We start from the raw sequence: 57,318 nt of genomic DNA, 5'->3' as shown, positions 1-57,318 counted from the left end.
ATTGGTACCTACCAGCGCGGCTGATTGCCCTCTTAATCTCTCCATCGATGGCACGGTATGACGCCGTGCCATTTCGCCCGTCAACGCAGTTCGGAACCCCCGATGACTACCCCCACATCCCACGCCCTGGATCAGGCTATCCGCCTGCAAATGACTGCGCCCAATCGTTATAGCGGTCATTGCGATGAAGCCTACCTGAATATGGTCGGGCCTTTTGGCGGTATGACCGCCGCGACTCTCCTGAATGCTGCCCTGTTGCACCCGGAACGCCTCGGAGATCCTGTATCACTTACCGTCAACTTTGCTGGGCCGGTAGGCCTGGGGGATTTCGAGATTGAAGCGACTCCCCTGCGGACCAACCGCTCCACACAGCACTGGTTGCTGTTGCTACGCCAGAACGGTGAAGTCATGACCAGCGCAACCGCATTTTTTGCCAACCGCAGGGAAACCTGGTCGGAGCAGGTCGCGGCATGTCCGCAGGCGCCAGCGGTTAACGAACTGCCACGCGTTAAGAGGCAGGAGCGCGCCTGGTTCAACCACTACGATATGCGCTATGTCAGTGGTGCGTTTAGACCCGGTGAAGCCGACGAGACCCACAACAGTCTGCTCTGGGTGCGCGACGAACCGCCACGGCCGCTGGATTTTGCCGCCTTGACCGCCCTTGGTGACATCTTTGCGCCACGGATTTTCAGCCGCCGTCAGCGCTTCACTCCCGCAGGCACTGTATGCATGACACACTATTTTCATGCCAGCCAGGATGATCTGCAGCGTGCCGGTACTGATTTCCTGCTCGGACGGGCTGGTGCCAGCCGCTATCACCACAACTATGCCGACCAGATCGCTCACCTGTGGGCAGCCGACGGAACCCTGCTGTTGACCAGTACGCAGGTAGCTTACTTCAAGGAGTGAAAAATGGCCGACCACCGGGAGGTGGTCGAACCAGATGCTTTCAGCTCTGCAACCAGGGCAGAACCGCTTCACGCAGCGGGCCGTTAAGTAGCATGCGGGTTTCCCGATAGGCTTTGCGCGGCAGCGCGGCCAGGCGCTGTAGCTGTTCCCTGCTGTTTTCCAGCAGTTGCTCCGGGGCCTCCAGTGCATCGTAGAAACCGGCCGCCTGGGCCTGCTCCGGATTCAGACCCTGCGCCTGCAAAGCGCAGCGCGACAACCAGTGCGGCGTTACCCGGTCTCGGGCAATCGCCATGGCCGCCCTGGGCATGGTCATGCCAATTGCCACTTCATTGAGCGCCACCCGCCAGTCACCAGCCACCCCTACGCGGTAGTCGGCAAGTAGCAGCATGAAGGCTGCCTTGGCCATGGCATGCCCGCTACTGGCAACGACCAGCGGGGCAGGATAATCCAGCATGGCCAGGGTCAGGCGATCGCCTGCAGCGCGCATGGCGTCACAGGCCGGCCCGCCTGCCTGAATCAGCTTGCGGTCATAACCGCCACTGAAACAGCCAGGCCGGCCGGTGATCAGCAGCGCAGCATCCGCCGCAGCGGCTTTGCCGATAGCCTCGAGCAGCGCTTCCAACATGACTTCGGACAGCGCATTGACCTTGCCGTCATCCAGAGTGATTTCGGCCAGCCCGTCACTCATGCTGAACGTCAGCTGCTCACTCATGCTGCACCGGCCGCAGCGCGTGCCTCGTCCCGCAGAACCCGGCGCAGCAGTTTGCCGACCGTCGACTTGGGGAGATCCTCACGAATTTCGACGGTGCTGGGTACCTTGTAACCGGTCAGATGCTCGCGGCAATGGGCAATGATCGCGTCCTTGTCGAGCATCGGGTCACTCAGACTGACAAAAAGCTTGATCGCCTCGCCCTTCTTCTCGTCCGGGATACCCACGGCCACGCACTCCCGAATTCCAGGATGCACCATGACCGCATCTTCGACCTCGTTGGGATAAACGTTGAAGCCCGATACGAGAATCATGTCCTTCTTGCGATCGACCAGTTTGAGGAAGCCATCCTCGTCTATGACGCCCACATCGCCGGTTTTCAGCCAGCCATCTTCGGTGAAGCTCTCGGCGGTGGCCTCCGGACGCTGCCAATAGCCCTGCATGACCTGAGGACCACGTATCAGCAACTCGCCGGGCTCGCCGCGGGCCGTCTCATTGCCATCATCATCCACAGTGCACATTTCGGTATCGATCACTGCCCGCCCGATATAGCCTTCCTTGTAGGGCGTGAAGGCAGTCGAAGCCACTACGACGGGAGACGTCTCGGTCAGGCCATAACCTTCGCGGACCACGCTACCGGTCCGGGCCTGCCAGCGCTTGGCAATTTCCGTGTTCAGCGGGGCACCACCCGAGTTGACCCACTTGAGATGACTGAAGTCGATATTATCGAACTCTGGATGGGCCATCAGCGAGACAAACAGTGAGTTGATACCAGTCAACAGAGTAATCCGATGGCGCTTGAGATCGGCCATCATGCTGTCGAGATCACGTGGATTGGTAATCAGCACACTGTGAAATCCGGTGGCAACCGAAGCAATGCAGTTCGCGGTAAAAGCGAAGATATGATAGAGCGGCAGCGGAGAGACTCGCACTTCATTACCGTATTCCACGTCGCCCGGGCGAATGACGTTGGTCGCCTGAAGAACGTTACTGAGGATGTTACGGTGCGACAGCATGGCGCCCTTGGATACGCCCGTTGTACCGCCTGTGTATTGCAGCAGCGCCAGATCATCCAGATCACGTTCGGGTTTGACAGCCGGTAGCTTCTCGCCCTCACGCAATGCCTGCATGAAACGTACTTCATCGTCCTCGGTGGTGGCGTACTGGGGATCGGCAAAATCATCCACACCGGTAACGATCAGCAACTCGATCTCGGTATCACCTTGAATCTTGCGCACCAGAGGGATCAACTTGTCGAGCACCACGACAGCCTTGGCCCCGGAGTCGGCAAATTGATGACGGGCTTCGTAGGGCGTGTATTGCGGGTTGGTATTGACGATGACCAGACCCGCTTTCAGTGCACCGAAAATGGCGATTGTATATTGCAACAGGTTAGGCAACTGGATGGCCAACCGATCACCCGGCTCCAGCCCTGCCGGGCCGCGCAGATAGCGGGCAAAGGCGTCAGCACGCCTTTCCAGTTCGTTGAAGCTCAGCGTATCGGTCCCGCAGGAGAAAGCCGGCTTGTCACCGTAATCCTGACAGGCCTTGGCCAGGACTTCACTGAGATTGGTGTGTCCCAACTGGGCCAATTGGTCGCCAACGATGGAATGAACGGGTGTCGACATGAAAACCTCTTATTTGAATCGTTATTTTGCACAGCGAAATACAATACCAAAAAGATGCTATTCTATCCGCTTTTGCTGTGCAATCATTGAGACGCAGGTAGACTGATACCGCCAGGCAGAACCGGGGAAAACCGGCTGCGTCACAATAAAAACAGAACAATGCCGCTCCCCCTCACCGTAGAGGTTGATCGTGGATGCAGGCTACGCTTTAGCAAGGTAACAGGCCATGAACGACGACCTCAGTACTCTCAGTGAAGCCACACCGGCCAAAGATCGCAAATTTGTCGAGGCGCTATCGCGCGGACTCGATGTACTGCGCGCCTTCAGCCAGGGGGCCGTAGTCATGGGTAATCAGGATATCGCCCGGATCACCGGTCTGCCCAAACCGACCGTCTCGCGTATGACCTATACCCTGACCAAACTGGGCTACCTGAGTTATTCGCCACAACTGGAAAAATACCAGCTGGATTCCGGCGTACTTGCCCTGGGCTATGCCTATGTATCCAACCTGCGAGTTCGCCAGCTGGCCAAGCCCTACATGGATGAGTTCGCCCGTTCGACCAATACCTCCGTAGGCCTGACCTGCCGCGACCGCTTATCCATGATCTACGTGGAAAACTGCCGCCCCGCCGAAACGACTTCACTGCGTATGGATGTAGGCGTGCGTTTGCCCTTGGGCACCACGGCTGCAGGACGTGCCTATCTCGCGGCAATGAAGGACGAGGAACGCAGTCATGTGATCGCCGCTCTTGCCAGCCGCAGTCCGGATACCTGGCCAGAGACTGCAGTGCGGCTGGAAAAGGCTTTCGAGGATTATGCGCGCCATGGCTTTTGCCTGTCTTTGGGCGACTGGGACCGCAACGTCAATGCCGCCGGCGTGCCTCTACATCTGCAGGACGGCACACTCATGGCACTGACCTGTGGCGCCCCTTCCTACCTGGTTTCCGAGGAAAAGGTACAGAATCAACTGGCACATCAGCTGGCCATGTTGGCTCGTGATATTGAGCGGCTGGGGGTTTGACCCTACCCATCACGCTGATTGATTGGTGCGCATTTCACTAGGACGGGGCATCGACAACAGCGTTATTTTTTTGTATTTTGCCTGGCGGAATAGAATTTCATTATTTCGCATAGTGAAACTGGCAGCGAAACACGAAGCGAAATATCAAGTGGAACAGCTTTAGTCATCACAACAGACGGAGAACGAGCATGTCGGACGTGGTCACACTGGAACGACAAGGCGCCATAGCGATTGTCAGGGTCAATAACCCACCGGTCAACGCACTGGGTATCGCGGTCCGTGAGGGCCTGCAGAACAGCTTCAAGGCCGCCGAAGCCGATCCCGAAGTCAAAGCCATCGTCCTGGTGTGTGAAGGTTCAACCTTCATTGCCGGCGCCGACATCAAGGAGTTCGGCAAGCCACCAAAGGCACCAGGCCTGCCCGAAGTGGTCAATGGTATCGAGGCTGGAAGCAAGCCGAGCGTTGCCGTTATCCACGGTACCGCCCTGGGTGGCGGTCTGGAAGTGGCCGTCAGCTGTCATTACCGTATCGCGCTGAAAAGCGCCAAGGTCGGCTTGCCGGAAGTGAAACTGGGCCTGTTACCGGGCGCCGGTGGTACCCAGCGCCTGCCACGTCTGGTCGGCGTCGAGAAAGCGCTGGACATGATCGTCAGTGGCGCTCCAATCAGCGCCTCCGAGGCACTCGAGCTAGGCGTTATCGATGAGCTGATCGACGGCGACCTGACCGCTGCCGGTATTGCCTATGCCGAAAAGCTTCTCAGCGATGGCAAAGGCGCGCGTCGCACCGGCGAGCGTACCGACAAGCTGGAAGGCGTGGACAACGCAGCACTGGTCGCCGCCAAGCGTGCCGAAATCGACAAGAAAACGCCTGGTCTGTTTTCACCCCAACGCTGCGTTTCGGCGGTTGAGGCATCCTTCACCCTGCCCCTGGAACAGGGTTTGGCCCGCGAGCGCGAGTTGTTCGGCGAGTGCCTGGTATCACCGCAGCGGGGAGCACTGGTCCACGCGTTTTTCACCGAACGCCTTGCTTCGAAAATCGACGACCTGCCCAAGGACACTCCGACCCGTGAGATCAAATCCGCAGGCGTTATCGGCGGTGGCACCATGGGCGTAGGCATCGCCATGTGCTTTGCCAACGCCGGCATCCCGGTGAAGATTCTGGAAATCAGCGAAGACGCCAGGGCCAAGGCCATGGAGCGTTGCCGCGATACCTACATGATGAGCGTCAAGCGCGGCAGCCTGACCGAAGACGCCATGAACAAGCGTCTGGCGCTGGTCGAAGGGGTCATCGATTACGCCGACCTGTCGAGCGTGGACCTGGTTGTCGAAGCCGTGTTCGAAGACATGGGCGTCAAGCAGAAGGTGTTCGAGGCACTCGACAAACACTGCAAACCCGGAACGATTCTGGCCAGTAACACCTCTTCGCTGGATCTGAACCAGATCGCCGAATTTACCCAGCGTCCGCAGGACGTAGTGGGCCTGCACTTCTTCAGTCCCGCCAATGTCATGCGTCTGCTTGAGGTGGTACGTGGCGAAAAAACCGCCAAGGACGTTCTGGCTACCGCCATGGCAATCGGCAAGAAGCTGAAAAAAGTAGCAGTGCCGGTTGGCGTATGCGACGGCTTTGTTGGCAACCGCATGGTGTTCCAGTACGGCCGGGAAGCCGAATTCCTCCTTGAGGAAGGCGCTACTCCAGCCCAGGTCGATGGCGCGCTACGCAAGTTCGGCATGGCCATGGGCCCCTTTGCGATGCGTGATCTCTCCGGCCTGGATATTGGCCTGAGCATCCGCACTCGCCAGCGTCAGACCCTGCCAGCGGAATTCAAATTGCCGACGATCCTTGATCGCATGGCCGAGGCAGGTATGCTTGGACAGAAGACCGGTCGCGGCTTCTATAATTACGAAGCTGGCTCGCGCACGCCCCAGGAAAATCCGGCCCTGCCGGCAATCCTCGAGGCCGCTTCCAAGGAACAAGGCGTTGAGCGGCGGGAGCTGTCCGACGAGTACATTCTTGAGCGCACGCTGTTTGCATTGATCAACGAGGGCGCCAAGATCCTCGAGGAAGGTATTGCCCAACGCTCCAGTGACATCGACGTCATTTACATCAATGGTTACGGCTTCCCTGCACATCAAGGTGGTCCGATGTTCTATGCTGACAGTCTTGGGTTGGATCAGGTGTATGCCCGGATCAGCGCTTTCCATAAGGAACATGGCGCCTGGTGGAAACCTGCTCCATTGCTGGAAAAGCTTGCCAGAGAAGGACGCAAGTTCGCTGACCTCTGATAGCTGTTAATTAATGACCTGGGCCGTGCGGCATGAGTCGCAGTCCCGGAACTGTATTTCAACGAGGACCTGACATGGACATTCATTACACCCCAGAAGAACTCGCCTTCCGCGATGAAGTGCGGGATTTCCTGAAGACCGAGTTGCCAGAGGACATCGCTGCCAAAGTCAAAAATGGCAAGAACATGTCCAAGGCAGATCACGACCGCTGGCAGAATATTCTGTCCAAGCGCGGCTGGTATGCACCGGGCTGGCCAGTAGAGTTCGGCGGGACCACTTGGGGCCCTGTCGAGAAGCACATTTTCGATGAAGAGTCCGCTGCCTATGGCGCGCCGCGCACTGTTCCCTTCGGCGTAAACATGGTTGCTCCGGTAATCATCAAGTTCGGTACCGAAGAACAGAAGCAACATTACCTGCCGCGCATCCTGTCGGGTGAAGACTGGTGGTGCCAGGGCTACTCCGAGCCCGGTGCAGGTTCCGACCTTGCCTCGCTGAAAACCCGCGCAGTGCGCGACGGTGATCACTACATCGTCAATGGTCAGAAAACCTGGACCACTCTGGGCCAGCACGCCAACTGGATCTTCTGTCTGGTACGCACCGACCCCGAAGCCCAGCAGCAACGTGGTATTTCCTTCCTGCTGATCGATATGGCGACTCCCGGTATCACCGTGCGTCCGATCATCACGCTCGACGGTGATCATGAAGTCAACGAAGTCTTCTTCGATGACGTCAAGGTGCCGGTCGAAAACCTGGTTGGTGAAGAGAACAAGGGCTGGACCTGCGCCAAGTACCTGCTGACCCACGAACGTACAGGTCTGGCCGGCATCGGCGCTTCCAAGGCTGCTCTTACTCACCTGAAGAAAGTGGCTACCCAACAGCACAAGAACGGCAAGCCGCTGATCGATGATCAGGTTTTCCGCGCCCAGGTAGCTCAGGTTGAGATTGAGCTGATGGCTGCTGAAATGAGCACACTGCGTATCATCGCTGCGGCGAAAGAAGGCGGTGTACCCGGTGCAGAGAGCTCGATCCTCAAGGTCAAGGGCACTGAAATCCGTCAGGCGATCACCAACCTGCTGCGCAAGGCCATCGGGCCGTACGCACTGCCCTTCCTGCCGGAAGAGCTGGAATATGACTTTGACGGCGACATGCTGAACAGCGAGTCCAGCCCTGCATTGGCGGGCGACTACTTCAACATGCGCAAACTGTCGATTTTCGGCGGATCCAATGAGATCCAGAAGAACATCGTCTCGAAAATGATTCTGGAACTGTAGGAGATTAGTCGTGGACTTCAAACTCACAGAAGAGCAACAGATGCTGCAGGAAACCGCGGCGCGTCTGGTACGCGACGCCTACACCTTCGACAAGCGCGAGAAGTTCAGCGCTAGCGAAACCGGCTTCAGCCCCGAATTCTGGCAACAGATGGGTGAGCTGGGCCTGACCGCCATTCCATTCCCCGAGGAACTCGGTGGCTTTGGTGGTACCGGTGTGGAAAACATGCTGATCATGCAGGAGCTGGGTCGCGGTATTACCCTGGAGCCCTACATGGAGTCGGTCATCCTGGCTGGCGGTCTGATTACCCAGCTGGGTTCAGACAGTCAGAAAGATGAGCTGCTGGGTTCCATTGCCAGCGGTGAACTGCAGGCCGCCGTCGCACTGGACGAGCCGAGCAGCCACTATCTGCTCAACGATGTACAGACCACTGCCAAGCAGGATGGTAGCAACTGGACTCTGAGCGGCCGCAAGGCAGTCGTTATTGGTGGTCACACTGCAGGCAAGATCCTGGTATCTGCCCGTACCGCAGGTGACATTCGTGACGAAAAAGGCATCAGCCTGTTTATCGTTGACCCCAAGGGCGCCGGTGTCAGCCGCCGTGACTTTGCGACCGTTGATGGCCGCAAGGGTTGCGAGCTGTTCCTGGACAATGCCCAGGGCGAGCTGCTGGGTGAAGCCGGCGAAGCTTTTGCTGCCATCACCTACCAGGCCGGTCGTGGCATGGCTGCCCTCTGCGCCGAAGCCATCGGTGCAATGGAAGTCGCGTGCGACATGACCCTGGACTACCTCAAGCAGCGCAAGCAGTTTGGCGTGCCGATCGGCAAGTTCCAGGCGCTGCAGCACCGTATGGTCGATATGCGTACCGAGCTGGAACAGGCTACGTCGATGACCATTCTGGCCGCCTGCGTTGCCAGCGAGGAAGACAGCATTGAGCGCACCCGCACGCTGACTGCAGCCAAGTTCCTGGTCAATCGCTCGGCCCGCAAGGTAGCCGAAGAGTCGATCCAGCTGCATGGCGGCATCGCGATGACCTGGGAATACTCCGCTGCCCACTACGCCAAGCGCCTGGTCATGATCAGCCACCAGTTGGGTGACGACGATCATCATCTGGAAGCATACGCTAAGCTGATGAGCGTGGCCTGAAGGTCGCCTTAACCGGAATGACGGCAATTTCGCCGTCATTCCGGCGTATTTGCCATGTGTTTTAGCAAATTGGCACTATCGGGCCGTGTTTTGGCCCGGTATCCTATGCAACCCCTTATATTGTCGTGCGCCCCCGGGCGTCCCATAGACTTGTGGAGGACTAGCGTCCATGAAAATCCTCGTCGCCGTTAAGCGCGTGGTTGATTACAACGTCAAGGTTCGCGTCAAAGCGGACAATACCGGTGTCGATCTCGCCAACGTCAAGATGTCCATGAACCCCTTCTGCGAAATCGCTGTGGAAGAGGCCGTGCGCCTGAAAGAAAAAGGCGTCGCGACTGAAGTTGTCGCTGTGTCCATCGGTCCGACCGCTGCTCAGGAGCAGCTGCGTACCGCCCTGGCACTGGGTGCCGATCGCGCCATTCTGGTCGAATCCGCGGATGATCTGAGCTCACTGGCTGTAGCTAAGCTGCTCAAGGCTGTTGTCGACAAGGAACAGCCCCAGCTGGTTATTCTCGGCAAGCAGGCAATCGACTCCGACAACAACCAGACCGGCCAGATGCTTGCTGCTCTGAGCGGCTACGGCCAGGGCACCTTCGCCTCTGCCGTCGAAGTCTCCGGTGAGAGCGTGAAAGTTACCCGCGAAATCGACGGCGGTGCGCAGACAGTTGATCTGAAACTGCCCGCCATCGTGACCACCGACCTGCGCTTGAACGAGCCGCGTTACGCGTCTCTGCCGAACATCATGAAGGCCAAGAAGAAGCCGATGGAAGTGGTCAAGCCCGAAGATCTGGGTGTCAGCACCGCCTCCACGGTCAAGACTCTCAAGGTTGAAGCCCCCACCGCTCGCAGTGCCGGTATCAAGGTAGGTTCTGTGGACGAGTTGGTCGACAAACTGAAGAATCAAGCCAAGGTGATCTAAATGACAATTTTGGTTATTGCCGAACACAACAACGCCGCGCTGAATGCTGCGACCCTGAACACCGTTGCCGCGGCCAAGGCCATTGGCGGTGACATTGATCTGCTGGTTGCCGGCGAAGGCTGCTCCGCGGTTGCTGATGAAGCGGCCAAGGTCGAAGGCGTTAGCAAGGTCCTGTTGGCAGACAATGCTGCCTACGGCCACCAACTGCCGGAAAACGTAGCACTGCTGATTGCCGAGATGGGCAAGAGCTACAGCCACGTGATCTGCGCAGCCAGCACCAACGGCAAGAACTATATGCCGCGTGTTGCTGCCCTGCTGGACGTCGATCAGATCTCCGAGATCATCGCCGTTGAAAGCGCCGATACCTTCAAGCGCCCAATCTATGCCGGTAACGCAATCGCTACCGTACAGTCCGATGCGGCGATCAAGGTTATTACCGTGCGTACCACCGGTTTTGATCCGGTTTCTGCCGAAGGCGGCAGCGCCAGTGTTGAAGCCGTTTCCAGCGCCCAGGATGCCGGCGTGTCCACCTTCGTCAACGAAGAACTGGCCAAGTCCGATCGTCCAGAACTGGCTGGTGCCAAGATCGTCGTTTCCGGCGGCCGCGGCATGCAGAACGGTGAAAACTTCGAGATGCTCTACAAGCTCGCTGACAAGCTCGGTGCTGCAGTAGGCGCATCACGTGCCGCAGTTGATGCCGGTTTCGTCCCCAACGACATGCAGGTCGGTCAGACTGGTAAGATCGTCGCGCCAAACCTGTACATTGCCGTTGGTATCTCAGGCGCTATTCAGCACCTGGCTGGCATGAAAGACTCCAAGGTGATCGTTGCGATCAACAAGGACGAAGAAGCACCCATCTTTGGTGTAGCCGACTTCGGTCTGGTTGCTGACCTGTTCGAAGCGATTCCCGAACTGGAAAGCAAGGTGTAAGAATCCAGCCGCAAGCTGGAAGAATAACCCGACTCGTGAGAGTCGGGTTTTTTTATGCCCGGGTCATGGCGCAAACACGCACTGGTTGCCCCCACTGCCGCAACAACGGTGATCCAGACAGCCTTTTCAGTTGTCTTGAAACCCGGCCCCTTGAATCATCTGTAGCTTGCAGTTTTCAGTTGATCTTCGGCAACAATCTGTATCATTTATTATCACTTTCCCTTCCCTGATTAACCTTTCATTACGCCAAGCCTTTTGCAATGTGTCCCACGCAAAGTAAAATGCTGTTTTGGTGAGCGAAACATAAATACAACAATGTTCCGCACAGCGAAACATAATAAGGTGACATCCATGCGAATCTTCCTGCACAGGTTTACTGCCGCTTTGGCATTGGCGCTGGCTCTGCCGGCAACCGCCGCAACTGAATCCACCAATGAATCTGCCTTGCCTCGCGTAATGGTCTGGACCGCTTACGGAACCGGTGCTGCCGGTTACGCACAGGCCGCTGCACTGGGTGGGCTACTGAAGTTCGAGGAAGGCAGCAATATTCGTATTCTGCCCGGGCGTAACGATGTTTCCCGAATGATCCCGCTGAAGACCGGAAGAGCCGGTTATTGCCTTTGCGGCATCGCCAGTTACTTTGGTCAGGAAGGCATATTCCTGTTCAATAAACCCGACTGGGGGCCGCAACCGATTCGCATGATCCTGGCCTCACAGGGTACCCAGAGCTTCGGCCTGGCCGCAGCCGCTGATACGGATCTTGAACACCCCCGAGACCTCAAGGGTCAGAAAGTGATATTCATCCGCGGCGCGGACTCCATCAACATGATCACATCGGCAGTACTGGCCTATGGTGGGCTGACCTGGGACGACGTGCGCCGCGTGGACACTTCCGGTACCAATGAAGCAATCGAAGCCATCATCAACGGTCATGCCGATGTGATGCCAATGTCTACGCGTACCCCATTGATGGAGCGCATTGCGGCCAGCCCACGGGGTATCAACTGGCTCGACATGCCCAATGAAACAGCCGAGGAAAAGGCCGCCTGGGCACGCGCCAAGAACGTCATCCCCTATTACCTGCCCCAGTTCGAGACCCGCGGTGCGGGTGTATCGGAGCAGGACCCCTGGAATGGTGGCGGTTATGCACTGCCGATTCTGGTCACCAACGCGGACAGGGATACTGACGAAGTCTATGCACTGACAAAGTTTGTTGAAGACCAATACGATAATTTCAAGACTCTGGCCCCTGGCGCTGAAGGCTGGGAGCTTAGTCGTCAGGTGTTTGACTGGGTCATGCCCTATCACGAGGGTGCAGTACGTTATTTCCGTGAGCAAGGCGTCTGGAGCGAAGAATACGAAGCGCACAACCAGAATCTGCTGAACAGGCAGGCGGTACTCGCTGATGCATGGGAACAACAGCTCGCTCAAGCCGCAGTATCGGATCAGTCCTTTCAGGCCAGCTGGATGAAACGCCGGGGCGAAGCCTTGACCGCCGCCGGATTTGATCCGGGCTTTCGGCGCTAGCCAGACCCATTCGACTCCGGCCCCGCAGGTCGGTCCGATCACGATTGCACATGAGGCAGCTGATGTCCGAAGAACAAGAATCAATTCGCCATCCGGTGGCTGGCAGATTACTGCGCGTTACTGCTGTAGCAACAGCGGCACTGGCCATTTACCAGATCTTCAACCTGGGCGCCTACACCGGCTTTACCATGCTCACCAGCCAGTACATTTACGGTTTGCTGGCAATGATGCTGCCCATGGTCTTTGTTGCCATTCCTGCAGGCCGTGGGCGGCGTGTAAACACGACTCCCTGGTATGACTGGCTGCTGGCTCTCGCCAGTATTGGCTGTTGCGTATTCTTTATCATTTATTCTAACGAAGCAGTGGATGAAGGCTGGGAATACATGGCCCCACAGCACGTGGTGTATATCAGCCTGCTAACCTGGGCAATCGCCCTCGAAGCCACGCGGCGCTGCGGCGGCTGGCCAATCTTTGTTGTGGTCTTCATGGCCTCGCTGTTTCCCATGCTGGCCGGTTACCTGCCAGACAGTTTTGCCGGCATCTCCACGCCGATCGATTTGGTCGCGATCTATCACACCAACAGCGATGAAAGCCTGCTGGGCATCCCCTCCCAGGCTTTTGCCAACCTGGTCATCGGCTTTCTGCTCTTCGGTATCGCCCTGCAGCGCACCGGCGGCGGCAAGTTCTTTATCGACCTGGCCTTTGCCCTGCTTGGCAAAGTGCGTGGCGGCCCGGCCAAGGTGTCGATCTTCTCCAGCGGGCTGATGGGCTCGATGTCCGGGAGCGTGGTGACCAACGTATTGACCACCGGCCCCCTTTCAATCCCGGCCATGCGTAAGGTCGGTTTCACCAAGACCTACGCTGCGGGCGTGGAAACCTGCGCTTCGACCGGGGGCGTATTGATGCCGCCCGTCATGGGCGCAACTGCCTTTGTCATGGCAACCTTTCTGGACATCCCTTACGGCGAGATAGCACTGGCGGCGGCAATTCCCTCGGCTCTGTATTTCTTCGGGCTCTTCATCCAGATCGATTTCTATTCGGCGCGCAACGGGCTCAAGGGCTTGCCAGCCATTGACCTGCCGAAAATACGTCAGACGCTGAAGGAGGGCTGGCACTACATCTTCGTGTTCGCGTTCCTGATCTGGATGCTGCTGTTCATGAAGCAGGAGGCTATTGCACCGTTCTACGCTACCGCTCTGCTGCTGGTCATCAACCAATTGCGTAAACACAGCCGCTGGCAGTGGCAGCAGTTCAAGGAATTCGCCGAAGCCTGCGGTGCCCTGTTCGCTGAACTGACCGGTCTGATGGCGGGTGTGGGCCTGATCATGGGCGCACTGGCGGTATCGGGCATGTCCGGCACCATCGCTAACGATCTGCTGTTTATTGCCGGCGGCGATATGCTGGTACTACTGATCATGGGCGCCCTGACCAGCTTTATCCTGGGTATAGGAATGCCGGTGACTGCGGCCTATATCTTCCTCGCGATCGCCCTGGCACCCGCGTTGATCAACGGCGGCATGAACCCGATGGCAGTGCACATGTTCATTCTCTATTGGGGCATGTTGAGCTTCATCACCCCGCCGGTCGCAATTGGCGCCTTCGCCGCCGCATCAGTAGCCGGCAGCAGTCCAATGAAAACCAGCTTCGTGTCGATGCAGATGGGTAGCATCATCTATTTCATACCCTTCTTTTTCGTGCTCGAGCCCGCCTTACTGTTGCAGGGCAGCGCAACGGAAATCATCGTGGCCATCACTTGTGCGGTAGGCGGTATCATCCTTATAGCTGGTGGACTGCAGGGCTATCTACCCAAGCTGGGAGATCTCAGCGAGCGCGGTTTGCTGCATTGGCCGCTTCGCATACTGTTTGCGATAGGCGGACTCTTCCTGGCCATGCCCTACAATCCCTATGTGCCGCTCACCGAGACCATGCTCTTCGTTCTGTCCTTTGGTCTGATCTTCGCGGCTATCGGTTTAACCTGGATCCACCGTCGCCTCGCTCCGGCTTGAGCGGCGCACCAGTCCCGCCTTTATGCACTTTTCTGGTGCGCATAGTAGATCCAAGAGCCAGCTATGCGCCCAGAATCGGCGCGCTATCGCCAAATGAGTTCCAGACCCCCGAGCCAGAGCGGCTGGCTCTCAGCAAGAATTCCCTGACATGTCCCTATCCGGTGCGCTTCTTGCAAAGAGAAGTACTATTCATTCGCATCAGAGAGAGTTCCCGTGTCCATACGTCCGATGTCCATTCGCAGTGAAGAAATGGCATTAACCTCCACCGAGCGCACTTGGCTTCCCTGGCTTGGTTCGACAGGCAAGCTTCGCATGGGCTGGGCCTGCCGAGTAAACCAAAATCGTTATGCGCAATTGGAAGAAATATTCAACAGCGTAGCCGATACCCGTATGCGGCTGCTGCAACAGTGGTGCGATAACCAGTGGACCACTCTGGATAGCATCGCCAGGGATCTGGGGAACCTGGGCAAACCGCTCGAGCGTCAACAGATGCTCAAGTTGATGCCCAAAATAGCCGATGCCAGCGAGCTGTTCCTGGTCGATGCGAGCGGCCGTTGCCTGGTCAGCACCGCCCGGCAGATGCCGACGTCCACGATCAATTCCAAGGCCATGCAGCCGGGCCTCCAGGCACCCTTTCTACACGGTCCCTATATCGATCAACGCACCAAAGAGCTGGGTCCATCGACATCCAGCTTCCATGATGCGGTGACGTTGATGTTCTATCAGCCGATGCAATACCAGGACCAGCCATGCTGTCTGTGCGCCCGGGTGCCAAACGACGTACTGGGTGATTTGATCCAACGCGAGGCTGGACATATCTACCAGGAATCGGGCGACAACTATGTGTTCATGGTCGAATCGCGCTTCGATCCGGCAATCGAGCCGGGCCGCGCATTGTCACGCTCGCGTTTCGAGGACAACACGTTCAGCCACGGCGGAAACTTGAAGGAAGGCATTGCCACCCACTGGGGTACCGTCAGTGTGCGCGAACATACCGAATTCGAGGTGCGCTTCACTGATCCGGCTACCAAGCAGTTGCATCCGGGGGTGCGCGAGACCATCCGCAAGGGACAGAACCTGTTCGTTACTTACCCTGGATATTCCGATTACCGTCATATACCCGTGATCGGCAAAGGAGTGACTTTCAGCCTGACCGGCTCTCCGGACCGCTGGGGCATGATGTGCGAAGCAGATCTGGAAGAGGTCTACCGCTATCGATCACTGAGCTACAGCCTGATGAAATTCTTCCTGTTGCTTATGCTGATCATCTGCGGCTGTCAGATTGCGATCGCCTGGTCCGGCCTGGGTCAACCCGCTGCCAGCGGACTCAACCTTTTGGTGGTGGGCCTGTCAGCCATTTGGTTCTGGCGCCGAGGCACCCGGAAACTGGCCAGGCGCATGGGACGCATGACGGAGATCATCCGTAATATTGCCGAGGGTGAAGGCAATCTGAGCCAGCGCATGGATACCACCCGCCTGGTTGCCGATGAAACCGGCGAACTGGGGCGCTGGACCAACAGCTTCATCGACAACCTCGACACCATCGTCGGGCGCGTCAAGCAGGCCAGCAGGCATACGCTGCAAAACAGTGAACAGATGCTGGATCATAACCAGAAGGCCAGCAATACCGCCGAGGAAGTAACCAAAACCATTGAGCAGATGCTCGGCATGATCGAGGCACAGGTGCAGACGATTGATAGCGCCTCGAACACCGCAGCGCAGATGAAACGCACCATGGCCGAAGTCGTCGAGTCGGCGCGCCAGCGCCTGGAAACCGTCTCGAATGGAACGCGCAAGATCCGCGATATCGTCGAAACCTCCGCTAGCAGCGTGCAGCAAGTGGATAAACGCTCCAACGAAATCGCCGGCATGGTATCGATGATCACTGACATCACCAGCCAGACCAACCTGCTGGCCCTTAACGCAGCGATCGAAGCCGCGCGCGCCGGAGAGCATGGCCGGGGGTTCGCCGTGGTCGCTGACGAAGTCCGCGCACTGGCCTCAAGAACCGCTACCGCCGCGGCGGAAATCAATCAAGGCATTACCGCGATACGCGATGCCACCCATCAGGCGGTCGATCTGATGGAACAGGGTGTGAGTGACGTCGATCAGCAGTTGACCCTGGCCAATAATGCGGCCAACGATAACGATACCTTGCACCAGACCGTCGAGGAGTTATTCGAGGTGATTGCGGTCATGGATACCAACAGCAAGGAGCACGGACGCCAGGCTGGCCACGTGGCAGAAGTAACCGCCTCCATGGCCAAAGTCATCAGTACGCTGCGCTCCAGCTCCGGGCAGGTCAGGGAGACCGCCAGCCGCCTGCATCAACTGTCAGACAGCTTTCAGGTCAGCGCCGACCGCTGATCAGACCAGCGCCACCGGCGTCAGGGGTGAACCCACTGCACCCGGCAGGCGCAGGGGCGGCGCAGTGAGCATGAAACGATTGCGCCCGCTGTCGCGCAGATAGTGCGCCAGCTCGCTCAGGTACCAGAGCTCACCCAGGTGTATGCCGAGCTTGAACAGACAGTGCTCGTGCAGGGGTAGTGCGGCACAACAGCCCGCTCCTTCGCGGGCCGGGTAGGCCTCTACGGCGTAGTTATCGGCTATCAGCAAGCTCAGACCGCTATCGGTGATCCATTGCAGCAGCGCCGGATCACGACCATCAAGAACAGCGCAGCTGGAGGCGAGGACAGCCGCATCAGGCTCACGATGCATACCGAGAATCACATCGGCAAAGCCGGTATACAGGCACACCATGTCGCCAGGTTCCACCGTGACGCCGTCATCACGCATGATCTGCTGCAGCCGTGCATTATCAACCAGTACGCGCTCCCGACCGCAATGGTGTTCCAGGTCGATCAACACCGCGCGGCCGCTGACTGCCTTCTCGGCCATCTTCTCGATACCCAGTCGCTTGGCATTCACACCTTCCAGCGCGTCCTCGTGCCCCGTCGGCCCCTGGATATCCTCGCCAGCACGCCAGCCGTTGTAATACAAAGGCTCGGCCTCACCGTCACCGTCGGCATCAAACAGACTGCCAACATGGGCCAATGCGTCCCATTGGGTTGAGTACTGGGTATAGAGCAGCACCGCATCGTCGCTGACTACGTCGGTAAAATCAGGGTTGATACGGTTAAGGGCGAAATTGTAGTTGAGCTTGTCGCCGCGCCCGGAGGTGAATCGCCGCGGCGCGTGGCGTAGCTTGTTCAGCGCGTTGCCGCCGGGATAGTCCAGCGGCAGACTGAGACAGAAGCTGCGGCCTTCGCGCACTTCTGCCACACCCTGCAGCACCTTCTCCGGGGTCAGCAGGTTGAGCCTGCCCAATTCGTCATCGGGTCCAAAGTCGCCCCAGTTGGAACCTTCCGGTCGATACTTCCAGCGCATGAGCAGTCATCCTGTTGTTCTTGTTGGAGTGATCAAGATGCCATGCCGAGCACCCCCGGTCATCCAGATCAATGGCGCTGTTAACGTGCTATAGGCCAGCGTCGATATGCAACTGGCTCAATTGGAATTGCCGCAGTAAGCAGTAAATGGCACCTCTCATATGGCTGACATTGATCGGATTCAGGGTCGTGCTATCAATGATGCTGGCTTTATTGCTCTGACCGACAGGCATATTGTGGGCATACCCCGACCTGCAAAGGAGTTCGTGAATGCCGGACCATTGCGGCGCTATCTACCGGAAAACGTAAAAATTCTCTCCCCTGGGACCCTCGCAACAGTCGCCTGAGCAAACCGGGCATGGTTTAATTGCGGCCTGACACATTCGCACATGGATTGCTCTTCATGGATTGGCTGCAAGTCTTGGTTCTGGCAGTAATACAGGGTCTCACCGAATTCCTTCCGATTTCGAGCTCCGCCCATCTGATTCTTGCTCCGGTACTATTCGGCTGGGTGGATCAGGGACTGGCGTTCGACGTCGCTCTGCACCTGGGCAGTCTCAGCGCTGTGGTGCTGTATTTTCGTCGTGACCTGATAGCCATGAGCATCAGCTGGACACGCTCGGTAACCCACCGTGAGATGAATGATGATGCCCGACTGGCCTGGGGCGTGCTATTCGCTACCATTCCCGTGGGCCTGGCAGGTCTGCTGTTCAAGGACGCAATAGAAGAGCAACTGCGCTCCCCGCTGTATATTGCCGCGGGTCTGATCGTCTTCGGTCTGGTATTGAGCTGGGCCGACTGGCGGCATCGAGGTGAGCGCGAAGTCAATCAGATGAACTGGAAGGACGTGCTGCTGATCGGCCTGGCCCAGGCGATCGCCCTGTTCCCGGGTACCTCCCGCTCAGGTATCACCATGACCGCAGGCCTGCTGCTGGGGTTGAGCCGTGAAGCCACTGCCCGGTTCTCCTTCCTGCTGTCCATTCCGGTCATCGTTATAGCCTGTGCGCTCAAATCCTGGGATCTGTACAACACGGCGGTTCCCATCGACTGGGCCTTCATGGTCGGCGGCGTGGTAATGTCGGGTATCAGCGCCTTTCTGTGCATTCACTTCTTTCTGGCGTTCATAAGCCGGATCGGCATGCAGCCATTCGTGATCTACCGGATCATTCTCGGTATCGCGCTGATCTGGCTCTTTGCCTGAGTCAGGCCGGCTCGGCGGGTGCTCTGGACTTGACCAACAACACAGCGCCCGCACGGCTGGCTAGCCCGTGATCAGCGAGATCGGGATGGCGTAGCCAGGTTAATGCCGGCATGTCACCCTCAGCACTTTGCAGGCTGCCGGACAGCACCAGCAGTTCGCCCGGACCAGCCGGCAAGTCCAAAGCCTGGCCTGCAGAACAGCTGTACAACAGGGTCTCTTCCGCGGTGAAACTGTGCAGCACGCTGACAACGGCTCCAGCTGCGCGCTTGCCCCAGGACTGCTCGGAGGGGCGCAGACGTACCTGGGCTGCATCCTTTTGCGCAAACTGATTCAATTTGACGAAAATCAGGCAACCCTCTTCCGAGAAAGGACTGTGCCGTGAGCCCGCGGGACTGCGCAAATAACTGCCGGCGGGGTAGTCTCCGGTCTCATCGCTGAAAACACCCTCAAGTACGTAGATCTCCTCACCATTGGGATGCGTGTGTTGCGGAAATCGCGCTTCGGGCAGATATTCCACAAGACTGGTCACCTGCCCGCTTTCAGGCGCCTCGCGCTCCAGGGGCCAACGCCGGATCGGCGCCTGAGGCGCACTCTGCCAATGCTGATCGCCGGGGCGTATACAAACCCTGAGGCGACGGTCCATGTTCAGGGGCACGAAGTTCGGCGGCGAGGAAGTGTCGGTTTTCATGATCGCTCATCAGTTGATGGATAGGAGGCGACATAGGCCGTTGACTGCCCATACCATAGCCTGGATGAACTACTCCCGGCCACTGGGAGTCCATTAACCCAACAGGCTGATAACAAGGAACAGTCCATGGTCAAATCTCTTGTTTACGCTGCCCTCTGCGTCTTCCTGTGGCTGCAAGGCATGGGTAATGCGGCGCTGGCCCAGGACAGTACAGAAAGCGCGCCGGTTATACAGGTGACCGATGTCCCCAGCGATGCGGCCATCGGCAAGCGTTTACGCGCCGTGTTGGCAGCACTCGACGAGGGTGCGGGAATAGCGGTGGACGTCAAGCAGGGAGTGGTCACGCTCAGGGGCAGTGTGCCCAATGCCCGTTCAGCCCGCGAGGTGGAAGGCATTGCTAATCGTGTCGAGGGCGTGATTCATGTGCAGAGTCGCCTGACCGAGGAAACCGATGTCTCGGCGCGCGTGCGTCCGGCCACCCGCAAGTTCCAGGAAATGGGTACCGCAGCCTTGCAAATGCTGCCGGTCGCGCTGGTCGCGTTAGTGGTCATCATCGTTTTCTGGCTGCTGGGCCAGTGGGCGGGCTCGCGCGGTGGATGGTTACGGCGAATCGGCTTGTCAGAACTGGCGTCCAACCTGGGCAAGCGAATTGTGCGGCTGTGCATTACCGGGCTTGGCATACTGATTGCCCTCGAGATACTCGACGCCACTGCCCTGGTGGGGGCCATGCTGGGTGTCGCCGGGGTTGCAGGTATCGCCGTCGGCTTTGCCTTCCGCAATATTGTTGAAAACTATCTCGCCGGGGTTCTGCTCAGTGCCCGCAACCCCTTCGATGTGGGCGACATCATAGAAGTCGGCACCCTCGGCGGTACCGTTGTGCGACTGACCTCCCGGGACACCGTGCTGATGACCCGCGATGGCAATCATCTGCGAATCCCCAATAGCATCATCATCACCTCGGCGATGACCAACTTCACACGCAACCCGCTGCGCAGGCTGGAGTTCATTGTTGGTGTCTCGGTCGATCTCGACCTGCAGAAAGCGCGCAAGCTGGGAATAGAAACCCTGCAGGCCCTAACCGGCATCCTCGCCGACCCCGGGCCCCAGGTGCTGGTAGCGGAACTGGGCGACAGTACCGTACAACTGCGTTTCCTGGCATGGATCAATCAACATGACAGCGATTTTCTCAAGGCTCGCAGTGAAGCCATCCGTCAGGTCAAGGCAGCTTACGATGAGGCTGGTATTGAAATGCCCGAGCCTATCTACCGCATACACCTGCGTAACCCGGCGGCCATTGATCAGCTTACCGAGCCATCTAACCGGCAACCAGCTGCGCCTCAACAGAGGGCCGCACCGGCAACACCTACCAGAGCAGAAGACGTGGCGGCAGATAACACCATTGATCGCCAGGTTGCCGAAGAGCTGCGGTCGTCAAACGAAGAAAACCTGCTAAGCAAAACATGAAAAGAAAGGCCATATAATCGACCCGCATAATCGATATAGTGCAGCCGCAGCCTTGTCACCCTAGCGGCTGTTCCTGCCAGTAATCAGTAAACGCGGCGACGTTCATGGGCCTACCCAGCAGATAACCCTGGCACTGGTCGCAACCATGCTTTTGCAGCCAGGTCTTTTGCTCTGCGGTTTCCACCCCCTCGGCGAGCACTGACAGTTGCATGTTTCTGGCCATCGCGATGATAGTCTGGACCAGCTGGCAATCGCTCGGATCCCTTGGCAAGCCAGCCAGAAAGCTCTTGTCGATCTTTAACTTGTCCAGGGCAAAGCGTCGCAGATACGCAAGAGAAGAGTAACCAGTACCGAAATCATCCACCGAGATACGCACGCCGAGCGCCCGCAGCGCATCCAGAGTCTCCTCAGCCTGTGCAATATGCTGCATCAATGCCCCTTCGGTGATTTCCAGTTCCAGACATGCTGCCGGTAAGCCACTGATATCCAACGCATCACGCACAATCTGCACGATATTGCGCTGCATGAACTGGATGGGCGAGAGATTCACAGCAATGGTTTCAAGCAGCAAGCCCTCGCGCCGCCATTCGCTGGCCTGCTGGCAAGCCTGGTGGAGCACCCATGTTCCGAGGGCGACAATTTGTCCGCTCTCCTCGGCCAAGGGAATAAAGCGATCCGGACCCACTGCTCCATGCTCCGCGCTATGCCAGCGCAAAAGGGCTTCGGCGCCGATACACCGGCCGCTGGTCAGTTCTACCAGGGGTTGGTAGTGCAATGTGAGCTCATCGTTATGCAGAGCGCCGCGCAGGGAGCGCTCCAGCTCAAAGCGAGCCCGTGCTTCTTCTGTCAGACAGGGCAGATAATGGCTATAGGTATTGCGGCCCTGAGCCTTTGCTCGATACATCGCCGCGTCGGCGTTACGAATGAGCTCATGGGCATTACTCCCATCCTTCGGATAGAGCGCGATGCCAATGCTTGCGCCAACGTACAACTCGCGGGCTTCATCCAGCAACAGCGGCGCCTTCAATGAATCGAGCAGACCTTTCGCTACCTGGCTGGCCATACCGGGACTCGGCAACTGTTCGAGAATCAAAAGGAACTCGTCACCACCCAGGCGTGCCAAGGTATCTTCGTTGCGGCAACGTTCCTGCAGGCGCCGGGCGACGCCTTGCAGGACGAGATCACCGAAATCGTGGCCGTAGCTATCGTTCAGCGTCTTGAATCGATCCAGATCAATAAAAAGAACGGCCAACCAGCCACCCCGCCGGTCTATACGGTCCTTGGCATGTTCAAGCCGGTCTCGCGCCAGGATTCTGTTGGGCAGCCCAGTCAGAGGATCAAAATGTGCCAGGGTACGCAGCCGGCTCTGATAGGTATCAACAAACCTGATCAGCAACTGGGAACCGAGCAGGACGCCAAGCATCAACACAAGAACCGCGAGCGCATAAATAGGTGCTCGCTCAAGGAATATCTGCTGGAAAGATTTGCCGCTGACCACAACGGCGAGTGCTCCCGGACCAGCACTCCGCAGCACCCAGGCACCCAAGGGGCGCTCAATACCCCACAGGGTAAACCCGCCCAACTCGACCCACCGGGTTACCGGCCCGGAGGCATCCAGCAGCTCGCGTTCAACTAGCACCCTGGAGTCTGGACGCAAAATCAGCGGTTGTAGCGGGCCATCCAGGTGGGAAGCGGGCTCTCCGCGCCACAGCTGCAAGAGACTGTGAGCCTGCTGCTGCCGGGTCTGATTAACGCTGCGCTGCTCGAGAATCATAGCTACGATTACCAGCACCAGAATACTCAGGAAAGCCACACCATTGACCGCCCAGAATTTATAGCGCAGCGGAAGTTGACGCTGTGACTTCATTGCCCGCTCCAGGAAGTATGAAAAGGGCGCTCATTCTAGGTTCTTAAATCGATAACGTATTGATGCGGATCAAGTAATGTCGCAGGCGGGAGGTTGTACAAAGGTATTAGAATCGAGTCAGTAGGCATCGGAACAGCCAAAAAAAAGGCAGACCGAAGTCTGCCTTGTACTCTCTCGCAGTTGATTACATGCCTGGCATGAGCACCGAATCAATCACGTGAATCACACCATTGCTGGCTTCAATGTCGGTCTTGAGCACTGTCGCGGAATCGACCATTACGCCATTGCTGGCATTAATTGTCAGCTCACTACCTTGCACAGTTTCAGCACTGGTCAGACCAACCACGTCTGCCGCCATGACTTTGCCTGGAACGACGTGGTAGGTCAGTACTGCGGTCAGCTTTTCCTTGTCGGCGAGCAGCGCGTCCAGATCTGCAGCCGGAATCTTGGCAAATGCTTCGTCAGTCGGGGCGAATACAGTGAACGGGCCTTCGCCTTTCAGGGTGTCGACCAGGCCAGCAGCCTGAACGGCTGCAACCAGCGTAGTAAAGCTGCCAGCTTCGACGGCCGTATCAACGATGTCTTTCTTGGCCATACCGGAATGATGATCGGCATAGGCAGGTACAGCTGCCAGCATACCGGCACCGAGAACGGCCAGCATAAGATATCGAGCAGTACGGGTGATCTTCTGGGTAAATGCAAACATGTAAACCTCCAAAGGTTTGTTATGTGGAAAGCACTGTCAGTAAAGCACAACCTATACAGATTATCCCATATTGTACAACTTCGGTTACACACTGTTGCTCGCTCGACAAAACTACTATCCGACCCAGAAGGCCGGAATGCAGTCCTGCCAGGCCGAAGCGACTGGTGGTCGTGTTATTCCCGGCAAGGCTGGTTCATAATCAAAAAAGCGGCGACATGCCCAATCTGTTTTCAAGTGTCATCAGAGAGGTGGATATATTCCATGTGGTATCAAGGTTTACTCCAATTATCCGGCTGGCAGATCCTGGCCGTGATTCTGGTGCTGACGCATATCACCATCGTCAGCGTGACTGTTTATCTGCATCGCTACTCGGCTCACCGTGCGCTTGAGTTGCACCCGGCCCTGAAGCACTTCTTCCGTTTCTGGTTGTGGTTAACAACCAGCATGAATACCCGCGAGTGGACTGCTATCCATCGCAAGCACCACGCCAAATGTGAAACGCCCGACGATCCCCATAGCCCTGTGCACAAGGGACTGTCGACTGTGCTGCGCAAGGGCGCCGAGCTGTATATGGCCGAAGCTCAAAATGAAGAGACACTGCGCATCTATGGCAAGAACTGCCCGGATGACTGGATGGAACGTAATCTCTACTCACGCTACCAGATCGGCGGCGTTACCCTGATGGCACTGATTGATCTGGCGCTGTTCGGTGTACTTGGCATTACCGTATGGGCCGTTCAGATGATGTGGATTCCGGTATTTGCTGCTGGTGTCGTTAATGGACTTGGCCACGCAGTGGGTTATCGCAACTTCGAATGCCGTGATGCCGCCACCAATATCCTGCCCTGGGGCATTCTGATCGGCGGTGAAGAGCTGCATAACAACCACCACACCTACCCTAACTCGGCCAAATTGTCGGTAAAGCGATGGGAGTTCGATATTGGCTGGCTTTGGATACGCCTTTTCAGCCTGCTGGGTCTGGCCAAGGTGCGACGCACCGCGCCAATCGCTCACCAGATCGCTGGCAAGCAGACGCTGGACATGGATACCGCCATGGCTGTGTTGAACAACCGTTTTCAAATCATGGCGCAATATCGCAAGCTGGTGATCAAACCCCTGGTAGCCCAGGAAATGCATCGGGTAGACGACTCGGTCCGTCACCTCTTCCGTCGCGCCAAGCGTCTGCTCAGCCGTGAAAGCAGCCTGCTCGACAGCCGTAACACGGAGAGCCTTCAGCAGGTACTCGATCACAGTCAGCGGCTGCGCATCATTTACGAGAAGCGACTGGCGTTACAACAGGTCTGGGCCCGAACCAGTGCCAACGGCCAAGACATGCTGCATGCCCTCGGGGAGTGGTGCAGCCAGGCAGAGGCCAGCGGTATCAAGGTACTTCAGGATTTTGCTGCGACCCTGCGCACCTATTCACTACAACCCGCGCCAATGGCACGCTGACTCTCCTGTTTGCCTAACCCGGATGTGCGGCTCGCCAGAAGCAGCCCATCCGGGTAGGATTGTGGACCGGTCAAAAATTAACCATGAGGGTTGCAAAGGATGCGAACCTTTTTCCTGGGTCTGACGCTGCTATTGATGAGCTCGATCCTGTCTGCCTCCACCATCTACAAATACACCGATGCCAACGGAGTGGTGACCTATACCGATCAGGAGGTCAAGGGCGCGCAGGTGTTTGTCTTTACCGACACCATGGTTGAAACCTTCGACAAGCAGGTATATGTCACCACCCGGAAGCATCCCGGTGGCGAAACCCTGATAGTTCACAATGAACTCTATGCTCCGGTAGAAGTGGAGCTGAGTATCGAGTCTGCTCGCAATCTGGCCGGAGTGCCGGAAAAACCGATACGCTGGGTTCTGCAGCCCCGAGAGACGATTCGCCTGCTAACGCTTTCACCCACTGGAGACGGTGCGCCCAGCTACAGTTACAAACTGCGTCACGCCCTGGGAGATCCACGTGCCAAGCATGCGCTGGTGGACTACCCGTTGCCCTGGGAAGGCGGTCCATTCCGCGTCACCCAGGGTCCCGGGGGGCGTTACAGCCATACCGGACCCAAGGGTAGGCATGCCATAGATGTCGCCATGCCCGAGGGCACACCGATTCTGGCAGCCAGACCAGGGGTGGTGGTCAAGGTCGAAAACAATCAGAACGGCCGTGGTACTCACCCATCCGGCAACTTTGTCAGGGTGTTACACGACGACGGTACCATGAGCGTCTATCTGCACCTCAAGCATCGCTCGGTCGTTGTGGGCGAAGGACAGCGGGTACGCACCGGCAGCCTGCTGGCCAAGTCAGGCAACACCGGCAACAGCACCGGCCCACATCTGCACTTTGTAGTGCAGAAAAACGTAGGCCTGGACACAATCTCCATTCCTTTCGCTTTCACCCAACCAGTCGACAGCCTGCCCAACTTTGCAGTAGGCGGCGAATAGATTTCAGCAGAAAATACAGACAACAAAAAACCCGCCGAGGCGGGTTTTTTGTTGCAAGCCAGATCTTATTTGATCTTGGCTTCCTTGTAGTTCACGTGCTTGCGAACAACCGGATCGAACTTCTTGATTTCGATCTTATCGGGAGTAGTACGCTTATTCTTGTCGGTAGTGTAGAAATGACCAGTACCGGCAGAAGAAACCAAACGAATCAATTCACGCATGGGACTGCTCCTTAAACTTTTTCGCCGCGACCGCGCATTTCGGCAAGCACTACATCAATACCGCGCTTGTCGATGATACGCATGCCCTTGGTGGACGTACGAAGACGTACAAAACGCTTCTCTGACTCAACCCAGAAGCGATGGTGCTGCAGGTTAGGCAGAAAACGACGTTTGGTTCTGTTGTTAGCGTGGGAAACGTTGTTCCCAGTCACTGGACCTTTACCGGTCACCTGACATACTCGAGACATGGTTAACCCTCTCCAACCACTTGCCCAACCCGAACTGGTTGGAAGCCATAAAATAATTTGTTTTCCAGCCGGGGCGAGCATAGTGCAGACCTGACAAACGAATCCGTGCAGGCGCAGCCCCGAGAAGAGCGGAGCTTTATACCAAAACACGCCCCCGCAAGCAACGACTTTTAATTTTTCGTCGATCAGAGCAGTCCCCGCTCAGCGAAGGAAACCGGCTCGCCATCACCCACAACCAGGTGATCAAGAACGCGGATATCCACTAGTGCCAACGCTTCCTTCAACCTACGGGTAAGCATCTGATCGGCCTGGCTGGGTTCGGCCACACCCGACGGATGGTTGTGCGTGAGAATCAACGCAGCGGCATTGCATGCCAGAGCCCGCTTGACCACTTCCCGGGGGTAGACGCTGGCGCTATCGAGGGTGCCACGGAACAACTCCTCGAAAGTAATGACCCTGTGCTGGTTATCCAGAAACAAACAGGCGAAAACCTCGTGGGGCAAATGCGCCATGCGACTGCGCAAATATTGTCGCACGGCTCCGGGGGAAGTCAGCGCGGTGCCGCGCTTGAGATTCTCGAACAGGTGTCTGCGCCCCATCTCCATGACCGCCTGCAACTGAGCGTACTTGGCAGGCCCGAGACCGGCATGCTGACAGAACTCGACCTGCTCGGCCTGCAACAACGCTCGCAGGCTGCCAAAGGCGCCCAATAACTGCCGGGCCAGATCAACCGCGCTGATACCCGGCAAGCCAGTGCGCAGAAAAATAGCCAGCAGTTCGGCATCGGACAGCGCCGCAGCGCCCTGATTGAGTAGCTTTTCCCGGGGGCGTTCAGCCGCCGGCCAGTCGGTAATGGGCATGCGCAAGTCCCTGCGTAAGCGCACGTACTTCCTGTTCGTGCGGTGTAATTTGAGGGGGCAGTATAGGAGCTTCAATTCCGATGGTCGAGGCAGGAGCCTGCCGGCCCGCGCTGTGCTATTTTAAAGGGGTTTTTGCACATACAACGCCCCGGAGGTGCAGGTGTCGGGAGTCAGCATGCAGCGGTTGGTAAACAAGAGAGTGCTTCTGGGTGTCAGCGGAGGCATCGCCGCCTATAAAAGTGCGGAACTGATACGCCGGCTGCGCGACGCCGGGGCACAGGTACGGGTCGTGATGACCCAGGCTGCCCGTGAGTTTATCACTCCCCTGACGTTGCAGGCCCTGTCCGGGCATCCGGTACACGGTGATCTTCTGGACCCCGCCGCCGAAGCGGCAATGGGGCATATCGAACTGGCACGCTGGGCCGATCTGGTACTGATAGCTCCGGCCACAGCCGATATGATGGCGCGACTGGCCCAGGGCCGCGGGGACGACCTGCTGACCACGCTGGTGCTTGCTTCCGATGCTCCATTGGCACTCGCCCCGGCGATGAACCAGGCCATGTGGCGCGATCAGGCCACCCAGGCCAATCTGGCGCAATTGCGTGCTCGTGGTGTACGGATCTTTGGTCCCGGTGCCGGAGAGCAAGCCTGCGGGGATGTTGGCCCGGGACGCATGCTCGATCCCACCGAGATTGCGCTGCTGGCCAGTGAATGCTTCGAGCATGGCCTGTTGACCGGTAAACATGTGCTGATCAATGCAGGTCCCACCCGGGAAGCGATCGACCCAGTACGCTACATATCCAACCACAGTTCGGGAAAGATGGGCTTTGCTCTGGCCGAGGCTGCAGCAGAGGCCGGCGCCCGTGTCACCCTGGTAGCTGGACCGGTCAACCTGCCGACCCCGGAACGGGTCAATCGCATCGACGTAGTCAGCGCACTGGAGATGCAGGCAGCCTGTGAAACGGCGCTACCGGCCGATCTGTTTATTGCCTCTGCGGCGGTTGCCGATTATCGCCCGGCGGAGTGCGCCACCCATAAGATGAAGAAAGACGCCAAGACCAGCAACGGACTGACCCTGGAGCTCATTCCCAACCCTGACATACTGGCCGGTATTGCCGGGCATGCGCAGCGTCCCTGGTGTGTCGGGTTTGCGGCTGAAACCCACGATGTACTGGCTTACGCTGCCGACAAACTGGAACGCAAGAATCTGGATCTGATTATCGCCAACGATGTCAGCGCACCCGGCATCGGCTTCAATAGCGATAACAACGCAGTCACATTGATCGACCGGACCCTGCATCAGGACCACCTGCCCATGGCCAGCAAGCACAAGCTCGCCAGACAGATAATCAGCTACATAGCTCGGCGCCTTGACCCCAACAGAGACACAAACAAAAACCTGTGACGGAAAGACCCATGCACAAGCTTCAAGCCAAGATAATTGATCCTCGCCTGGGCCAGGAGTGGCCACTACCGCATTACGCGACCGAGGGTTCTGCCGGACTGGATCTGCGGGCCCTGCTACAGGAGCCGTTGACCCTGGAGCCCGGGCAGACCGAACTGCTGCCTACGGGCCTGGCCATTCATATCAGTGACCCGGGCCTGGCTGCCATGATTCTTCCGCGCTCGGGAATGGGCCATAAACATGGCATAGTCCTGGGTAACCTCGTGGGGCTTATTGATTCGGATTATCAAGGCCAGCTAATGGTATCCTGCTGGAACCGAAGTGACCGGGCATTCACTCTAGAACCGGGCGAGAGGATTGCGCAGCTGGTCCTGGTACCCGTGCTGCAAGCGCAACTGGAGGTAGTGGATGAGTTCGAAGGCAGCGTGCGCGGTGTCGGCGGATTCGGTCATACAGGCAGTCGTTGAGCAGAACTTGACGCAATTCGCAGGGAGGCAGTATCCGTGATGAAATTCAAGACCAAGGACCGGGCAAAATCCAACGCGGCGCTACCGGGCACACTGGTGCCCTTGTTGATTGCCCTGATCGGCCTGGCTCTGGCCGCCGGTCTGATCTGGCTGGCCCTGTTTGCCCAGAGTAATGATCGCTATCGTGACGATCTGGCCCAGGCATATGCCACCCAGCAGCTCGGAGCGCTGAATCAGACCACAACACAACTGCGCAACGACCTGGCCCGTCTGGCGGCTAATCCGCAACTCCAGGTCGCCCTTCAGCAGGGTGGCAGTACCAGTGTGCAACGCATGCTGCGCTACTATCTGGCCGACAATCAATCCATGCGTATCTTCGCCGTTGGTGAGGCGGAAAGCCGTGCTGATGGGCAGGAGGTGCCGAGTTTCGCCGTACTAGACATGATCCGTCGAGCGGAACGCAATATGCCGGTACCCATGGAGGCGCATCCTGTAGATGGTACGTGGCAGCTGCATATAGTGACGCCCCTACGGGTTTCAGATAACGCACCGATTGGCGGCACACTAGTCGCAGCATTCGACCTGCAAAGGGTCTTGGCTGCCATGCCACCCCTGGAAGCCGACGCGGGTCAATTGAAGCTGGTACAGAGCTTCCCCGGCGGCCCAGAGCAAACGCTGTATCAGTCCGGTAGCGGCTTTGGCGAGACTATAACTCAGCCTTTGAACAATCCTGCATGGCGTATAGAGTTCCAGCCTGGTGCCGCATTGGTCGCAGGTGTGGCAAACCCCCTGCTTTTACTAGGGTCTGCAATACTCGCGCTTTTCGGCATTATCGCTGCCCTCTGGTGGCTACATCGTTGCTGGACTGCAGACGTCAAATCCGATGCATCGGTACTTAGCCAGCTTGCCCAGGGTCACAAGGTAGCCGGCCTGCGTCTGGGGCCGATGAGACCGGTAGGCCAGGAGATCATGCAGCTGGCTTCAGGCCACGGCCGCAAACTGGGCCCCAGTCCGAAACGCGAGGATGAAGAGTCTCAGCGCGGGAAAAAGGCCCCGGCGCCCTCAACCCCGGCGCTATCCGACGACGAGATTCTCGATATTGATATCGTCGACAGCATGGACGACCTCGGTAATGACATCTTTGCGACCGGGAGCGTCACAAGCGAAACCCCTGCGATCCCCGAAGTACCAGCCGAAATTTTCCGCGCCTATGATATTCGTGGAGTGGTCGACCGCACACTGACGGCGGAAACCGTGTATTGGTTGGGTCGCGCGATTGGAAGCGAGAGCATCGCCCATGGCGAGACCAATGTTGCCGTGGCCCGTGACGGACGCCTGTCAGGCCCTGTGCTGGTGGAACAACTGATCCGGGGCCTCATGGAAAGCGGTTGCCAAGTCATCGACCTGGGCATGGTTCCAACACCGGTGCTCTATTACGCCACCCACACTACCCAGGCCAAGTCGGGCGTCATGCTGACCGGCAGCCACAATCCGGCAGATTATAACGGCCTGAAGGTCGTCATTGCCGGTGAGACCCTCGCCGACCAACGTATTCAGGCTCTGCACCAACGCCTGCGGGACAACGATCTCAGCGAAGGCTCGGGCGGACGAGAGCAGCTGGAATTGCTGGGCGCCTACCGCCGCCAGATCGCCGAGGATGTGGTCCTGGTCCGGTCACTGAAGGTGGTGATCGATTGCGGCAACGGTGTGGCCGGCGTAGTGGCGCAGGGGTTGCTGGAGGATCTGGGGTGTGAAGTCATTCCCCTTTACTGTGAGGTAGACGGTAATTTCCCGAACCATCATCCTGACCCCGGCCATATCGAGAATCTTCAGGACCTGATTGCCGAGGTCAAGCGCAGTGAAGCCGACATAGGCATCGCCTTTGATGGCGATGGCGATCGCCTCGGCGTGATCACCCGCAGCGGCGAATTGATCTATCCTGACCGCCTGATGATGCTGTTCGCAGAAGATATTGTTACGCGCCACCCCGGCGCCGATATCGTTTTCGACGTCAAATGTACCCGTAGATTGCCCGCGCTTATCAGCCGTATGGGTGGACGTCCGGTCATGTGGAAGTCCGGGCATTCCATGATCAAGGCCAAGATGGTTGAAACAGGAGCCCTGCTCGGCGGTGAAATGAGTGGCCACCTGTTCTTCAAGGAGCGCTGGTTCGGTTTCGACGATGGCCTGTATAGCGCCTGCCGCCTGCTGGAGCTGATTTCGATCCAACCCCCCGAAGATAACCCCGAAAAGGATATTTTCAGTAAATACCCTGCGGGTCTGGTCACACCAGAGATCAACCTCAAGGTCGGCGAACAGCGCAAGTTTGAACTGATCGAGGCACTGAAAAAGCAGGCCGACTGGGGCACAGGACGCGTATCCACACTGGACGGCATTCGTGTCGACTTTCCCCATGGCTGGGGGTTGATACGTGCCTCTAATACGACACCCATGCTGGTACTGCGATTCGAGGCTGACAAGCCAGACGAGCTTGAACGGATCCAGCAGTTATTCCGCGATAAGCTGGCTAATATAGCTGGCGACCTGCAACTGACATTCTGATTACTGAAGGAGAAGCTCTACACCATGTTGAGTCGTGACGCTGCCACCCAGGTTTCCCGTGTATTGACCGAAGCACTGCCTTATATCCAGCGCTTTACCGGCAAGACCATTGTCATCAAGTACGGCGGAAACGCGATGGAAAGCGAAGAGCTGAAAAACAGCTTCGCCCGTGACATCGTGCTGATGAAGACAGTCGGGATAAACCCGGTCGTTGTGCATGGTGGCGGCCCTCAGATTGGAGACCTGCTCAAGCGACTCAACATCGAAAGTCGCTTCGTCGATGGCATGCGCGTTACCGATACCCAGACCATGGATGTGGTTGAAATGGTGCTGGGCGGTCAGGTCAACAAGGACATCGTCAACCTGATCAATCAGCACGGTGGCAGTGCCATCGGCCTCACTGGCAAGGACGCAGGCCTGATAAAGGCACGCAAACTCAAGGTGAGCGTGCACACGCCGGGACTCGACAAGCCAGAGATAATCGATATTGGCCATGTTGGTGAGGTGGTCGAGGTCAATACCCGACTGATCAACCGGCTGGTATCGGATGATTATATTCCGGTTATCGCTCCCATTGGTGTGGGCACCGACGGCGCCTCCTACAACATCAATGCCGACCTGGTAGCTGGCAAGGTCGCAGAGGCCCTGCAGGCTGAGAAGCTCATGCTGCTGACAAACATCGCCGGGCTGATGGACAAGGCAGGCAACGTATTGACCGGCCTGACTACCGCCCAGGTCGATGCTCTGATTGCTGACGGCACCATTTATGGTGGCATGCTGCCGAAAATCCGATGCGCCCTTGATGCGGTACAAGGCGGCGTGAGCAGCGCGATTATCGTGGACGGACGGGTTCCTAATGCCATTTTGCTGGAAATCTTTACCGATACCGGTGTTGGCACGCTGATTACCAATAACAAGCGAGACATCTGACCAATGCAACCGGACGATTTTCGCTTCAGCCACGCGCTCCGCGTTCGCTGGGCCGAGGCCGACATGCAAGGCATAGTCTTCAACGGACACTATCTGACCTTTGCTGATGTGGGCATCACTGAATACTTTCGCGCCATGGGTCAAACCTACAGCGGCGAAACAGGGGCCAATGGCAGTGATTTCTTTGCCGTGAAAACTCTGCTGGAATATCGGTCGCCTGCGCGCTTCGACGACATGCTTGATGTACATGTTCGTATCGCCCGGCTCGGCAACTCGAGCATGCAGTTTCTGATCGGTATCTATCGCGCGGAGGAGTTGCTGGTCAACGGGGAGATTGTTTACGTCCATGCGGATCAGACTACACGTCGGCCCTCACCTATCCCGCAGGTGTTTCGCAAAGCGGTAGCCTCTTTCGAGCGCTTGATGCCGGAGGGCGTGACGTCCTGACGAGGACTCGGGCTACAAGGAGCTCAGTCCTCGTTCAGCAGAACCTCGAGTCTGGCGCGTCTTAGCTCGAAGCTGGCATGAACGGCTTCAATCTCCTGCTGTTTGGCAGCAATCAGACGCTCAAGGCGGTCCACTTCGGCATCAACCTCCTTGATCTCCCGCAGAATCGATTCGTCCACCTCTCGACCAGCGCGCTGCTGAGCAGCCGCGCGGCTCAACAGCTCCTCGCGCTGCCCTTTCAAGACCGCAATATTGGTTCCGGTAGCAGCGATCAGATTCTCGATCTGGTCCAGTTGACGGGTCTTGGCCCGCTTCAGATCCGGCACGCTGCTATAGAGTCGCAAGAGGGTCGTGTCTTCTTGCAACTGACGCTCCTGCTCGGCTCGCGCGGCCCGCGCTTCGGCCAACTCCTCGGAACTAGGCGCTGCTGGAATGGTACTCACTACTCGACCATGGTGATCAAGCACCTCATAGCCATGTTCAATATACTCAGCCGGTACACGACTATCGAGTACCGTTACGCCATTATCATCGAGATAGCGATACAGCTGGGCATGGGCCGGTAGCGAAAGTCCGGCAACTCCGACAATGATCAAGCAAAACGACCTAAGCATAAGGGTAACTCTTGCTTGGAGCCGATGACTCCGGTTACGTGGCGAAGGCCGTATCCGTCAGGACTGCCCCGCCTTGATACCATACTCTGCACGGTAGGCTTCTACCGCCGGCAGATGGTGGCGCAACTCGGCATCCTCTTCGAGGAAGCTCAAAACCTGTTCCAGGGAAACGATACTGACGACCGGGATGCCGAAATCACGTTCGACCTCCTGAATGGCTGACAACTCGCCCTTACCGCGCTCCTGACGATCCAACGCGACCATGACCGCTGCCGGAGTAGCACCCGCTGCCTCGATGATCTGCATGACCTCGCGAATAGCTGTGCCCGCAGTAATGACATCATCAATAATCAGAACTCGCCCTTCGAGGGGCGCACCCACCAGACTTCCGCCTTCGCCGTGATCCTTGGCCTCTTTGCGATTGAAGCAGTATGGCATATTGCGATCAAAACTATCAGCTAGCGCCACGGCTGTCACGGCGGCCAATGGGATGCCCTTGTAGGCAGGTCCGAAGATAATATCTACCTCACCAACCGAGCTGTGTACGAACGCCTGTGCATAGAAACGTCCAAGTCGACTGAGAGCCGATCCGGTGTTGAATAGGCCTGCGTTAAAGAAGTATGGGCTCTTGCGGCCGGACTTGAGCGTAAACTCACCAAAACGCAGAACCTCGCGGTCCAGGGCAAAACGTATGAACTCGCGCTGATATTCGTGCATCCGGTTCCTCTTCTTTACAAAATAAATGCTGGCTCGGGTATCATACACTTTCGATTTTGGGGGAGCCATGTATGCGAATCATCAGTCTGAACGTCAACGGCATCGAGGCGGCGGCGGCCCGGGGCCTGTTCGACTGGTTGCGCACACAGGATGCCGACGTGATATGTCTGCAGGATATTCGGGTTACCGCACCGGAACTCGAGCAGGATAAATACTGGCTGGATGACTATTGGCAGTATTGTTTCGAGGCTGAAGTCCCCAGTCAGGGTGGGGTCGCAATCTATACCCGCACGGCCCCCAAGGCCATTATCATGGGCCTGGATTTCGAACTGGCCGACCGCTACGGGCGTTACGTTCAGGCTGACTTCGACAAGGTCAGCATTGGCTGCCTGTTGTTGCCATCCGGTCGCGGAGGCGACGCTGAGCTGAACCAGAAATTCAAGTTCATGAACGACTTTACCGGCTACCTCAACAAGCAACGCCGTAAACGTCGGGAGTTCATCTACTGTGGTTCGCTATACACCTCGCACCTGAAGCTGGATGTGAAGAACTGGCGCGACTGCCAGAACGAACCTGGCTTCATGGCGCCAGAGCGGGCGTGGATGGATGAAATCTTTGGCAATCTGGGCTACGTGGACGCACTACGCGAAGTGACTCGTGAGGCCGAGCTATATAGCTGGTGGCCTGACAGCGAGCAAGCAGAGAGCCTCAATCTTGGGCTGCGCTTTGATTATCAGATACTCACCCCGGGGCTGCGTCGGTTCGTCAAGGATGCACGAATCCCACGGGATGCACGCTTCTCTCAGCATGCGCCGGTAATTATTGATTACGACTGGACGCTGAGTATTTAATAAACAGCTTTGGATTGAAGCTAGAAGCTCAACTTCTAGCTTCAAATAAGCAACCGCTCTACTTGATGATCCGCCAGCAGAACGGATAGCGGTAAGCCTTCCCTTCATTCGCCTTGATCGCTGCAATGATCATCAGAATGACAGCCCCGATAATCACCACCCAGATCAACAGAAACCCGACCACGACGACCATCAGCAACACGCAGAGCAGTGCAGCAAGAGCCACGCTGATCTGAAAGTTCATTGCTTCCTTGCCCTGATCATCAATAAAAACGTCCTGGTCCTTTTTCAGCTGCCACACCAGCAATGGGCCGATCAGGCTGCCGAAGGGGATCAGGCAACCAAGAAAGCCCGACAAATGAGCGATCAAGGCCCATTTGCGTGCTTCGGGTCCGGGCATACCTGGTTCGGCGATCGGCTGGGTTGGTTCAATCATGTCGCGCTACTCCCTATTCCGTTAAAGAATCTGCCAGCCTGATCGGCCAGGCTCAATCTTCCAGCGCCGCCAACTGCATGGCAAACAGCTGATCAACACCCTGCCTGGCCAGCGCCAGCATGGCATTCAATTCATCCGGACTGAATGGCGAACCCTCGGCGGTACCCTGCACCTCAATAAAGCCGCCCTTGTCAGTGACCACCACATTCAGATCTGTCTCCGCTGCGGAGTCTTCAAGATAGTCCAGATCGAGCACCGGCTCACCCTGATAAATACCCACGGAGATCGCAGAGATCATCTGCACTTCAGGCATTTTCTTGATAGCACCGCGCTGCTTCATGACTCGCAGGGCGTCGACCAGAGCGACGCAGGCGCCGGTAATCGAAGCCGTGCGAGTGCCACCATCGGCCTGGATAACATCACAATCGATATACAGAGTGTTCTCACCCAGACTTTTCAGGTCAAGCGCGGCGCGCAAGGAACGACCGATCAACCGCTGAATCTCGAGAGTGCGACCGCCCTGCTTGCCTCGACTGGCCTCTCGCTGCATGCGCGAGCCAGTGGAACGCGGCAGCATCCCGTATTCGGCTGTTACCCAGCCCTGTCCTGATCCGCGCAAAAAGCGTGGCACGCCAGCTTCGACACTCACCGTACAAATAACCTTGGTATCGCCAAACTCGACCAGGACCGACCCCTCGGCATGCTTGGTGTAATGGCGGGTCAGAGTTACCTGACGCATCTGATCGGCTTCGCGGCCACTGGGTCGTTTCATCTTGGAATCCTTAGTACTGCGGGTGTGTGTGCAGAGATTATACGGGTCAAGCCCAGCGGGCGACACCTGAGTATCGACCGGAGTAGAATGCGGCTTCAATTATCTAGTCCGCCAGGAGGCCAACCGATGGTTTACAGCATGACGGCATTCTCACGCTGCGAGCTGAGTACAGATCAGGGGAATCTCGCCTGGGAAATCCGCTCGGTCAATCATCGCTTCCTTGAACCCAGCCTGCGCTTACCGGAAAGCTTTCGCTCACTTGAAGGGCCCTTGCGAGAGCGACTGCGCAAGGAGTTCGCGCGTGGCAAGCTGGAGGCCACCCTGCGCTTCAATCCGGCCGCAGGCGGTAGCGACGCACTGCAGATCAACCAGCCGCTGGTCGATGCCTTGCTCGCCGCAGCCGAACGCATCAGCCGGCAGATGGATGCCCCCCACAAGATCAATCCTTTGGACGTGCTCGCCTGGCCCGGCGTACTCGGCGGCAACAGGCCCAGCGACGATCAGTTGATTCCCCAGGCCGGCGCCCTGTTCGAGGAGGCGGTTACCGCCCTCAAGGCACAGCGCGCGCGTGAGGGCAGCGAACTTAAAAAGCTGCTGGAAGAGCGACTGGAGGCAATAAGTGAAAGGGTCGCCAGTCTGCGCGAGATGATGCCCGGCCTCCTCGCTGCCCACCGACAGAAGCTCATAGATCGCTTCAACGAGGCCCGGCTCGAACTGGACACCACCCGCATCGAACAGGAACTGGTATTACTGGCGCAAAAAATGGATGTGGCCGAGGAACTGGATCGGCTCGACACCCATGTTTCCGAGGCGCGCCATATTCTGTCCGGCGACCAGGCCATGGGGCGACGCCTGGATTTCCTGATGCAGGAGTTCAACCGCGAAGCCAATACCCTTGGCTCGAAAGCCATCGACAGCCGCAGTACGCAGGCCGCGGTGGATCTCAAGGTATACATTGAGCAGATGCGCGAGCAGGTGCAGAACATCGAATAGTAACTGCGGGAGCGTCAGGCTTGCTGGTAACCCGACGCCAGATCACGCAGACGCTGCCTATCCTCTTCCAGCACCATAGACGGCTCCATATGCTTGAGCGCATACAGTGCCTGCCGCTGAGCGCAACTGGCCAGGTGCCCGCCCTGTCCGGCCAGCAACAGCAACCCCTTGTGCAGTCGCATCTGTACCTCGATCAAGCTCGCACCATCTCGCGCAATCGGTGCAAATATGTCATCGAAAAGATCATTGAGATCAAGGCCAGGAACACGTACGCGGGGGTAAATGGGCGCGGACTGCATCTCGGCGACATTCTGCTCGGAATAATAGGAAAGAATCCTCACCGCTCGCCCAAGTACGTCGATTGCGGTACCAGGATCGTTGACCGCAGGCGAAAGCGCGCGCGACGCAATTTCGGCGAGCACGGAGAGGCCAAAGCGCGGATCCTGCTCGAATGAGCGATCATTACCGAGGGTAAAGGCGCACCGAATTGCATCATCAGCTTCATCCACCTCCTTTCCCCGTACCCCTTCAACCCAGGCCAACGCACGCGGCTGACTGACAAAGGCGCCTGGCAGGCAATCAACCCAGACCGTCCAGTCGTTTTTTTCGGCCAGGCGGGATAATTCAACCATATCCAGATGCTGTACCAGCCCGGTAGAGCGGGCATACACGGGCCAGGCAGAATCTGTTGGCAGGGACTCGCCTGATTTAACGGTTATACCCCCCAATCCCGGATGGCATATACGCTCCTTCAGGGCGCTCAAGGTGACGGTTTCGACCCTACCGGTCGTGTCACCTACGCGGCCAAAATAAGATAAATGCTCAATCCAACGCAGAATCGTCATCACGACAAGCAAGATAACCACCAGCGTTACCAGAAACAGGATAGCCCTGCCGCTTTCGTTATAGGTACCGGTACTCAGCGCGGTAATTCCTACCAGGCTGAACAGAAAAGTGCCAAGAAAGGTACCCAGAACATTCTGCGTCGTGGTGTCCTGCATCAGCAGCCGAGTAGCTCGAGGAGTGACGTTAGTAGTGGCGGTGCCATAGGCCATGACCATGACGCTAAGCGAAAAGGTGGTCACCGCCAACATGCTCGAGGCAAGGATATTCAGTATGTCGCCAACGGCGTTTCGACCCAGACCGAGATCAATCTTGAAAGGCAGACTGCCCTGCAGCGCCGCAGCCACCAATGCGGCACCAACCCCGAGCAAAGCAAATAATGCGGCACGCACCCACAGCGTGCGCGTCAACTGCAAAACCAACCACTGCCATTTCGAAATCATCTTTGCCCCTTTGCTGACCGGTCCGCTTCGCCGCATGACGGCACGGCCCAATGTCCCTATAATCAAGCCCATCATTCTAGCCGTTAATCTGCAGGACATCCCGACCAATGACTCATGCCACCGGCACCCTGTATATCGTTTCCGCCCCCTCCGGCGCCGGCAAGACCAGCCTGGTCAAGGCCCTGATTGACCAGCTCGACAATCTGCGCGTGTCTGTTTCCCACACAACCCGCGCCATGCGGCCGGGCGAGGTAGACGGCATCAACTATCACTTTACCAGCCGCGATCAGTTTCTTGCCCAGGTTACCCAGGGAGACTTTCTCGAGCACGCCGAGGTATTCGGCAACCTGTATGGCACCTCGCAAAGTACTGTGGAAAAAACCCTGGCGCTGGGCAACGACCTCATTCTGGAAATCGACTGGCAAGGTGCGCAGCAGGTTCGCAGGGCAATGCCCGACGCACGCTCCATCTTCATTCTGCCGCCCTCCAGGGAAACCCTGCGTGAGCGTCTGACCAACCGTGGTCAGGATGAGGGGAGTGTGATTGAGGGTCGCATGGCGCTGGCCGTCGACGAAATCAGTCACTATGTCGAGTACGACTATCTGGTAATCAATGACGACTTCAACACCGCCCTGGAAGATCTCAAGGCTATCCTGCGCTCAGCCCGACTTAATGTCGTCCGCCAGGAAGAGCGGCATCAGGGGTTGTTGACTGCGCTTTTGTCATAGTTCTTGTCATGGTACTGACCGATTCAGTACACTACATGGTCCTGCGTTCCTTTTCTGGACGCCTCTCGTTTAGATCGTCAAGCCGTACCGGAGTACAACCATGGCCCGCGTTACCGTTGAAGACTGCCTGGAAAATGTAGAAAACCGTTTTGAGCTGGTCATGCTGGCCACCAAACGTTCGCGCCAACTAGCCACCGGCGGCAAAGAGCCCAAGGTTGCCTGGGAAAATGACAAGCCCACAGTGGTTGCACTGCGGGAGATTGCAGCAGGTCTGATTTCCAACGAGATACTGGCGCAGGAAGCGATTCAGGATCAGCAGGAGCCGCTGTACTCGATGGAATCCGACCTCGAGGAGTAAATTCTTGGGCCGGTCGATGTCAGGCCAGACCCGCACGCCCTCCATGGGCGCGGAGGCCGCCACTGAGCGATTCCAGCAGGAAAACCTCGCTGGCACGGAGACCGGTATCGAGCTGTTTGCCGAGCGACTGGCCAAATATCTCGATCCGGATCAGGTCAATCTGATCCGCCGGGCCTACTATTACGCCGAGCAGGCCCATGACGGGCAGACCCGACGCAGCGGTGAAGCCTACGTCACCCACCCCCTGGCAGTAGCCCACATTCTTGCTGATATGCACATGGATCATCAGAGCCTGATGGCCGCCATGCTGCACGATGTTATTGAAGATACCGGCATACCCAAGGACGCCCTGGTTACCCAGTTTGGCGAAACTGTGGCCGAACTGGTCGACGGTGTCAGCAAGCTCACCCAGATGACCTTCGAGACCAAGGCCGAGGCACAGGCAGAAAACTTTCAGAAGATGGCGCTGGCCATGGCGCGCGACATTCGCGTAATCCTGGTCAAGCTTGCTGATCGCCTGCACAACATGCGCACCCTGGGCGCCCTGGCCCCGGAAAAACGCCGGCGGATCGCCAAGGAAACCCTGGAAATCTATGCACCCATCGCTAATCGCCTGGGTATGCACAGCCTGAGTACCGAATTCGAGGATCTTGGATTCAAAGCCATGCATCCCATGCGCTCGGACCTGATCCATCGCGCCGTGCGTGCCGCCCGCGGCAATCGCAAGGAGCTGCTTAACAAGATCCTCGACTCCCTGCAGAACTGTCTCGAGCGAGAGGGGCTGCCTGGCAAGGTAATGGGCCGCGAGAAACACCTGTTTGGTATTTATCAGAAGATGCGCGGTAAGCGTAAAGCGTTCCACGAGATCATGGACGTCTATGCCTTCCGGATCATCGTCGACAAACCAGATACCTGTTATCGCGTACTCGGCGCAATTCACAGCCTCTACAAACCCTTCCCCGGGCGCTTCAAGGACTACATCGCGATACCCAAGGCGAACGGCTACCAGTCATTGCACACAACGCTGTTCGGCATGCACGGCGTGCCCATCGAGATTCAGATCCGCACCGAGGAGATGGAAGAGATGGCCAACAACGGTATTGCCGCGCACTGGGTCTACAAATCCAAGGACGAGGTGATCAACGGCCACCATGCTCGCACCCGTCAATGGCTCAAGGGCGTGCTGGAACTGCAGCAGAACGCAGGCAACTCCCTGGAATTCATCGAGAACGTCAAGATCGACCTGTTCCCCGACGAGGTCTACATCTTCACGCCCAAAGGCCGCATCATGGAGCTGCCCAAGGGCTCTACCCCGGTCGATTTTGCCTACGCGGTGCATACCGATGTCGGCAACAGCTGTATTGCCTGCCGGGTCAACCGACGCCTGGCGCCGCTGTCCGAGCCCCTGGAAAGCGGCCAGACAGTCGAAGTCATACGCGCCCCCGGCGCCAGACCCAACCCCGCCTGGTTGAGTTTCGTGATTACCGGCAAGGCACGCAGCAATATCCGGCATTTTCTCAAGCATCAGCGCCATTCGGAGTCGATCGCCCTGGGCGAGCGTCTGCTGGACAAGGTACTCGCAAGCTTTGATACCAGCCTGGGTGCGATTCCCGAGAGCAACATCAGACAGGTTCTCAACGACTGCAAGATGGAGCTGATGGAGGATCTGCTGGCTGATATCGGGCTGGGTAACCGTATGGCCTATGTTGTCGGCCGCCGGCTACTGGCTGCCGAACCTACGACGGATGCTGTGGATGCCGGTTCCAAGAAGCCGGCCGCAGCAGAGCCCGAAGCCACAGCGGAAAAACCCCTGGCCATCCGTGGTACCGAAGGTCTGGTCGTCAGCTTCGCCCGCTGCTGCAATCCGATTCCCGGTGACCCCATTGTGGGCTACCTGTCTTCTGGCAAAGGTATGGTTATTCACCAGGAGAACTGCAGCAACCTGGCCGAAAATCGCCACAGCAACGAAAAAACCTTGCACCTGACCTGGGACAAGGACGTCAGCGGTGAATTCACCGTAGAATTGAAAGTCGAGCTGGAAAACGAACGGGGCATCATCGCCCAACTGGCCACGGGCATTACCATGGCAGATGCGAGTATCGACAAGATCAGCGTCGATGAGCGCGATGGGCGTGTCAGCGTCGTTCAGCTGGTGGTTCGGGTCCGTGACCGCCTGCACCTCTCACAATTGATCAAGCGTATACGGGCCCTTAACGGCGTGATGCGCATTACCCGCCTTAAAAACTGATCCCATTCCGGAGATTCAATGAACAAGCAAGTCATCACCAGTGACCGGGCACCTGCTGCCATCGGCCCTTATTCACAGGCTATCAAGGTAGGCAACACGGTATATCTTTCAGGCCAGATTCCGTTGGATCCAGAGACCATGGAAGTGGTCGAGGGGATGGAAAAACAGATCTGTCAGGTGTTTGATAACCTGACTGCCGTTGCCGAAGCTGCCGGTGGCGACCTGCAGGACATCGTCAAACTTAACATCTTTCTGACTGACCTGGGCCATTTCAGCCTGGTCAATGAGGTCATGACGCGCTATTTCAAACAGCCTTATCCAGCGCGCGCGGCCATTGGCGTGGCGTCTTTGCCCAAGGGCGTGCCAGTAGAGATGGACGGCATCATGGTGGTCAGCTAAGCAGCCCTCATCACTGAAAGGCTGCTCGCCGCGGGTGTCAGCTTTTCAGACTGGCATCCAGGCTGATGTCAGCCTTCAACAGTTTGGAAATCGGGCAGCCACTCTTGGCCTTGCCCGCAATCTCATCAAACTCTTTCTGCTCAATCCCGGGAATCACTGCGCTCATGCTGAGTGCCACGGCGGTCACCGCAAAACCATCGGCCTGCTTGCTCAGCGTTACTACCGCTTTGCTATCAACACTGTCCGGCGTATAGCCTGCCTCGCCCAACAGCATGGAAAAAGCCATTGAGAAGCAACCGGCATGGGCTGCACCAATCAGCTCTTCCGGGTTGGTTCCTGGCTCATTCTCAAACCGGGTATTGAATCCGTAAGGATTGGCCTTGAGCGCTCCACTTTCGGTAGAAATGGTGCCCTTGCCTTCTTTCAATGAACCCTGCCAATGGGCTGATGCTGACTTATCCATCTGTTTCTCCTCGTATGGCGAGTAAACCGACGGCCAACTGGCCATCTGGCGCCTTGCAAAATGATGCCAACCGGGTGAACGTTGTCACCATGAGCGGGTCAGTTACGGAGGTAGATATGCACCTCCAGCACTCTGAACCCTTTCCCCGGCTGCTCTCATACGGACAAGCTAATCCCGTGATTAATTCCCCTCGACTCTCTCTTTTTGTTTTCAGTCTGGCCCTGACACTGATCGGCTGTGGCTCGCAACCAGCACTCCCTATCACAGCTGGGATGGGGCCCCATCCGGCCCTGCCGGAGCCAGAGAGCGGCTTACTGCCAACGGTCAATATCGCGCCGGCGGTCGGCTGGCAGGCCGATGCCATGCCACAGGCAGCCCAGGGATTACAGCTCCAGGCATTCGCCAAAGGACTGGACCACCCGCGCTGGCTGTATGTCCTGCCCAACGGCGATATTCTGGTGGCTGAAACCAATGCACCAGCCAAACCGGAAGGCAGCGGCAGCGTCAAGGACTGGGTGGCCAAGAAGATAATGACCAAGGCGGGGGCCGTCACCTCAAGCGCTGATCGGATCAGCTTGCTGCGCGACAACGACGGCGATGGCGTGGCGGACCAGCGCACAGTATTCATCGATAACCTGCACTCGCCCTTCGGCATGGCCCTGGTGGGAAACACGCTTTATGTGGCTAATACCGACGGCGTCGTACGCTTTCCCTATCAGGCCGGCCAGACGCAGATAAGGTCGCCAGGCGAACTGGTCACAGCGTTGCCCGGCGGCCCGCTAAACCATCACTGGACCAAGAATCTGATTGCCAGCCCCGATGGCAAACATCTGTACGCTGCGGTGGGCTCCAACAGTAATGTGGCAGAAAATGGGCTGGAAGCAGAGCAGGGCCGTGCAGCCATCTGGGAAATCGATACGGCCACCGGCAGCAAGCGGATATTCGCATCAGGCTTGCGCAACCCGGTCGGCATGGCCTGGGAGCCCTTCAGCGGCGAACTATGGACCGTCGTGAACGAGCGCGACGAGCTCGGCAATGACCTCGTGCCGGACTATATGACCTCGGTCCATGAAGGTGGCTTTTATGGCTGGCCCTGGAGCTACTTTGGTCAGAACGTGGACACGCGCGTAAGCCCGGCCAATCCATCCCGGGTTACCCAGGCGCTGGTGCCAGATTACGCACTCGGCGCCCATACCGCGTCACTGGGTCTGAGCAATGCCACCGGCAGTCGTTTGCCGGCCCCCTTTACCGAAGGGCTGTTCATTGGCCAGCACGGCTCCTGGAACCGAAAACCGCACAGCGGCTATCAGGTGCTCTTTGTCCCGTTCAAGGAAGGCCGTCCCAATGATGCGCCCTATACGGTGCTGGATGGCTTCCTCAATGATCAGGGAGAGGCGCAGGGTCGCCCTGTAGGCGTGGTCATCGACGCTCAGGGTGCGCTGCTGGTAGCTGACGACGTCGGCAATGTGATCTGGCGAGTCAGCGCCGCACAGCAACCCTGATTACCCGACATCAGGTCTTGAGCAGCTCCGCGTAGCCTTCGCGGAAGCTTGGGTACTGTGGCTGCCAACCCGACTCGCGGGCCAGTTCATTGCTGCAGCGCTTGCTGCCGCTGCGGGTAGATACCGCACCGTCGGGCTGCAAGCTGGTGCCCAACTGCTCAGCCAACCAGGTGGTGACGTCAAACAACGACGCCGGCTCATCATCCACCCCCAGATAGCAGGGCGCCAACAACTCGTCTTCATCAGCCTGCGCCAGCAGATGCGCGAGCAACCCTGCAGCATCATCCCGGTGAATGCGATTGGTATACTGCGCGGGCTCAGCTGCCACATGCAGCCCACCGCGTACCTGCTCAATCAGCCGATTGCGGCCCGGCCCGTAAATACCCGCCAGACGCACCACGCTGGCAGGCACGCCACTGCGCAGGGCCACATCTTCTGCGGCCAGCAGCTTTACGGCGGTCGGCGAGTCAGCCAAGGCCCGGCTGTTTTCAGTAACCCACTCACCCTCCGATTGCGCATAGACGCCGGTACTGGAGACCTGCAGGAGAAAACTCAACTTCTGACCACTACTCTTGATCCACCCCAGCACATGCTCCAGTCCCTCGACATACAGCTTCTGATACAGGTCTGCATCGCGATTACCGGCCGCCGGGCAATAAACCAGATAATCGACCCTGGCTGGCCAATCGGCTGGTTTCTGATCCTGGGTCAGATCCGCCGCAATCGGCATGATTCCCGCTGGTAACTGTGCCGGGTCACGTCGCAACCCATAGACTTGCCAACCGCGCGCCAACAGCAGCTGGCCCAGGGCTGAACCCAGATCACCACAGCCTGCAATAACGACGTGTTTCATAACCACTTCTCCCATGAATTCCCGTGCCACACTCTAACAGCCCAACCCGCGCAGACTACCCCACATACTGCGCTATCTGATTGTTTTACTCTATCGATCAAAAGGCTATGCTAGGGATCATCTTTCCCAGTTCCCAACGCAGGCCTCTATGTCATGACCTTGACCGAATTACGCTACATAGTGACCCTTGCCCAGGAACAGCACTTTGGCCATGCCGCCGAGCGTTGCCATGTATCCCAGCCAACCCTCAGCGTGGGGGTAAAGAAGCTTGAGGACGAACTGGGTGTGATGCTTTTCGAGCGCAGCAAGAGTGCGGTACGCGTTACCCCGATCGGCGAGCGCATCGTCGCCCAGGCCCAGAAAGTGCTCGAAGAATCGCTGGCCATCCGCGAACTGGCAACCGCTGGAAAGAATCAGCTCTCGGCACCCTTGAAGGTAGGAGCAATCTACACGATTGGCCCATATATGTTCCCGCATCTGGTTCCGCAGCTGCACAATGTGGCACCGGAAATGCCGCTGTACATCGAGGAGAACTTTACTCATGTACTGCGTGACAAACTGCGTAACGGCGATCTGGATGCCATCATCATCGCGCTGCCATTCAACGAGCCCGATGTATTGACCCGGCCCTTGTACGATGAGCCATTCAGCTTGCTGATCCCGGCCAGTCATCCCTGGGCCGAACGGGATAATGTCAGCCTGGAAGAGTTGGACGACAACAAGTTGCTGCTGCTGGGCGAGGGGCATTGCTTTCGCGATCAGGTGCTGGAAGCCTGCCCGACCCTGCGCAAGAGTGATGAACACGCGCGCCATACCACCGTCGAATCAAGTTCACTGGAAACCATCAGGCATATGGTCGCCTCCGGCATTGGCATGACCGTGCTGCCAATGTCTGCGGCGGACGATCGCTATTACAGCTCCGAACTACTGGTCACCAAGGCGTTCAAGACACCCGCACCCTACCGCACCGTTGCCATTGCCTGGCGTGCCAGTTTCCCACGGCCCAAGGCGATCGAGATTCTCAGCGACTCCATCAGGCTGTGCTCAGTTGGCCAGCCGAAGACGCGCAAGTAAGCCGTGGTGAGCCCGACGACCCTGCCTGAACGAACTGCTCTGACGGTTTTCAAGGGTGTTGGTCCGGCCCTGGCGGAGAAACTCGACAAGCTGGGACTCAGTTCGGTACAGGATGTTCTCTTCCACCTGCCCCTGCGCTACCAGGACCGTACCCGGGTAACACCCATTGGCGCCCTGCGTCCGGGGATGGACGCTGTGGTCGAGGGCACGGTGCAGGGCTCCGATGTGGTGATGGGACGGCGCCGCAGCCTGTTGTGCCGCTTACATGACGGCACCGGCGGGTTGAGTCTGCGATTCTATTATTTTTCCGGCGCTCTCAAGGCCAATCTGGAAAAAGGCAGTCACTGGCGCTGCTACGGCGAGGTGAGGCCCGGCGCCTCGGGGCTGGAGATTTATCACCCCGAACTGCAGAGCCTGGATGCCGACACGGCCATGCCGGTCACCGAGACGCTGACGCCTATCTATCCGAGCACCGAGGGGCTTTCGCAGCAACGCCTGCGGAGCCTCAGCGAGGCTGCATTGACCTGGCTGGACCAGGGCAACAGTCTCACCGAACTGCTCCCTTCGGACATACTCGAAGAGTACCAGCTGGCCCCCCTGCGCGAGGCGATTCACACCCTGCACCGCCCACCACCGTCGGTGGACCTTGAGGCACTTGAGGATGGTCGGCACTGGGCACAACACCGCCTCGCGTTTGAAGAATTACTGGCCCACCAGTTGGCGATGCTCAACCTTCGCGCACAGATCCGCAGCCACCAGGCACCAGCGATGCCCGCCGCCAAGGAGCTTCCCGACTTGTTCCTGGCGCGACTGGGTTTTAACCTGACCGGCGCGCAGCAGCGTGTAGGCAGTGAAATTGCGCTCGATCTGCAACAACGTCAGCCCATGCTGCGCCTGATTCAGGGCGATGTTGGATCTGGCAAGACCCTGGTAGCGGCGATGGCCGCACTACAGGCACTGGAAGCGGGCTGGCAGGTCGCTTTGATGGCACCTACCGAGATTCTCGCTGAACAGCATTTCAACAATTTCAGCGCCTGGCTCGCACCCCTGGGCATATCCGTGGCCTGGCTTGCGGGCAAACTCAAGGGTAAGACACGCCAGAACCAGCTACAGATGATTGAGACCGGCGATGCAGCCATGGTAGTCGGCACCCATGCGCTTTTTCAGGGTGAGGTGAAGTTCCATAATCTGGGGCTGGCGATTATCGACGAGCAGCACCGCTTCGGTGTTCAACAACGCCTGGCATTGCGTGACAAGGGGGCGGCTGGCCAGTTTTCACCCCATCAGTTGATCATGACCGCTACACCGATACCGCGTACCCTGGCCATGAGTGCCTATGCCGATCTGGATACCTCGGTGCTCGACGAGCTGCCCCCCGGACGCACCCCGGTCAATACCGTACTGGTCTCAGATAGCCGTCGCGATGAGGTCATTGAACGGGTACAAATGGGCTGCGCCGAAGGTCGGCAGGCCTATTGGGTCTGCACGCTGATCGAAGAATCAGAGCAATTGCAGGCCCAGGCCGCCGAAGGTACCTGGCAGATGCTCTGTGAGAGCTTGCCGGAGCTGTCCATCGGATTGATTCACGGCCGCATGAAACCTGCCGAAAAGGCCGAGATCATGGCCGCGTTCAAAGGTGGAGACCTGCACCTGCTGGTTGCCACGACCGTCATCGAGGTCGGGGTCGATGTACCCAACGCGAGCCTGATGGTCATCGAAAATCCCGAACGCCTCGGCCTGGCTCAGCTGCATCAGTTACGCGGCCGAGTTGGAAGGGGCAGTACCGCCAGTCACTGTGTACTGCTTTACCATGCTCCCCTGTCACATCTTGGTCGTGAGCGGTTGGGTATCATGCGGGAAAGCACCGATGGTTTTGTGATCGCGGAAAAGGATCTGCAACTGCGGGGACCCGGCGAAGTACTGGGCACCCGTCAGACCGGCGTGGTGCAGTTCCGGGTAGCCGATCTGCTACGCGATGCTGATTTGCTGCCGCGGGTGCAGCAGGCTGCCGGCCTGATGCAGCAACAATATCCACAGCTGTGCCAACCGCTGATTGATCGCTGGCTGGCAGTAGGTCAACAATTCGCTCGCGTGTGATCCGGTGCAACCTCCTGCACGGAGCACCTACGATGCGCCCGTGCTAATATCCCAAAAGCATAAATCGACGAAACAGGTTCACCAGGACGCCAGGATAGTTCGCGTCAGTGAACACTGAACAATAAAGGAACTTGCCGATGAACATCTCTGCTGCCTCCCCGGAAACCAGCGCAGGTCTGCCCCACCTGATCGAGAAATTGCTGCAACAGCAAGCTATCGAGTATCAGTTGCGGCCGACCCCCCAGGCAGTGCCCGGCCATCAACAGGTACAGGCCTGTCTTCTTTGCGACTCGATCGGCACCGTATTGGCGCTATTCCCGACTGATCATCTGCTGGATCTGAAAAAAGCTGGAGCACTTCTTGGCCGGGATCTTGAGCCGGTCCGTTCAGTCCAGCTGCAACGTATTCTCGCCAAACACCAGCTCAACCAGCTACCAGGTTTGCCCGTATTGTTCAGTTCACCCTGTATTGTCGAAAAGAGCTTATTGGCGCAGCCCACCCTGTGGCTGGACAGTGGGCTGGCGGGCTGGAGCCTCGAACTGGAACAGAAATCCGCGCACCTGCTACTGGAAAAGGCCAGCGCAGCGCACTTTGCAGTGTCGCTGGATGGGCTGAACGCGCTATCCGGAGACCCGGCCCAGGACGGCCAGGATCTGAGCCGTGCTGTCAGCAACTTCACTGCCTTGCGCATGCGGCAGCGCCTGGAAGAAACTATCGAAATCCCACCACTGCCCGCCACCGCGCAGAAAATCATGAAACTGCGCAGCAACCCCGATGCTGACATCATGGAGTTGGCAGATCTGGTGGAAACTGATCCAAGCCTCGCCGCTCAGGTTGTCAGTTGGGCCTCATCTCCCTTCTATGCAGCGCCCGGCAAGATACGCTCGGTCGAGGATGCCATTGGTCGGGTGCTCGGGTTCGACCTGGTAATCAATCTGGCAGTTGGCCTGGCGCTGGGCAAAACATTTACTCTTCCCAAGGACGCACCGGAAGGGACCACAGGTTACTGGGAACAGGCAATTTATACCGCCGCGGTGATCGAGGGTCTGGCCAAGGCAATGCCCCGTCACTTGCGCCCCGAATTGGGACTGAATTATCTAGCGGGGCTGCTGCATAATTTTGGCTATCTGGTACTGGCTTATATCTTCCCGCCTTATTTCCACATCATCTGTCGTCACCAGGAAGCTAACCCCCATGTGCAGCCGCACTTGATCGATCAGCACCTACTCGGCGTGAGCAGGGATCAGATCGGTAGTTGGTTGATGCGCTTCTGGGATATGCCCAACGAGATTTCCAACGCCATTCGCTATCAGCATGACCCCCTCTATGCCGGCGAAGATCACGTCTATGCCAACCTGGTATACCTGGCGCAGGCGTTACTTCAGGAACAGAAAATTGGTAATGGCGCGCCCATGCCGATGCCGGAGGCGCTGCTGGCACGCCTGGAGTTGAGCGCCGACCAGGCGTCAGAGGTAGTACACAAGGTTCTGGATGCGCGGGAAGCACTGCGCATGCTGGCTTCGCAATACCAGCAAGGCTGATCCGCCCTGGAGAGGTTTACTTGCAGGTTACCAATTCGCCACGAATTGGCCTAAGCGGCCTGATTGTGCAGGCCGCCCCCTGCAAAGGGGGCCACCTGCGCGCCGACCATGTCTTAGTTGATTGATTCTTTCAGGCTCTTGCCTGGCTTGAAAGAAACAGTATTGCTTGCCTTGATATCAACAGGAGCGCCGGTTTGTGGGTTTTTACCCGTACGGGCACCACGGTGGCGTTGCAGGAAAGTGCCAAAACCCACCAGGGTAACGGTGTCTTTGCGGCTCAGAGCTTGGGTAATTTCATCAAGAACGGCGTTTAATACTCGATTTGCCTGGTCTTTGGTCAGGTCAGCTTTGTCAGCAATAGCTGCAGCGAGATCCGGTTTACGCATGTGAAGCCTCGTCATGTTGTTTTTGTTTTTTCACCGTCGCATCCTCGCAACGGGTGCCACGCCGACCAGAGCTGACTGGCAGGGCGTCTAGTGCCCAGGCAGCATGGCATGACTTGGCATGTTGTGCCAGTCGTATAGTCTGCGGCCTGTGCGGTGTTTCACCGTTTTCCCGACAAAAGGCAATATGCCCCGCCAGATTGCCCGATCTGTCAGGCTAACCAGGCTGGCAGTTGTCGATTCAACTGCAATTTTTCGCTCACTGCAGAGCCGGTGAGTGCATAGCCATGCAGTACACCATCGGCGTCGTGAAAAAGCGCTTTCATGTTCTGGCCTTCGCCAGTGACCGTCCACAGACCCTTGGACGAAGTGACCGGTGGCGAAACGACCAGCGGGCAAGCGGGTGTCTTGACCATCACCGGCATGACCGGATAGCTGACTTCGGCAGGCTCATTTGACAGGGTTCGCGCCAGCGCCCGGGCACAGCCCATCAGCGGCATCACATACATCAATTGCATACCCTCGACTTCGGCGCAGTCGCCCAGCGCGTATATATGCGGATCAGACGTACGCAGGAAGCGATCCACCTGGATACCTCGACCACAGAGCAGGCCCGCCTCTTGCGCCAGGCTTGTATTGGCCACCAGCCCGATAGCCGAAAGAACCTGATCAGCCTCGATACGACTGCCATCATCCAGCTCTAGGCTGAGTCCTGAACCATCAGGGTGTACGGCGATAACCGATCTTCCCAGATGAAAGCGCACGCCCAATTCTTCGAGGGCAGCTTGCACCGGGGCAGCGACCTGATCGGGGATCAGACCCGGCATCAACTGTTCATCCGGGGCTATCACCTGCACTTCAAGCCCTCCCAATGCCAGGTCGTTGGCAAACTCGCTACCAATCAGCCCCGCGCCGATAATAGCCACACGTTTGCGTCCCTGGAGAGCCTGCCGGAACCGACCGTAGTCACCGAGATCGTTGATCGAAAGGACTCCGTCGGGCGTCTCCTCGCCCAGTGGAAGTGGCCTCGCATGGGCACCACAGGCCAGCACCAGATCGCCATAGGGCAACTCACCATCCTGGATGTGGAGAGTGCGCGCCTGGGAGTCGACCTTCAGAACCTGGGTATGCGCCATGACACGCGCATTCAGCTGGGTAGCCATGGTGGCGGCATCCTGCATCGCCAACTCATCGGCCTGCTTGCCCTTGGCAAAACCCGTGGAAAGCAGCGGCTTGGAATAGAATCGGCCATCATCCGCCGTAATCAGAATCAGCTCACGCTGGTCATCGAGCTTGCGTACTTCCTTGGCCAGGTTATAACCGGCCAGGCCGGTCCCCACTATGATCAACGGACCGGTATCAGACACTGACGAACTCCTTCATGCCGGGCTTAGCCCATCTCGATCATTTCAAAATCTTCTTTGCCGACACCGCAATCGGGGCACTGCCAATCAGCCGGGACATCTTCCCAGCGGGTGCCTGCCACGATGCCCTCGTCCGGCCAGCCTTCAGCCTCGTCATAGATGAATCCGCATACAACACATTGCCACTTCTTCATGCAGTTATCCTGGAAAAGGTAGAAAAGAGTTACACGGACACTACCGGAATTGCCTCCATCCGCCAAGGTGCATCCCCCTGCGGGCCACCCCCATTCATGCTAACCTTGCGCCTCCATAAACTGCTCTGCGACGATGCCCTGCCGTGACCCTGCCTGACTGGTACGCTGTCTCACTTCACCCCGCTCCGCCTCCCGCTCCGCTCTTTGACTGGCTGAGTGACCAAGGCTCGCTGACCGCTCGCCTGGAGGCTGCCGGCAACCATGATTTCCGCGTGGAAGTTCTGCACCAGGGCTCTGAGCATGCCAGGGCCGATGAAGGCCAGGCCCTCGGAATGCGCGACGAGGAGCAGGTCTGGGTGCGCGAGGTCCTGCTGCATACTGCTGGGGCGGCCAGGGTGTTTGCTCGCAGCATTGCCCCTCTGGCCACCTTGCAGCGTTCAGACCTTGAGCTACGAGAACTAGGCACACGTAGCCTGGGTGAGTTGCTGTTCGGCAAACCGGAGATCAGTAGGAGTACCATAGAGATCAGCCCCTACCCGACCGCCTGGCTGCCCCCCCAGTTACAGCAAAAACCGCACAGTCATAACTGCTGGGCAAGACGATCATTATTTTGTGACAGTGAATTACGGCTGCTGGTTTGCGAAGTATTTCTACCAGGTTGGCCACCAGCCTGAACCTATTCAACCAAGGAGGACCCACACTGTGTCAGGCCTGACAATGAAAATTGCTGCCCGCATCCACCCCCGCGGTCCCGACTTCGTACAGCTGATGCGCCTGGATCGCCCGATTGGCACCTGGCTTCTGCTTTGGCCCACCCTCTGGGCACTGTGGCTCGCAGCTGACGGTCTACCTAACATACGAGTACTGGTGATTTTTGTACTGGGCGTTTTCCTGATGCGCGCGGCCGGCTGTGTGATCAATGACTACGCTGACCGTAACATCGACGGGCACGTCAGCCGGACACGCTCCCGCCCCTTGGCGACCGGCAAGATAAGCTCTCGCGAAGCGCTGATCACCTTCGGCATACTGGTCGCCAGCAGCGCCTTTCTGGTGCTGCTGACCAACGTGCTGACCATCCTTTTGGCTTTTGGCGGCCTGGCACTTGCTGCTCTCTATCCATTCTGCAAGCGCTTCACCTTTTATCCACAGGTGGTGCTAGGCGCAGCATTCTCATGGGCCATTCCCATGGGGTTCGCCGCCCAGACGGGCGAGCTGCCCCACACGCTTTGGCTGATCTATCTGGCCAACCTGATCTGGACGGTGGCCTACGATACCCAATACGCCATGTGCGATCGCGAGGATGATCTGCAAATAGGCGTCAAATCCACTGCGATACTCTTTGGTGAAGCAGATCGGGCAATCATCGGGTTTCTGCAAGGCCTCACCCTGTTGTGTCTACTCATCGTAGGTGCTCGCTTCGACCTGGGCCTGTATTTTCATCTGGGGCTACTCGGAATGCTCGGCGGCTTCGCCTGGCAACAATGGCTGATTCGCGAGCGGGACCCGGACCAATGTCTGCGTGCCTTTCTCTCCAACCATTGGGCGGGCATGCTGGTGTTCATCGGTCTGGCTCTGGATAGCATGCTGGGTTAAAACCGGGCTGATTCACTGAGCTGCCATTTTGACGTCACACAACTGCAACAAAAGTGTTATCTAATCGTTGCATCTGATATTCAGCAACGGATGGTGATCCATGGCAGGCAAGACCATACTGATAGTCGACGACGAAGCGCCGATCCGCGAAATGATCGCCGTCGCCCTGGAGATGGCCGGATACGACTGTGTCGAGGCAGAAAATACGCAGCAGGCCCACGCCAGCATTATCGATCGGCAACCTGATCTGATCCTGCTCGACTGGATGCTCCCGGGCACTACCGGTATCGAGCTGGCCAGGCGGTTGAAGCGCAACGAGCTGACAGCCGACATTCCGATCATCATGCTCACCGCCAAGGGCGAGGAAGACAACAAGATCCAGGGGCTGGAAGTCGGCGCGGATGATTACATCACCAAGCCTTTTTCTCCCCGGGAACTGGTAGCCCGCCTCAAGGCCGTTCTGCGGCGCGCCGGCCCCCCGGATAACGATACCCCCCTGGAAGTTGAAGGATTGCATCTTGATCCGGCAAGCCACCGCGTCACCATTGATGACCGACCAGCCGAGATGGGCCCAACCGAATACCGTTTGCTGCAGTTCTTCATGACCCACCAGGAGCGCGTTTATACTCGCAGCCAATTGCTCGATCAGGTTTGGGGAGGCAACGTGTATGTCGAGGAGCGCACCGTCGACGTGCATATCAGACGCCTGCGCAAGGCTCTGGGTACGCACTATGAATCTCTGGTGCAAACCGTGCGTGGCACGGGGTACCGCTTCTCGACCAAGACCTGACTACTGTATCGTACGGTTCTCGCCTACCGCCCGAGGCAGTAAGGCGCTTGGCTGAAAAAGGGGAAGCGGGTTTTGCGCACACACTTTGCAGGTAGCGTATTCAAATTATTGTTCTGGCTGTTGGTGGCAAGCGCTCTGGCCGGCTTGTTGGTTGGCGAAATAGCCTGGGGGCTGGTGATCGGGCTGAGCCTGTATATAGCCTGGCATCTGCGACAGATGACGCGTTTTGTGCAGTGGTTGAGCGCTCAGCGCAACGACCCACCACCGGAGACCGGCGGACTGTGGGGCGAGATATTCAATAGCATTTACCGGATGCAGCGCCGCGACAGTCGCATGCGCGCGAAACAGCAACTGGTAATCGATCGAATTCAGGCGTCAACCGCCGCCCTCAGCGACGCGGTAGTCATGATCGACGCGAAGGGCCGGCTGGAGTGGTGGAACCATGCCGCCGAGCGCCTTCTGGGCTTTCGCGCCCCAGACGACAGTGGCCAGCATGTGACCAACCTGTTGCGTGATCCCCGATTCGTTGCGTATTTCGAAGCCGATAATTTTCGCGAGCCCCTGGATATAGCCTCGCACCTCAACCTGAGCGCCAGGCTGCAATACACCATTACCCATTACGGCCAGGGCGAGCGTCTGATGGTGGCAAGGGACACCACCCGGCTGCATAACCTCGAACAGATGCGCAAGGATTTCGTCGCCAACGTTTCCCACGAGCTCCGCACACCGCTCACCGTAGTGGTGGGCTATCTGGAAACCCTTCAAGACTCCGACGAACCCATCAATCCGCGCTGGAAGCGAGCCCTGCAGCAGATGGAACAGCAGTCACGACGAATGCAGAACCTGCTCAACGACCTCTTGATGCTGGCCCGCCTGGAAAATGATGATCGCACCGTTGAGCACAAGCCCGTGGATATCGGTCAGATGCTCAACTCGGTCGCTCAGGATGGACGCGCACTGTCAGCCGACCAGGGGCATCAGATTCGCTTGGAAACAGACCCTAAGATACGTTTGCTAGGAGCAGATGCGGAGCTTAGCAGCGCATTTTCCAACCTGGTTTTCAATGCCGTCAAATACACGCCCGACCGGGGTGAAATCAGCATTTGCAGCTGGCGGGATCAAGGCGGCGTTCATATCAGCGTCAGCGATAACGGCACAGGCATCGCCCCTCAACATATCAGCCGTTTGACCGAGCGCTTTTACCGGGTGGATTCAAGCCGAAGCACCAACACCGGCGGAACCGGGCTCGGGCTGGCTATCGTAAAGCATGTGCTACTGCGCCATGAGGGACGCCTGGAGATCAGTAGCACATTGGGAAAAGGCAGCGTATTCACCTGTCATTTCCCGATCAGCCGAAGCGCCTGAGCCCAGGCCCAGCATCAGGCCAGTGCCATGCAGTGTCTTCAGGCGCCAGGCGAGTAGTGCTTCTGGGCGCTGCCGGATGCAATCAACCGCGAAAGATATTCAAGCTTCTGCGGATCCTGGTCGACAAACTTCAAGGTTACCTTGAGCCATTCACAGTCCATTGTCGGCTCCATCGACGCCACGGCATGCACGTAAGCATTGATGCGTGCGACGCTCTTGTCAGCATCCTGCTCCAGATCAAGCACTCCGCTCTCGAACACCTGCGGCATGTGATCACTGCGGCGCACAACCACCAGCGCATCACGCAGACTCAAGGTCTTGACCACGCAAGCAAACTGCCCGCCCGCCAGACGCAGTTGCGCCTGGCCGCGCACCTGTTGGGTGACCGGTTTTCCATGGGCATCGGTCGTATCGGCATCAGTAGCACCCGTTTCGCTGATGGCGGGCTTGATCTGTGGGGGCGGTGCCGGGGCTGCGCCAGGACTTGCGTCGGGCTTGCGGCCACCCATCAGGTTGGCTACCGAGTCTTGTGCCGTCCCTCCACTGGCTGGGGCCTGACGACCCATCAGCAACTGGAGCTTGCCAGTGCGGTGCAGCGCCTTCTTGACCTTCGCCGCCAGTTGCTCGTTGGTAAACGGCTTACCGATGAAGTCGCTTACGCCGGCTTGAATAGCCTCAATGACGTTTTCCTTGTCGCCACGGCTGGTGACCATGATGAAGGGTGTCTTCTCGGAACCAGGCTGACCACGAAACCACTGCAAGAGTTCTAGCCCGCTCATCTCCGGCATTTCCCAGTCACAGAGAATCAGGTCAAAGGCGGCACGACTCAGTATCTGCTGAGCCTTGCGGCCGTTTATCGCCTCTTCGATCTGCATACCGGGAAACTGACTGCGCAACGCTTTCTTGATCAGGTCGCGGATGAACGGAGCATCATCCACCACCAGGGCCGACACTTTAGCCATCTCATTTCTCTTTGCCTGGTTACTCGGCTAGCTTAGCGCAGACCAGCCTCAAACCACAGCGATGTAGCAGACCATTTATTCAAAGCGTGCCGCGCAGCGCGTTCAGAAACAGTTGCTGGTACTGCTCGGCATCAAACTTCAACGGATTGGTGGTACCCGCAACATCCTTGGCGGACATCTTGCCAACCGTTTCCGCCTGGGAATCGTCGATACCGATCTCGGCCAGAGTATGCGGAATGCCCAGCTCCTCGCGTAAGGCCAGAACCCACTCCAGCACACCCTCGAAACCGGGCTTGGGCAGATCCAGATAGCGGGCAAGACGTTGCATTTCCGGCTCGATCGCACTGCGATTGGCAATCATCACATAGGGCATGACGATCGCGTTTAGCAGACCATGGTGGCTGTCGTACAGCGCGCCGAGGGTGTGCGAGATCGCGTGAATGCCCCCCAGCCCACGCTGGAAAGCGACCGCGCCCATGCTCGAAGCGACCAGCA

The 57,318-nt window shown here is 57.8% G+C and carries 56 protein-coding genes (2 of these 56 running past the window's edge); 35 read left to right on the top strand and 21 right to left on the bottom strand.

Going from position 1 to position 57,318, the window contains the following annotated elements:
- Positions 1–24, top strand: partial view of a YbhB/YbcL family Raf kinase inhibitor-like protein gene (locus AAC076_RS07315; protein WP_339843995.1) — the 3' portion only. It extends 459 nt beyond the left edge of the window; only the last 24 of its 483 coding nucleotides appear in the window; its start codon lies off the left edge, out of view; the stop codon is at positions 22–24.
- A gap of 78 nt (positions 25–102) precedes the next feature.
- Complete coding sequence (locus tag AAC076_RS07310; protein WP_339843993.1) at positions 103–909, top strand: thioesterase family protein; 807 nt, start codon at positions 103–105, stop codon at positions 907–909.
- Between the two features lie 40 nt (positions 910–949).
- Here AAC076_RS07310 and AAC076_RS07305 read toward each other — a convergent pair whose 3' ends face one another.
- Positions 950–1,621, bottom strand: a complete 672-nt coding sequence (locus AAC076_RS07305) for a crotonase/enoyl-CoA hydratase family protein (RefSeq protein WP_339843991.1) — start codon at positions 1,619–1,621, stop codon at positions 950–952.
- Positions 1,618–3,246 (bottom strand): AMP-binding protein, encoded by a 1,629-nt coding sequence (locus AAC076_RS07300; RefSeq protein ID WP_339843989.1) that lies wholly within the window; start codon positions 3,244–3,246, stop codon positions 1,618–1,620. The genes AAC076_RS07305 and AAC076_RS07300 overlap by 4 nt, the downstream gene beginning before the upstream one ends.
- A gap of 226 nt (positions 3,247–3,472) precedes the next feature.
- Between AAC076_RS07300 and AAC076_RS07295 the strand changes: the two genes are divergently transcribed.
- The 9 genes from AAC076_RS07295 (at position 3,473) to AAC076_RS07255 (ending at position 16,713) form a co-directional block, all read left to right on the top strand.
- Positions 3,473–4,267 (top strand): IclR family transcriptional regulator, encoded by a 795-nt coding sequence (locus tag AAC076_RS07295; protein ID WP_339843988.1) that lies wholly within the window; start codon positions 3,473–3,475, stop codon positions 4,265–4,267.
- Between the two features lie 188 nt (positions 4,268–4,455).
- Positions 4,456–6,549 carry a 3-hydroxyacyl-CoA dehydrogenase NAD-binding domain-containing protein gene (locus AAC076_RS07290; protein ID WP_339843987.1) on the top strand — a complete coding sequence of 698 codons (2,094 nt, stop codon included), beginning with the start codon at positions 4,456–4,458 and terminating at the stop codon, positions 6,547–6,549.
- A gap of 74 nt (positions 6,550–6,623) precedes the next feature.
- Positions 6,624–7,820 carry an acyl-CoA dehydrogenase family protein gene (locus AAC076_RS07285; RefSeq protein WP_339843986.1) on the top strand — a complete coding sequence of 399 codons (1,197 nt, stop codon included), beginning with the start codon at positions 6,624–6,626 and terminating at the stop codon, positions 7,818–7,820.
- A 10-nt stretch (positions 7,821–7,830) separates the two neighbouring features.
- Positions 7,831–8,964 carry an acyl-CoA dehydrogenase family protein gene (locus tag AAC076_RS07280; RefSeq protein WP_339843985.1) on the top strand — a complete coding sequence of 378 codons (1,134 nt, stop codon included), beginning with the start codon at positions 7,831–7,833 and terminating at the stop codon, positions 8,962–8,964.
- 169 nt (positions 8,965–9,133) lie between these two features.
- Positions 9,134–9,883, top strand: coding sequence for an electron transfer flavoprotein subunit beta/FixA family protein (locus AAC076_RS07275; RefSeq protein ID WP_339843984.1), 750 nt, complete (start codon positions 9,134–9,136; stop codon positions 9,881–9,883).
- Positions 9,884–10,813: an FAD-binding protein gene (locus AAC076_RS07270; RefSeq protein WP_339843983.1), complete on the top strand. Its 930-nt coding sequence runs from the start codon at positions 9,884–9,886 to the stop codon at positions 10,811–10,813.
- A gap of 351 nt (positions 10,814–11,164) precedes the next feature.
- A complete protein-coding gene (locus AAC076_RS07265) occupies positions 11,165–12,340 on the top strand; it encodes a TAXI family TRAP transporter solute-binding subunit (protein WP_339843982.1) in 1,176 nt (391 codons plus the stop codon).
- Between the two features lie 62 nt (positions 12,341–12,402).
- The gene (locus AAC076_RS07260; RefSeq protein WP_339843980.1) at positions 12,403–14,346 is read left to right on the top strand and encodes a TRAP transporter permease; all 1,944 of its coding nucleotides are present in this window, start codon (positions 12,403–12,405) and stop codon (positions 14,344–14,346) included.
- Between the two features lie 228 nt (positions 14,347–14,574).
- A complete protein-coding gene (locus AAC076_RS07255; protein ID WP_339844035.1) occupies positions 14,575–16,713 on the top strand; it encodes a methyl-accepting chemotaxis protein in 2,139 nt (712 codons plus the stop codon).
- On the opposite strand, the gene AAC076_RS07250 is transcribed toward AAC076_RS07255, so the two are convergent.
- Complete coding sequence (locus tag AAC076_RS07250) at positions 16,714–17,733, bottom strand: cyclase family protein (protein ID WP_339843978.1); 1,020 nt, start codon at positions 17,731–17,733, stop codon at positions 16,714–16,716.
- Positions 17,734–17,893: 160 nt separating this feature from the next.
- Here AAC076_RS07250 and AAC076_RS07245 point away from each other — a divergent pair, with 160 nt between their 5' ends.
- Positions 17,894–18,079, top strand: coding sequence for a hypothetical protein (locus AAC076_RS07245; protein ID WP_339843977.1), 186 nt, complete (start codon positions 17,894–17,896; stop codon positions 18,077–18,079).
- A 56-nt stretch (positions 18,080–18,135) separates the two neighbouring features.
- A complete protein-coding gene (locus AAC076_RS07240) occupies positions 18,136–18,933 on the top strand; it encodes an undecaprenyl-diphosphate phosphatase (protein ID WP_339843976.1) in 798 nt (265 codons plus the stop codon).
- A gap of 1 nt (position 18,934) precedes the next feature.
- Here the strand turns inward: AAC076_RS07240 and AAC076_RS07235 are convergent, their stop codons facing one another.
- On the bottom strand, positions 18,935–19,621 hold the full coding sequence (locus tag AAC076_RS07235; protein WP_339843975.1) for a cupin domain-containing protein: 687 nt from the start codon (positions 19,619–19,621) through the stop codon (positions 18,935–18,937).
- Between the two features lie 126 nt (positions 19,622–19,747).
- Here AAC076_RS07235 and AAC076_RS07230 point away from each other — a divergent pair, with 126 nt between their 5' ends.
- Positions 19,748–21,085, top strand: a complete 1,338-nt coding sequence (locus tag AAC076_RS07230; RefSeq protein WP_339843973.1) for a mechanosensitive ion channel family protein — start codon at positions 19,748–19,750, stop codon at positions 21,083–21,085.
- Positions 21,086–21,140: 55 nt separating this feature from the next.
- Here the strand turns inward: AAC076_RS07230 and AAC076_RS07225 are convergent, their stop codons facing one another.
- Positions 21,141–22,952, bottom strand: coding sequence for an EAL domain-containing protein (locus tag AAC076_RS07225; protein ID WP_339843971.1), 1,812 nt, complete (start codon positions 22,950–22,952; stop codon positions 21,141–21,143).
- 184 nt (positions 22,953–23,136) lie between these two features.
- Positions 23,137–23,658 carry a fasciclin domain-containing protein gene (locus tag AAC076_RS07220; protein WP_339843969.1) on the bottom strand — a complete coding sequence of 174 codons (522 nt, stop codon included), beginning with the start codon at positions 23,656–23,658 and terminating at the stop codon, positions 23,137–23,139.
- 261 nt (positions 23,659–23,919) lie between these two features.
- On the opposite strand from AAC076_RS07220, the gene desA reads away from it, so the two are divergent.
- On the top strand, positions 23,920–25,110 hold the full coding sequence (gene desA / locus AAC076_RS07215; protein ID WP_339843968.1) for a delta-9 fatty acid desaturase DesA: 1,191 nt from the start codon (positions 23,920–23,922) through the stop codon (positions 25,108–25,110).
- A gap of 99 nt (positions 25,111–25,209) precedes the next feature.
- A complete protein-coding gene (locus AAC076_RS07210; RefSeq protein WP_339843967.1) occupies positions 25,210–26,100 on the top strand; it encodes a peptidoglycan DD-metalloendopeptidase family protein in 891 nt (296 codons plus the stop codon).
- Positions 26,101–26,165: 65 nt separating this feature from the next.
- On the opposite strand, the gene rpmG is transcribed toward AAC076_RS07210, so the two are convergent.
- The 3 genes from rpmG to radC all read right to left on the bottom strand — a co-directional run bounded on the left by rpmG (position 26,166) and on the right by radC (position 27,429).
- A complete protein-coding gene (rpmG, locus tag AAC076_RS07205) occupies positions 26,166–26,321 on the bottom strand; it encodes a 50S ribosomal protein L33 (RefSeq protein ID WP_070882577.1) in 156 nt (51 codons plus the stop codon).
- Between the two features lie 11 nt (positions 26,322–26,332).
- Positions 26,333–26,569, bottom strand: a complete 237-nt coding sequence (gene rpmB / locus AAC076_RS07200) for a 50S ribosomal protein L28 (protein ID WP_150276538.1) — start codon at positions 26,567–26,569, stop codon at positions 26,333–26,335.
- 185 nt (positions 26,570–26,754) lie between these two features.
- Entirely contained in the window at positions 26,755–27,429 is a 675-nt protein-coding gene (gene radC / locus AAC076_RS07195; protein WP_339843965.1) for a DNA repair protein RadC, read from the bottom strand.
- 175 nt (positions 27,430–27,604) lie between these two features.
- On the opposite strand from radC, the gene coaBC reads away from it, so the two are divergent.
- The 5 genes from coaBC to AAC076_RS07170 are packed head-to-tail and all read left to right on the top strand — an operon-like array spanning position 27,605 to position 33,240.
- Complete coding sequence (coaBC, locus tag AAC076_RS07190; RefSeq protein WP_339843964.1) at positions 27,605–28,834, top strand: bifunctional phosphopantothenoylcysteine decarboxylase/phosphopantothenate--cysteine ligase CoaBC; 1,230 nt, start codon at positions 27,605–27,607, stop codon at positions 28,832–28,834.
- Positions 28,835–28,845: 11 nt separating this feature from the next.
- Positions 28,846–29,301, top strand: a complete 456-nt coding sequence (gene dut, locus AAC076_RS07185) for a dUTP diphosphatase (protein ID WP_339843963.1) — start codon at positions 28,846–28,848, stop codon at positions 29,299–29,301.
- Between the two features lie 39 nt (positions 29,302–29,340).
- Complete coding sequence (locus AAC076_RS07180) at positions 29,341–31,863, top strand: phosphomannomutase/phosphoglucomutase (protein ID WP_339843961.1); 2,523 nt, start codon at positions 29,341–29,343, stop codon at positions 31,861–31,863.
- A 24-nt stretch (positions 31,864–31,887) separates the two neighbouring features.
- Positions 31,888–32,793 carry an acetylglutamate kinase gene (gene argB / locus AAC076_RS07175; protein WP_339843959.1) on the top strand — a complete coding sequence of 302 codons (906 nt, stop codon included), beginning with the start codon at positions 31,888–31,890 and terminating at the stop codon, positions 32,791–32,793.
- A 3-nt stretch (positions 32,794–32,796) separates the two neighbouring features.
- Positions 32,797–33,240 carry a thioesterase family protein gene (locus AAC076_RS07170; RefSeq protein ID WP_339843958.1) on the top strand — a complete coding sequence of 148 codons (444 nt, stop codon included), beginning with the start codon at positions 32,797–32,799 and terminating at the stop codon, positions 33,238–33,240.
- Between the two features lie 23 nt (positions 33,241–33,263).
- Here the strand turns inward: AAC076_RS07170 and AAC076_RS07165 are convergent, their stop codons facing one another.
- Together AAC076_RS07165 and pyrE are read right to left on the bottom strand one after the other, a co-directional pair.
- Positions 33,264–33,854 carry a DUF4124 domain-containing protein gene (locus AAC076_RS07165; protein ID WP_339843956.1) on the bottom strand — a complete coding sequence of 197 codons (591 nt, stop codon included), beginning with the start codon at positions 33,852–33,854 and terminating at the stop codon, positions 33,264–33,266.
- A 57-nt stretch (positions 33,855–33,911) separates the two neighbouring features.
- Positions 33,912–34,571, bottom strand: coding sequence for an orotate phosphoribosyltransferase (gene pyrE, locus AAC076_RS07160; RefSeq protein ID WP_339843954.1), 660 nt, complete (start codon positions 34,569–34,571; stop codon positions 33,912–33,914).
- Between the two features lie 71 nt (positions 34,572–34,642).
- Here pyrE and AAC076_RS07155 point away from each other — a divergent pair, with 71 nt between their 5' ends.
- Positions 34,643–35,422 (top strand): exodeoxyribonuclease III, encoded by a 780-nt coding sequence (locus AAC076_RS07155; RefSeq protein WP_339843952.1) that lies wholly within the window; start codon positions 34,643–34,645, stop codon positions 35,420–35,422.
- Positions 35,423–35,480: 58 nt separating this feature from the next.
- Here AAC076_RS07155 and AAC076_RS07150 read toward each other — a convergent pair whose 3' ends face one another.
- Positions 35,481–35,858: a DUF4870 domain-containing protein gene (locus AAC076_RS07150; protein ID WP_339843951.1), complete on the bottom strand. Its 378-nt coding sequence runs from the start codon at positions 35,856–35,858 to the stop codon at positions 35,481–35,483.
- Positions 35,859–35,910: 52 nt separating this feature from the next.
- Complete coding sequence (rph, locus tag AAC076_RS07145) at positions 35,911–36,630, bottom strand: ribonuclease PH (protein ID WP_339843949.1); 720 nt, start codon at positions 36,628–36,630, stop codon at positions 35,911–35,913.
- A 126-nt stretch (positions 36,631–36,756) separates the two neighbouring features.
- On the opposite strand from rph, the gene AAC076_RS07140 reads away from it, so the two are divergent.
- Entirely contained in the window at positions 36,757–37,623 is an 867-nt protein-coding gene (locus AAC076_RS07140; protein ID WP_339843948.1) for a YicC/YloC family endoribonuclease, read from the top strand.
- A gap of 14 nt (positions 37,624–37,637) precedes the next feature.
- On the opposite strand, the gene AAC076_RS07135 is transcribed toward AAC076_RS07140, so the two are convergent.
- Complete coding sequence (locus AAC076_RS07135) at positions 37,638–38,909, bottom strand: DUF2254 domain-containing protein (RefSeq protein WP_339843946.1); 1,272 nt, start codon at positions 38,907–38,909, stop codon at positions 37,638–37,640.
- A gap of 107 nt (positions 38,910–39,016) precedes the next feature.
- On the opposite strand from AAC076_RS07135, the gene gmk reads away from it, so the two are divergent.
- From gmk to AAC076_RS07115, 4 genes are all read left to right on the top strand, one after another.
- Positions 39,017–39,637 (top strand): guanylate kinase, encoded by a 621-nt coding sequence (gmk, locus tag AAC076_RS07130; RefSeq protein ID WP_339843944.1) that lies wholly within the window; start codon positions 39,017–39,019, stop codon positions 39,635–39,637.
- 100 nt (positions 39,638–39,737) lie between these two features.
- Positions 39,738–39,995, top strand: a complete 258-nt coding sequence (gene rpoZ / locus AAC076_RS07125) for a DNA-directed RNA polymerase subunit omega (RefSeq protein WP_339843943.1) — start codon at positions 39,738–39,740, stop codon at positions 39,993–39,995.
- 43 nt (positions 39,996–40,038) lie between these two features.
- Complete coding sequence (spoT, locus tag AAC076_RS07120; protein WP_339844034.1) at positions 40,039–42,243, top strand: bifunctional GTP diphosphokinase/guanosine-3',5'-bis pyrophosphate 3'-pyrophosphohydrolase; 2,205 nt, start codon at positions 40,039–40,041, stop codon at positions 42,241–42,243.
- 18 nt (positions 42,244–42,261) lie between these two features.
- Complete coding sequence (locus AAC076_RS07115; RefSeq protein WP_339843942.1) at positions 42,262–42,642, top strand: RidA family protein; 381 nt, start codon at positions 42,262–42,264, stop codon at positions 42,640–42,642.
- 37 nt (positions 42,643–42,679) lie between these two features.
- Here AAC076_RS07115 and AAC076_RS07110 read toward each other — a convergent pair whose 3' ends face one another.
- Positions 42,680–43,105 carry an OsmC family protein gene (locus AAC076_RS07110; RefSeq protein WP_339843940.1) on the bottom strand — a complete coding sequence of 142 codons (426 nt, stop codon included), beginning with the start codon at positions 43,103–43,105 and terminating at the stop codon, positions 42,680–42,682.
- A 179-nt stretch (positions 43,106–43,284) separates the two neighbouring features.
- Between AAC076_RS07110 and AAC076_RS07105 the strand changes: the two genes are divergently transcribed.
- Positions 43,285–44,607, top strand: a complete 1,323-nt coding sequence (locus AAC076_RS07105; RefSeq protein WP_339844032.1) for a sorbosone dehydrogenase family protein — start codon at positions 43,285–43,287, stop codon at positions 44,605–44,607.
- A gap of 10 nt (positions 44,608–44,617) precedes the next feature.
- On the opposite strand, the gene AAC076_RS07100 is transcribed toward AAC076_RS07105, so the two are convergent.
- On the bottom strand, positions 44,618–45,460 hold the full coding sequence (locus AAC076_RS07100; protein WP_339843938.1) for an NAD-dependent epimerase/dehydratase family protein: 843 nt from the start codon (positions 45,458–45,460) through the stop codon (positions 44,618–44,620).
- Between the two features lie 153 nt (positions 45,461–45,613).
- Here AAC076_RS07100 and AAC076_RS07095 point away from each other — a divergent pair, with 153 nt between their 5' ends.
- From AAC076_RS07095 to AAC076_RS07085, 3 genes are all read left to right on the top strand, one after another.
- Positions 45,614–46,534: a LysR substrate-binding domain-containing protein gene (locus AAC076_RS07095; protein ID WP_339843936.1), complete on the top strand. Its 921-nt coding sequence runs from the start codon at positions 45,614–45,616 to the stop codon at positions 46,532–46,534.
- A 21-nt stretch (positions 46,535–46,555) separates the two neighbouring features.
- Positions 46,556–48,631, top strand: coding sequence for an ATP-dependent DNA helicase RecG (gene recG, locus AAC076_RS07090; RefSeq protein ID WP_339844031.1), 2,076 nt, complete (start codon positions 46,556–46,558; stop codon positions 48,629–48,631).
- 137 nt (positions 48,632–48,768) lie between these two features.
- Positions 48,769–50,172, top strand: coding sequence for an HDOD domain-containing protein (locus AAC076_RS07085; protein ID WP_339843934.1), 1,404 nt, complete (start codon positions 48,769–48,771; stop codon positions 50,170–50,172).
- A gap of 113 nt (positions 50,173–50,285) precedes the next feature.
- Here AAC076_RS07085 and AAC076_RS07080 read toward each other — a convergent pair whose 3' ends face one another.
- The 3 genes from AAC076_RS07080 to AAC076_RS07070 all read right to left on the bottom strand — a co-directional run bounded on the left by AAC076_RS07080 (position 50,286) and on the right by AAC076_RS07070 (position 52,113).
- Entirely contained in the window at positions 50,286–50,558 is a 273-nt protein-coding gene (locus AAC076_RS07080) for an HU family DNA-binding protein (RefSeq protein WP_150276516.1), read from the bottom strand.
- 209 nt (positions 50,559–50,767) lie between these two features.
- On the bottom strand, positions 50,768–51,922 hold the full coding sequence (locus AAC076_RS07075; RefSeq protein WP_339843932.1) for an FAD-dependent oxidoreductase: 1,155 nt from the start codon (positions 51,920–51,922) through the stop codon (positions 50,768–50,770).
- Positions 51,923–51,945: 23 nt separating this feature from the next.
- Positions 51,946–52,113: a rubredoxin gene (locus tag AAC076_RS07070; protein WP_339843931.1), complete on the bottom strand. Its 168-nt coding sequence runs from the start codon at positions 52,111–52,113 to the stop codon at positions 51,946–51,948.
- Positions 52,114–52,256: 143 nt separating this feature from the next.
- On the opposite strand from AAC076_RS07070, the gene AAC076_RS07065 reads away from it, so the two are divergent.
- The 4 genes from AAC076_RS07065 to phoR all read left to right on the top strand — a co-directional run bounded on the left by AAC076_RS07065 (position 52,257) and on the right by phoR (position 55,861).
- Positions 52,257–52,787 (top strand): chorismate lyase, encoded by a 531-nt coding sequence (locus AAC076_RS07065; protein WP_339843930.1) that lies wholly within the window; start codon positions 52,257–52,259, stop codon positions 52,785–52,787.
- 43 nt (positions 52,788–52,830) lie between these two features.
- The gene (ubiA, locus tag AAC076_RS07060) at positions 52,831–53,706 is read left to right on the top strand and encodes a 4-hydroxybenzoate octaprenyltransferase (protein WP_339844030.1); all 876 of its coding nucleotides are present in this window, start codon (positions 52,831–52,833) and stop codon (positions 53,704–53,706) included.
- 100 nt (positions 53,707–53,806) lie between these two features.
- Entirely contained in the window at positions 53,807–54,496 is a 690-nt protein-coding gene (gene phoB / locus AAC076_RS07055; protein WP_339843929.1) for a phosphate regulon transcriptional regulator PhoB, read from the top strand.
- Between the two features lie 72 nt (positions 54,497–54,568).
- On the top strand, positions 54,569–55,861 hold the full coding sequence (gene phoR, locus AAC076_RS07050) for a phosphate regulon sensor histidine kinase PhoR (protein WP_339843928.1): 1,293 nt from the start codon (positions 54,569–54,571) through the stop codon (positions 55,859–55,861).
- A 38-nt stretch (positions 55,862–55,899) separates the two neighbouring features.
- On the opposite strand, the gene AAC076_RS07045 is transcribed toward phoR, so the two are convergent.
- Entirely contained in the window at positions 55,900–56,823 is a 924-nt protein-coding gene (locus AAC076_RS07045) for a response regulator (protein WP_339843927.1), read from the bottom strand.
- A gap of 79 nt (positions 56,824–56,902) precedes the next feature.
- Positions 56,903–57,318, bottom strand: partial view of an iron-containing alcohol dehydrogenase gene (locus tag AAC076_RS07040; RefSeq protein ID WP_339843925.1) — the end only. It continues 739 nt past the right edge of the window; only the last 416 of its 1,155 coding nucleotides appear in the window; its start codon lies beyond the right edge, outside the window; its stop codon occupies positions 56,903–56,905.

The sequence above is a fragment of the uncultured Halopseudomonas sp. genome (assembly GCF_963977355.1).
In the GTDB taxonomy this organism is placed as follows: Bacteria; Pseudomonadota; Gammaproteobacteria; order Pseudomonadales; family Pseudomonadaceae; genus Halopseudomonas.
The sequence above is the reverse complement of the archived record's forward strand: the minus strand, read 5'-3'. Positions and strand labels throughout refer to the sequence as shown.

Coding starts and splice junctions, on each gene's coding strand:
- AAC076_RS07310 (WP_339843993.1), top strand. CDS start 103: ATGACTACCCCCACATCCCACGCCCTGGATCAGGCTATCCGCCTGCAA.
- AAC076_RS07305 (WP_339843991.1), bottom strand. CDS start 1,621: ATGAGTGAGCAGCTGACGTTCAGCATGAGTGACGGGCTGGCCGAAATC.
- AAC076_RS07300 (WP_339843989.1), bottom strand. CDS start 3,246: ATGTCGACACCCGTTCATTCCATCGTTGGCGACCAATTGGCCCAGTTG.
- AAC076_RS07295 (WP_339843988.1), top strand. CDS start 3,473: ATGAACGACGACCTCAGTACTCTCAGTGAAGCCACACCGGCCAAAGAT.
- AAC076_RS07290 (WP_339843987.1), top strand. CDS start 4,456: ATGTCGGACGTGGTCACACTGGAACGACAAGGCGCCATAGCGATTGTC.
- AAC076_RS07285 (WP_339843986.1), top strand. CDS start 6,624: ATGGACATTCATTACACCCCAGAAGAACTCGCCTTCCGCGATGAAGTG.
- AAC076_RS07275 (WP_339843984.1), top strand. CDS start 9,134: ATGAAAATCCTCGTCGCCGTTAAGCGCGTGGTTGATTACAACGTCAAG.
- AAC076_RS07270 (WP_339843983.1), top strand. CDS start 9,884: ATGACAATTTTGGTTATTGCCGAACACAACAACGCCGCGCTGAATGCT.
- AAC076_RS07265 (WP_339843982.1), top strand. CDS start 11,165: ATGCGAATCTTCCTGCACAGGTTTACTGCCGCTTTGGCATTGGCGCTG.
- AAC076_RS07260 (WP_339843980.1), top strand. CDS start 12,403: ATGTCCGAAGAACAAGAATCAATTCGCCATCCGGTGGCTGGCAGATTA.
- AAC076_RS07255 (WP_339844035.1), top strand. CDS start 14,575: ATGTCCATTCGCAGTGAAGAAATGGCATTAACCTCCACCGAGCGCACT.
- AAC076_RS07250 (WP_339843978.1), bottom strand. CDS start 17,733: ATGCGCTGGAAGTATCGACCGGAAGGTTCCAACTGGGGCGACTTTGGA.
- AAC076_RS07245 (WP_339843977.1), top strand. CDS start 17,894: ATGGCTGACATTGATCGGATTCAGGGTCGTGCTATCAATGATGCTGGC.
- AAC076_RS07240 (WP_339843976.1), top strand. CDS start 18,136: ATGGATTGGCTGCAAGTCTTGGTTCTGGCAGTAATACAGGGTCTCACC.
- AAC076_RS07235 (WP_339843975.1), bottom strand. CDS start 19,621: ATGAAAACCGACACTTCCTCGCCGCCGAACTTCGTGCCCCTGAACATG.
- AAC076_RS07230 (WP_339843973.1), top strand. CDS start 19,748: ATGGTCAAATCTCTTGTTTACGCTGCCCTCTGCGTCTTCCTGTGGCTG.
- AAC076_RS07225 (WP_339843971.1), bottom strand. CDS start 22,952: ATGAAGTCACAGCGTCAACTTCCGCTGCGCTATAAATTCTGGGCGGTC.
- AAC076_RS07220 (WP_339843969.1), bottom strand. CDS start 23,658: ATGTTTGCATTTACCCAGAAGATCACCCGTACTGCTCGATATCTTATG.
- desA (WP_339843968.1), top strand. CDS start 23,920: ATGTGGTATCAAGGTTTACTCCAATTATCCGGCTGGCAGATCCTGGCC.
- AAC076_RS07210 (WP_339843967.1), top strand. CDS start 25,210: ATGCGAACCTTTTTCCTGGGTCTGACGCTGCTATTGATGAGCTCGATC.
- rpmG (WP_070882577.1), bottom strand. CDS start 26,321: ATGCGTGAATTGATTCGTTTGGTTTCTTCTGCCGGTACTGGTCATTTC.
- rpmB (WP_150276538.1), bottom strand. CDS start 26,569: ATGTCTCGAGTATGTCAGGTGACCGGTAAAGGTCCAGTGACTGGGAAC.
- radC (WP_339843965.1), bottom strand. CDS start 27,429: ATGCCCATTACCGACTGGCCGGCGGCTGAACGCCCCCGGGAAAAGCTA.
- coaBC (WP_339843964.1), top strand. CDS start 27,605: ATGCAGCGGTTGGTAAACAAGAGAGTGCTTCTGGGTGTCAGCGGAGGC.
- dut (WP_339843963.1), top strand. CDS start 28,846: ATGCACAAGCTTCAAGCCAAGATAATTGATCCTCGCCTGGGCCAGGAG.
- AAC076_RS07180 (WP_339843961.1), top strand. CDS start 29,341: ATGAAATTCAAGACCAAGGACCGGGCAAAATCCAACGCGGCGCTACCG.
- argB (WP_339843959.1), top strand. CDS start 31,888: ATGTTGAGTCGTGACGCTGCCACCCAGGTTTCCCGTGTATTGACCGAA.
- AAC076_RS07170 (WP_339843958.1), top strand. CDS start 32,797: ATGCAACCGGACGATTTTCGCTTCAGCCACGCGCTCCGCGTTCGCTGG.
- AAC076_RS07165 (WP_339843956.1), bottom strand. CDS start 33,854: ATGCTTAGGTCGTTTTGCTTGATCATTGTCGGAGTTGCCGGACTTTCG.
- pyrE (WP_339843954.1), bottom strand. CDS start 34,571: ATGCACGAATATCAGCGCGAGTTCATACGTTTTGCCCTGGACCGCGAG.
- AAC076_RS07155 (WP_339843952.1), top strand. CDS start 34,643: ATGCGAATCATCAGTCTGAACGTCAACGGCATCGAGGCGGCGGCGGCC.
- AAC076_RS07150 (WP_339843951.1), bottom strand. CDS start 35,858: ATGATTGAACCAACCCAGCCGATCGCCGAACCAGGTATGCCCGGACCC.
- rph (WP_339843949.1), bottom strand. CDS start 36,630: ATGAAACGACCCAGTGGCCGCGAAGCCGATCAGATGCGTCAGGTAACT.
- AAC076_RS07140 (WP_339843948.1), top strand. CDS start 36,757: ATGGTTTACAGCATGACGGCATTCTCACGCTGCGAGCTGAGTACAGAT.
- AAC076_RS07135 (WP_339843946.1), bottom strand. CDS start 38,909: ATGATTTCGAAATGGCAGTGGTTGGTTTTGCAGTTGACGCGCACGCTG.
- gmk (WP_339843944.1), top strand. CDS start 39,017: ATGACTCATGCCACCGGCACCCTGTATATCGTTTCCGCCCCCTCCGGC.
- rpoZ (WP_339843943.1), top strand. CDS start 39,738: ATGGCCCGCGTTACCGTTGAAGACTGCCTGGAAAATGTAGAAAACCGT.
- spoT (WP_339844034.1), top strand. CDS start 40,039: ATGGGCGCGGAGGCCGCCACTGAGCGATTCCAGCAGGAAAACCTCGCT.
- AAC076_RS07115 (WP_339843942.1), top strand. CDS start 42,262: ATGAACAAGCAAGTCATCACCAGTGACCGGGCACCTGCTGCCATCGGC.
- AAC076_RS07110 (WP_339843940.1), bottom strand. CDS start 43,105: ATGGATAAGTCAGCATCAGCCCATTGGCAGGGTTCATTGAAAGAAGGC.
- AAC076_RS07100 (WP_339843938.1), bottom strand. CDS start 45,460: ATGAAACACGTCGTTATTGCAGGCTGTGGTGATCTGGGTTCAGCCCTG.
- AAC076_RS07095 (WP_339843936.1), top strand. CDS start 45,614: ATGACCTTGACCGAATTACGCTACATAGTGACCCTTGCCCAGGAACAG.
- AAC076_RS07085 (WP_339843934.1), top strand. CDS start 48,769: ATGAACATCTCTGCTGCCTCCCCGGAAACCAGCGCAGGTCTGCCCCAC.
- AAC076_RS07080 (WP_150276516.1), bottom strand. CDS start 50,558: ATGCGTAAACCGGATCTCGCTGCAGCTATTGCTGACAAAGCTGACCTG.
- AAC076_RS07070 (WP_339843931.1), bottom strand. CDS start 52,113: ATGAAGAAGTGGCAATGTGTTGTATGCGGATTCATCTATGACGAGGCT.
- ubiA (WP_339844030.1), top strand. CDS start 52,831: ATGAAAATTGCTGCCCGCATCCACCCCCGCGGTCCCGACTTCGTACAG.
- phoB (WP_339843929.1), top strand. CDS start 53,807: ATGGCAGGCAAGACCATACTGATAGTCGACGACGAAGCGCCGATCCGC.
- AAC076_RS07045 (WP_339843927.1), bottom strand. CDS start 56,823: ATGGCTAAAGTGTCGGCCCTGGTGGTGGATGATGCTCCGTTCATCCGC.